A 57,671-nucleotide genomic window follows, 5' to 3' on the forward strand; every position below is an offset into this window, starting at 1 on the left:
ACATCGGGCAGGCGCTCGGCGTGGCCGACGTCCTGGCCGCCGTCTACACCGACCAGCTCCGGTACCGCCCGGAGGACCCGCACTGGCCCGCCCGGGACCGCTTCCTGCTCTCCATCGGCCACTACGCCATCGCCCTCTACGCGGCGCTGGCCGAGGCCGGCACGATCCCGGCCGAGGAGCTGGAGACCTACGGCTCGGACGACTCCCGGCTGCCGATGTCGGCCATGGCCTCCTACACGCCCGGCGTGGAGATCTCCGGCGGGTCGCTCGGCCACGGGCTGGCCGTGGCCGCCGGCATGGCGATCGGGCTGCGCCACCAGGGCAACGGGGCGCGGGTCTACAACCTGCTCTCCGACGGCGAGCTGGACGAGGGCTCGACCTGGGAGGCCGCGCTGGCCTGCGCCCACCACGGCCTGGACAACGTCACCGCGATCGTCGACGTCAACGCGCTGCAGGCCGACGGCCCCACCGCCGGCGTGCTGCGCACCGAGCCGGTGACCGACAAGTGGCGGGCCTTCGGCTGGCACGCCCTGCGCGTCGACGGCAACGACGTCGCCGCGCTCGTCGACGCCCTCGACGAGCTCCGCGCGCACCGCGGCTCGCCGGGGGTGCTCGTCTGCGACACCCGCATCGGTCGCGGGGTGCCGCTGCTCGAGGGCCGGGAGAAGGCCCACTTCATGCGGGTCGAGGAGCACGAGTGGCAGATCGCCCGCGACCAACTGCAGGAGGGGACGACCCGATGACCAGCACCACGCCGAAGAAGCGGCTCACCACCTCGGCGATGATCGCCTCGTTCGCCGACCCCGGTCAGCGCACCACCAGCGCACCGTTCGGGCACGCGCTCAACCGGCTGGCCGAGCAGCGGCCCGAGATCGTCGGGCTGTCGGCCGACCTGGCCAAGTACACCGACATGCACGTGTTCCGCGACGCCCACCCGGACCGGTTCTTCCAGATGGGCATGGCCGAGCAGTCGCTGCTCGGGACGGCGGCCGGCATGGCGGAGGTCGGGCTGGTGCCGTTTGCCTCCACCTACTCGGTGTTCGCCACCCGGCGGGCCTACGACTTCCTCTGCCTGGACATCGCCGAGCCGAACCTGAACGTCAACGTCGTCGGCGCGCTGCCCGGCCTCACCACCGGGTACGGGCCGAGCCACCAGGCCACCGAGGACCTGGCGATCCTCCGCGGCTGCCCCAACCTCACCATCGTCGACCCCTGCGACTCGGTCGACATCGAGCAGGCCGTGCCCGCGCTGGCCGACGCCCCCGGCCCCACCTATCTGCGGCTGCTCCGCGGGGCGGTCCCGACGGTGCTGGACGAGTACGACTACCGCTTCGAGCTGGGCAAGGCCGCCGAGCTGCGCACCGGGCGGGACGTCGTCCTCATCTCGACCGGGCTGATGACGATGCGGGCGCTGCAGGCCGCGGCCCGGCTCGAGGCCGATCACGTGGACGTCGCCGTGCTGCACGTGCCGACGATCAAGCCGCTGGACACCGAGGCGATCCTGCGGGGCGCCCGCACCGACCGGCTCGTCGTCACGCTGGAGAACCACACCGTCGTCGGCGGCCTCGCCGAGTCGGTCGCCTCCACCCTGGCCTTCGCCGGGGTGGGTACCCGCGTGGTGCCCATCGCCCTGCCCGACGAGTTCCTCGCCGCCGGCGCCCTGCCCACGCTGCACGACCGCTACGGCCTGTCGACCGACGCCGTCGTCGCCCGGGTCCGGGACGAGCTCAGCGGTCCCGCCGGGCACCGCCCGCCGACGTCCCCGCACGTCGCAGCAGCACCTGCCGACCCCGCCCCCGCCACCGCCTGAGATCCCTGGAGGAACCCGTGTCCGTCTCCGACAAGACCGTCGTCATCACCGGCGCCGGCTCCAAGCGCGGCATCGGCCGCGCCACCGCCCACACCCTGGCCGCCGCCGGCTGGAACGTCGCGATCCTCGACCTCGACGAGGCCAGCGCCAAGGACGCCGCCCACGAGGTGGCCGAGCGCAACCGCGTCCAGGCCGTGGGCGTGGGCTGCGACATCACCGACGAGGCCTCCGTGGAGAACGCGCTGACCGTCCTCGACGGCGCGCTGCCCCCGGTCGGGGCCCTGGTGAACAACGCCGGCATCACCTCGCCGACGCCCTTCCTCGAGGTCAGCGGCGAGGAGTGGGACCGCATCTTCGCGGTCAACGTGCGAGGGGCGTTCAACGTGACCCGCCGCCTCGCGCCCGGCATGGCCGAGCGCGGCTTCGGCCGCATCGTCTTCCTCTCCTCGGTCTCCGCCGAGCGGGGTGGCGGGGTCTTCGGCGGGGTGGCCTACTCCGCCGCCAAGGCCGCCGAGCTCGGCTTCACCCGGGCGCTGGCCCGCGAGCTCGGGCCGCACGGCATCACCGTGAACGCCGTCGCGCCGGGGCTCATCGACACCGACATCACCGGCGGCGCGCTGGAGGGGGAGCGCAAGGCGGAGCTGGTCGCCGGGATCCCCGTGGGCCGCAACGGCCGGGTCGCCGACGTCGCCGACCTCATCACCTACCTGTGCCGGGAGGAGACCGGCTACGTCACCGGCGCGACCTACGACGTCAACGGCGGGTCGCACATCCACTGAGGACCCCGTCCTCCTCACCGCTCGCGAGCTCGCGGCGAGCCTCTGGACGGGGCCGGTCCCCGGCCTCCTGCCGGCGCGGCCCGTCCCCTCCGGGGGGCGGGCCGCGCCGGCGGTGGCTCAGCGGGGTGTCGCCCCGCTCGGGCGGAACGGCGCGCCGTGGCCGGGGACGACGAGCGTGGCGAGCTCGAGCACCCGCTCCCGCTGGCGTCGCAGCTCGTCGCGGTCGGGGGAGTAGGGGTCGTCGGCCGGGCCCTCGCCGGTCCACCACAGGTGGGTGAGCGCGACGACGTCGTCGGGCGTGCCCACCAGCGTCGTGACGTCCTGCGGGGTGTGCCCCGGCGTGGCCAGCAGGCGCACCGAGGGGGTGAGGTCGACGCCGTCGGCAGCCCGCCGGGTGAACACGTCGCCCTCGATCACCGACTGGAAGTCGTGCACCGGCACCACGGGGAACAGCGCCACGTTGAGCGTGTGGTCGAGGTGGTGGTGGCTGAGGACGACGTCGGTGATGTCCTCGGGCGCGACGCCGAGCTCGCGCAGCGGCCGCAGGATGAGCTCCCGGTCGGCCACCATGCCGGGGTCGACGACCACCACCCGCCCGGCGTCGCGCACCAGGCTCACCGTTCCCGCCACGTGCGGCAGGCGGGCGTAGCCCTCGACCAGGACGTCGACGCGGGCGGTGCGGGAGAGGTCGGCCACCCGCGGACCGTAACCCGGGCTCAGCCCGCCAGCGAGCGGCGCAGCGCCCGCACCGAGGCGGCCGCCCCGGAGTCGGTCATCACCACACCCGCGTGGTCGTGCCCGGGCAGCAGCTCCGCCGTCACCAGGCCGTCCGACGCGGCCACCACCGCGGCGACCTCGTCGTCGGTGTAGGCCGGCGGTGACCCGGCGCCGACGCTCCACTCGGCGTGCAGCAGCTGCGTGGGCACCGAGAGCCGGCGCAGCGCGTCGGCGGCCGTGTCGGTGAGGAAGACGTCCGCGGCGTCGTCGACCAGCGCCCGGCCGTCCAGCCGCACCCGGCCGCCGTCCCGGCCGCGCTCCAGGTCGTGCGCCAGGCAGGTGGCCAGGTGCGGGTCGGCGGGGTCGAGCAGCGGCGCGGTGTGCGCGACGACGACGTCGACGTAGCTCGCCAGGTCGGGCCAGTCGGTGCCCAGCCGGGCGGTGCGGTCGGCGAAGGCCGCCTCCAGCTGCTCGCGGCTGGTGGGCCGGCGCACCGTCGGCGGCCCGCCGTCGAGCAGGGTCAGGCTGCGCACCCGCTCCGGTGCGGTGACCGCGAGCTGCACGGCGATGAAGCCGCCCAGCGACATGCCGAGGACGTCGACGGTCTCCAGCCCCAGCGCGTCGAGGACGGCGAGCTGGTCGGCGACGTGCCCGGCCAGGGTCGAGGCGTCCGGTCGCGGCGTGCTCGACCCGCGGCCGCTGAGGTCGGCGGCGACGAGGTCGACGTCCGGCGCCGCGGCGAGGGTCCAGGACCACAGCCGCGAGGTGCTGCTGAGGCCGTGGATCCCCAGCACCGGACGGGTGCTGCCCGGTCGCCGCCAGGCGTGCACGCAGCGGCCGCCGGGCCGCCGGACCTCGACGTGCTGGGAGAAGTCGTCGGCGCTCACGCGGGCACCGCGTCGGGGAAGACCTTCCCGGGGTTGAGGATGCCGTGCGGGTCGAGCGCGGCCTTGACCGCGCGCTGCATGGCGACCACCTCCGGGGCCAGCTCGACCGCCAGCCCGTCGCGCTTGAGCAGGCCGACGCCGTGCTCGCCGGTCACCGTCCCGCCCAGCGCCACGGCGTCGCGCATGATCTCGCCGAACGCGACCTGCGCCCGGGCCCGCGCCTCGGCGTCGCCGGGCGGGGTGATGAGCAGCGGGTGCAGGTTGCCGTCGCCGGCGTGCGCGATGTTGGCGATGAGCACGTCGTTGCGGGCGGCGGCCGCCTCGATCCGGGCGAGCATCTCCGGGACGGCGGCCTTGGGCACGCAGACGTCCTCGGTCAGCAGGGGGCCCAGCCGCTCCAGCGCCGGGTAGGCCAGCCGGCGCGCGGCGAACAGCGCCTCGGCCTCGGCCGGGTCGGTGGACGCCGCGGCCCACGTGGCACCGCCGAGCTCGAAGCTGCGCAGCATCGCGTCGGCCTCGGCGTCGCCGGCCGGGCCGGGGGCGTCGGTGCGGCCGAGCAGCACCACGGCGGCGTCGACCGACAGGCCCATGTTCTTCCACTCGTCGACGGCGGCCAGGCAGTGCCGGTCGACCAGCTCCAGCGCCGAGGGCGTCACCCCCGCCGCGCCGAGCGCCTCGACCGCGCGGCCGGCGTCGACCACGGAGTCGAAGTAGCCGACGACGGTCCGCTCCGGCGCCCGCGCCGGCCGCAGCCGCACGGTCACCTCGGTGACCACGCCGAGGGTGCCCTCGGAGCCGACCACCAGCCCGACCATGTCGTAGCCGACCACGCCCTTCGCGGTGCGCCGCCCGAGCCGCACGACCTCGCCGAGCCCGTTGACCACCTCGAGCTCGAGCACGTAGTCGCGGGTCACGCCGTACTTCACGCAGCACACGCCGCCGGCGTTGGTGGCCACGTTGCCGCCGATGGTCGACCAGGGGGAGCTGGCCGGGTCCGGCGGGTACCACAGGCCCTGCTCGGCGCAGGCGGCGCGCAGGTCGTCGTTGACCACGCCGGGCTGGACGACGGCGTAGCGCTCCACCGGGTCGATGGCGACCACGTCCCGCATGTGCTCGGTGGACAGCACGACGCACCCGTCGACGGCGTTCGCCCCGCCGGACAGGCCGGTGCCGGCGCCGCGCGGCACCAGCGGCGTCCGGTGCGCCAGGCAGGCGCGCACCACGGCCTGCACCTCGGCCGTGGACCGGGGGCGGACGACGGCCACCGGCGCGCCGTGGGGCGCCCACTCGGCCTCGTCGTGGACGTAGGAGCCGACGACGTCGTCGTCGGACAGGACGCGGTCGGCCGGGAGGGCGGCCAGCAGGGCGGCCACGACGCCGGACTGCAGTGCGGGAGCCTGTGTCACGCCCCTCAGTCAAGCACCGCGGCCCGCCCGCGCACCGGGGCTCAGCCGAGCACCGCGTCGCGCCCGCCCGCCGTCGTCGCGACGGGTGCCCGGCGGCGCGACAGCAGGAGGGCGCCGGCCGCCGACAGCAGCATGGCGATGCCGACCAGCCACAGCGCGGGCCGGATGCTGCCGGTGGCGTCGGAGACCCACCCGGTGATGTAGGGGGCGGCGAAGCCGGCGGTGTTGCCCAGGGAGTTGATCAGCGCGATGCCTGCTGCGGCCCCGGCGCCGGCGAGGAACAGCGGCGGGAAGTGCCAGAACACCGGCAGCGCGCAGCAGATGCCGACCGCGGTCAGGGTGATGACGGCCATGACGGTGAACGGCGAGTCGAGGTAGAGGGCCACCGGGATGGTCACCCCGCCCAGCGCCGCCGGGAGGGCCAGGTGCCAGCGGCGCTCGCCCGTCCGGTCGGAGTGCCGGCTCCACAGCACCATCGTGAGCGCGCCGGCGAGGAACGGGACCGCGACGATGGCGCCGGTCTCGAAGATCGAGTAGCTGGCGTCGAAGCGCTCCGCGAAGCCCGCCACCACGGTCGGCAGGAAGAACGAGACCGCGTACAGGCCGTAGACGACGCCGAAGTAGACGAAGCCGAGACCGACCACCCGCAGGTCGGCCATCGCCCGCCACGGGGAGGCCTCCCGCGGGCCGGACGTCTCGCCCTCGGCGGCGATGGTCCGGGCCAGCCAGGTCCGCTCCTCGGCGGTGAGCCAGCGGGCGTCCTCGGGGCGGTCGGTCAGGTAGAACCAGCACGCGACCCCGAGCAGCACGGCGGGCAGGCCCTCGACGAGGAACATCACCCGCCAGCCCTCCAGGCCGAACAGCCCGTCGGCGTACTGGATGATCGCGCCCGACAGCGGTGCCCCCAGGGCCGAGGAGAGCGGGACGGCCACCAGGAAGGCCCCGATCAGCTGCACCCGCTGGGCCCGCGGCAGCCACCAGGTCAGGTAGAGCAGGACCCCGGGGAAGAAGCCGGCCTCGGCGACGCCGAGCAGCACCCGCAGCGCGTACAACCAGCCCGCCGAGTCGACGAAGGCCATCGCGCTGGCGACGATCCCCCAGCTGACCATGATCCGGGCGATCCAGCGCCGGGCGCCGAAGCGGTGCAGCGCCAGGTTGCTCGGGACCTCGAAGAGCAGATAACCGATGAAGAACAGCCCCGACGCCAACCCGAACATCGTCTCGGTCAGCCCCAGGTCCTCGCTCATCGTGAGCTTGGCGAAGCCGATGTTGGTGCGGTCGAGGTAGTTGACGAAGTAGAGGAGCCCGAGGAAGGGCACCAGCCGCCACGCGACCTTGCGCAGCGCGCTCCTCCCGACCGGGTCGGTCTCGGTGTGGGCCACGGCTCCTCCAGACGACGTCCGTGCGGGTGTCCGCGGTCACGGTAGAGCCGCTGGCTCGCGTGCCAGGTCGGCGCGTCGGGACCCCTCCGGGTGGACGGACCGGCACTGGCCCGGTGGCGCCGGGTCTCGCACATTCAGCGGGGACACCGCCCACGTCCCGAGGAGGACGCATGACCACCCCCTACTGGGTCGCCGGCCGGCCCCGGACCGGCACCGACGTCGTCGAGGTGCGCTCGCCGTTCGACGGCGCCGAGGCGGGCCGGACGACGAACGCCACCGCCGAGGACGTCGAGGCCGCGGTGTCGGCCGCCCACGCCGCCCGCGCCGCCTGTGCCGCGCTCCCCGCCCACGCGCGGGCCGCCGCCCTCGACCACGTGTCCCGGCGGCTGGCCGAGCGCAGCGAGGAGGTCGCCGCGCTGATCACCGCGGAGTCCGGCAAGCCGCTCAAGTGGGCCCGGCTCGAGGTGGCCCGTGCGGTGTCGACCTTCCGCTGGGGCGCGGAGGAGGCGCGGCGCTGGTCGGGCAGCCTGCAGCGGCTGGACACCGACCCGGCCGCGACCGGGCGGATGGCGCTGGTGCGGCGGGTGCCGCGCGGCCCGGTGCTGGGCATCGCGCCGTTCAACTTCCCGCTCAACCTGGTGGCGCACAAGGTGGCGCCGGCGATCGCCGCCGGGGCGCCGATCGTCGTCAAGCCCGCCCCCGCGACGCCGCTGTCGGCGCTGCTGCTCGGCGAGATCCTGGCCGAGACCGAGCTGCCGGCCGGCGCCTGGTCGGTGCTGCCGGTGCCCAACGAGGTCGCCGCAGCGCTGGTGCAGGACCCGCGGCTGCCGGTCGTCTCCTTCACCGGGTCGGTGCCGGTCGGCTGGTCGATCCGCGAGTCCGCGCCGCGCAAGCACGTCACCCTCGAGCTCGGCGGCAACGCCGCGGTCGTCGTCGCCCCCGACCAGGACGACGCGGCGCTGGACCGGGCCGCCTCCCGCATCGCGACCTTCGCGATGTACCAGGCCGGGCAGTCCTGCATCTCGGTGCAGCGGGTGTTCGCCCACCGGGCGGTCGCCGACGCGCTGACCACCCGCGTGGTGGAGGCCGTGGAGAAGCTGGTCACCGGCATCCCGACCGACCCGGCGACCGACGTCGGGCCGCTGATCGACGAGCGGGCCGCCCGGCGGGTGGAGAGCTGGGTCGACGAGGCCGTGGCCGCGGGCGCCCGCGTGCTCACCGGCGGCACCCGCGACGGCGCCACCTACGCACCCACGGTGCTCACCGACGTCCCGACCGACGCGAAGGTTTCCTGCGAGGAGGTGTTCGGGCCGGTCGTCGTCCTGGACACCGTGGACTCCGTGGACGAGGCGTTCGCCCGGGTGAACGACAGCCGCTTCGGGCTGCAGACCGGCGTCTTCACCCGCGACCTGCAGGTGGCCTTCCGCGCGGCCTCGGTGCTCGAGGTCGGGGGAGTGGTGGTCGGCGACGTCCCGAGCTTCCGCGCCGACCAGATGCCCTACGGCGGTGTGAAGGACTCCGGCACCGGCCGCGAGGGCGTGCACGCGGCGATGGAGGACCTCACCGAGGAGCGCGTCCTCGTCCTCACCGGCATCGACGTCTGAGCACTCCGTCGTCCTGCACCACGGCACGCCGCAGGCCCCCCGGCCGCCGCTGACGACCTCGAGGCGGCCGGGATGCGGCGAGGCCCCGGTCCGATCGGACCGGGGCCTCGTTGTTCTCCGTCGTCCTACCGGACGACACCGCGGCCACGTGCCGTCCCCGACCTGCGCTGAGCCGCTGCCCGTGTCCCGGTCGGGGACCCTCCGGGCCCCGCGACCGGGCCACCGCGGCCACGTGCCGTCCCCGACCTGCGCTGAGCCGCTGCCCGTGTCCCAGTCGGGGACCCTCCAGGCCCCGCGACCGGGCCACCGCGGCCAGGTGCCGTCCCCGACCTGCGCTGAGCCGCTGCCCGTCGCCCCCCGCAGAGTCGACCATGGGGTTGTCGCCGGTTCGCGCGGCGTGTCCTCGCGTGTCGCCTGCACCACCCCATGATCAACTCGGTGGGCCGGGCGTAGGGCCCCCGAACGCGCAACGGCCCCGGGAGGGGTCCTCCCGGGGCCGTCCTGCGGGCGATCAGCTGTCGAGGTTGGCCATGACGTGCTTGATGCGGGTGTAGTCCTCGAACCCGTACATGGACAGGTCCTTGCCGTAGCCGGAGTGCTTGAAGCCGCCGTGCGGCATCTCGGCGACCAGCGGGATGTGCGTGTTGATCCAGACGCAGCCGAAGTCCAGCGCCTTGCTCATCCGCATCGCCCGGCCGAAGTCCTTCGTCCAGACGCTGGAGGCCAGCCCGTACTCCACCCCGTTGGCCCAGGCGAGGGCCTGCTCCTCGTCGGAGAACCGCTGCACGGTGATGACCGGCCCGAAGACCTCCTTCTGCACCAGCTCGTCGTCCTGCCGCAGCCCGGCCACGACGGTCGGCTCGACGAAGAAGCCGCGGTCGCCCTGCCGGCGCCCACCGGCGGTGATCTCGGCGTGGTCGGGTGCGCGGTCGAGGAACCCGGTGACGTGCGCGAGCTGGTTGGCGTTGTTCACCGGCGGCACCAGGGCGTCCTCGTCGCCGGCACCGTTCTCGTACGTCGTCCGGGTGTTCCTCGCCTGCTCGGTCAGCGCCGCGACGAAGTCGTCGTGGATGCCCGGCCCGGCCAGCACCCGGGTGGCGGCGGTGCAGTCCTGTCCGGCGTTGAAGTAGCCGGCGACCGCGATGGCCTCGGCCGCGGCCTCGAGGTCGGCGTCGTCGAAGACGACGACCGGCGCCTTGCCGCCGAGCTCCAGGTGCACCCGCTTGACGTCGCGGGCGGCCGACTCGGCCACCGCCATGCCCGCCCGCACCGACCCGGTGATCGAGACCATCTGCGGGGTGCGGTGCTCGACCAGCGCCCGGCCGGTGTCCCGGTCGCCGCAGACCACGTTGAACACGCCCGGCGGGAGGAACTCGGCGGCCAGCTCGGCCATCCGCAGCGTCGTCGCCGGGGTGGTGTCGCTGGGCTTGAGGACGACGGTGTTGCCGGCCGCGATCGCCGGCGCGAACTTCCAGACCGCCATCATCATCGGGTAGTTCCACGGCGTCACCTGGCCGATGACCCCGACCGGCTCGCGTCGGATCCAGGACGTGTGGCCGGCCATGTACTCCGCGGCCGCCTTGCCCTCGAGGTTGCGCGCGGCACCGGCGAAGAACCGGATCTGGTCGACCATCGGCGGGATCTCCTCGCTGGCGGTCAGCCCGAGCGGCTTGCCGGTGTTGCGGCTCTCCAGCGCCACCAGCTCCTCGCCGTGCGCCTCGATCGCGTCGGCGAGCCGGAACAGCGCCAGGGAGCGCTCCGACGGGGTGGCGTCCCGCCAGCCCGGGAACGCCCGCGCCGCGGCGGTGTAGGCGCGGTCGACGTCCTCGGCCGACGACACCGGGGCCGAGGCGAACACCTCACCGGTGGCCGGGTCCACCAGGTCGGCCCGGCGGCCGTCGGTGGCGTCGACGTGCTCCCCGCCGACGAAGTTGCGCAGCTCGAGCTTCTCGCTCACCGGAGGTCCCTCTCGTTCGGGCGTCCCGGCGTTCCCGGAACCGCTGATCCGGTGGCAATCGTCACTGCAGGCGGCCGATCTGTCCAGCCTCACGGCACATTGGCGACGGATTCCTCAGGACGACGGCGGGTGCAGGGCCAGCCAGAGCTCGGCCCGGACGCCGGGGGAGTCCAGGTCGCGGCCGAGCAGCTCCTCGGCCCGCCGGATCCGCTTGCGCAGCGTGTGCCGGTGGACGCCCAGGCGGGCCGCGGCCGGCTCCCACTGCCCGTGGGCGGCCAGCCAGACGCGCAGCGACTCCACCAGGTCGCCGGGGCCGGCCCGGTCGGCCGCGGCCAGCGGTGCCAGCGCGGCCTCGGCGAACGCGGTGGTGGCGCCCGGGTCGAGCAGGGCCGCCAGTCCGCGGCCGGCCAGGTCGGCGAAGGCGGTGACCGGCCGTCCCGCGGCCCGGCCGTGCCCGGCCGCCTGCCGGGCCTGGCGCACGCCGTCGGCGAGCCGCGCCCACGGCACCGGCGGCGCGGTCCCGAGGACGGCGCCGGGCACCCGCTCGGGCAGGTCGGCCAGCCGCCCGGCCAGCGGGCCCTCGGCCGGCACCAGGACGACGAGGGCGTCGTCGAGCTCGGCCGACAGCACCGGCTCGCGGACGTGCGCGGCCGCGTCGGCGGCCACGTCGACGGCGGCGGCCCGCTGCTCGGGGCTGCCCAGCACCGCCAGCGCCAGCACCGGCTCGCCCGGGAGCCGCTCGCCCAGCGCCGCCACCACCGGCTCGGCCGCGGCGGTCTGCCCGGCCAGCAGCAGCTGCAGGATCGCCGCCCGCAGCGCCGCGGTGCCGCTGTCGAGCGCGCGGGACTGCTCCAGCCGCAGCGTGAGCAGCAGCGCGGCCGCGTTGACCACGTGCCGGTCGCCCGCCGAGAAGGGGTCCGGCCGGCCGACGGCGAGGAAGCCGCGGACCCGCGAGCCGGTGCCCAGCGACTGCAGCAGCACCGTCTCGCCGGGCTGGGTGAGCGCGGCGCCGGCCGGGGGCCGGGCCGTGCGCAGCCGGTCGACCGCCCCCGTCAGGCTGCCGGCGCGACCCCGGGCGGACGGCGGCGCTGCCTCCAGCGGCGTCCCCGCGGCGTCGACCAGCAGTGCCCAGCCGCCGAGGTGCCGGGCCAGCCGGTCCACGACGGTGCCCGGAGCGCCGGGGGCGACCGCGGCGCGGGTCAGCTCGCGCTGCACCGTCGACGTCCGGGTGACCGCCGCGTACTCCTCGGCGGCCAGTGCGCTGGAGACCGCCCGCGACAGGGCGATGAACGGCGTCTGCCGCGGCACCTCGAGCACCGCCAGGCCGTGCTCGTCGGCCGCGGCGACCAGTTCCGCGGGCACCTCCGCGTGGGTGAGGCCGGTGCCCAGGCCGAGGCCGACCACGCCGGCCCCGGCCAGCCGGCGGACGTACCCGTCGGCCATGCCGGGCGTCAGCGCCAGGCCGGTGGTGAGCAGCAGCTCGCCGCCCTCGAGGAACGGTGTGGGTTCGGCGAGCTCGCTGACGTGCACCCAGGAGATCGCGCGGTCCACCTGTGCGCTGCGGGTGTGCAGCGTCAGCGCGAGCGACGGAGTGCCGAGCAGGGTCGCGACGGTGACCGGCACGGGAGGACCTCTCGACGATCTGGACACCCGGACGTCCCGGGAGTGCCGATCCGGACGGTACCGGGAGAGACGCACGCCACGGACCCTGGACGCGAGGACCTCCCCCGTCGGGGGAGGCCGGCCCCACGAGGAGACAGCGATGACCGACCTGCTGACCGGCCCCCACCCCGTCGTCGCCCAGGAGCGGCGCCTCGTCACCGAGCTGCCCGGTCCCCGCTCGCGCGAGCTGGCCGCCCGCCGCGCCGCCGCGGTCACCTCCGCCGTGGGCAGCGTCCTGCCGGTCTACGTCGAGCGCGCGGCCGGCGGCGTGGTGGTCGACGTCGACGGCAACTCCTTCATCGACCTGGGCTCGGGCATCGCCGTCACCAACGTCGGCCACGCCGCGCCCGAGGTCGTGGCCGCCGTCCAGGCGCAGGTCGCCGCCTTCACCCACACCTGCTTCATGGTCGGCCCGTACGAGGGCTACGTCGCCGTCGCCGAGGAGCTCGACCGGCTGACCCCCGGTGACCACGAGAAGCGCACGGCGCTGTTCAACACCGGCGCCGAGGCCGTGGAGAACGCGGTCAAGGTGGCCCGGGTGGCCACCGGCCGCTCCGCCGTCGTCGTCTTCGACCACGCCTACCACGGCCGCACCAACCTCACGATGGCCCTGACGGCGAAGAACATGCCGTACAAGCACGGCTTCGGGCCCTTCGCCGGCGAGGTCTACCGGGTGCCGATGTCCTACCCGTACCGCGACGCACCGGGGATGACCGGCGAGCAGGCCGCCGCGCGGGCGATCGACCTGATCGAGACGCAGATCGGCGCCGCCAACGTGGCCGCCGTGCTCATCGAGCCGATCCAGGGCGAGGGCGGTTTCGTCGTCCCGGCGCCGGGCTTCCTGTCCGCCCTGACCGACTGGTGCCGCCGCTCGGGCGCGGTCTTCATCGCCGACGAGGTGCAGACCGGCTTCTGCCGCACCGGCGCCTGGTTCGCCTCGGAGCACGAGGGCGTCGTCCCCGACCTGATCACCACCGCCAAGGGCATCGCCGGTGGGATGCCGCTGGCCGGGGTGACCGGCCGCGCCGAGCTGATGGACGCCGTGCACACCGGTGGCCTGGGCGGCACCTACGGCGGCAACCCGGTGTCCTGCGCCGCCGCGCTGGCCAGCATCCGCACCATGCGGGAGCTGGACCTGAACGCCGCCGCGCGCGCGATCGAGGCCACCATGCTGCCGCGGCTGCGCGCGCTCCAGGAGCGCACCGGCGTGGTCGGCGACGTCCGCGGACGCGGCGCGATGCTCGCCGTCGAGCTGGTCAAGCCGGGCACCGACGAGCCCGACTCCGCGCTGACCAACGCGATCTCCAAGGCCTGCCACGCCGAGGGCGTCATCACCCTGACCGCCGGCACGCACAGCAACGTGCTGCGCTTCCTGCCCCCGCTGGTCATCGGGCAGGACCTGCTCACCGAGGGGCTCGACGTCCTCGACGCCGCCTTCGACGCGCACGCGGGGAAGTGAGCGCCCCGGCCGCAGCCGGCGCCGACCGCCGGCTGACAGACCCGGGAGCATCGCAGCGAGCGCCGGCGAGCGAGGAGCGCACCGGGTCGCGGAAGCCGGCCAGTGGGCACCGCCGGCTGACCCTGCGTCCCGAGGGCCCCGCCGGGAGCGACCGGGTGGGCGGTCTGGTCACCTGGCCGGCCACCCGGCCGCTGCTGGCCGACGTCGTGCCGGTCTTCGACCGGCTCGGGGTGCGGGTGGCCGACGCCGCCGCCGTCCCCGGGGACGACGGCGCGCCGGCCACCCGGCTGGAGCTGCTGCTGCCGCCCGGCACGGCGGCGGCCACGGCACTGCCCCGCCTGGAGCAGGCCCTGGCCGCGGCCTGGGCCGGGGAGACCGAGCTCGACGGGCTCTCCCGGCTGACCGTCGGCGCCGGCCTGCCGGTCCCGGACGTCGCCGTGCTGCGCGCCGCCTGCCGCTACCTCGCGCAGGTGGGGCTGGGCCTGTCCCGCGGCTACGTGGAGGAGACGGTGCTCGCCGCGCCGGAGTTCGCCCGCGCGCTGCTGGCCTCCTTCGCGGCGAGGCACGACCCCGACGCCGCCGACCCCGCGGCCGCCGCGGCGGCGGCCGACCACCTCGCCGAGCTGCTCACCCGCACGACGAGCCTGGACCAGGACCGCATCCTGCGCGGCTTGCGCGACGTGCTGGGCGCCGTGGTGCGCACCAACCGCTACCAGACCGACGCCGCCGGGGCGCCCCGCCCGGCACTGGCGCTGAAGATCGCCTCCGCGGAGCTGGACCTGCTGCCCCGGCCGCGGCCGGAGGTCGAGACCTTCGTGTGCTCGCCGTCGATGGAGGGGCTGCACCTGCGCGGCGCCTGCGTCGCCCGCGGCGGGCTGCGCTGGTCCGAGCGCCCGGAGGACTTCCGCACCGAGGTGCTCGGCCTGGTCAAGGCGCAGATGGTCAAGAACGCGGTGATCGTGCCGGCCGGCGCCAAGGGGGCGTTCGTCGTCCGGCAGGACCTGCGCGGCCTGGACCGCGCGGCGGTGCAGGCGCGGGTGGCCGACGCGTACCGCACCTTCGTCGGCGCGCTGCTCGACGTCACCGACGACCGGGACGGCGACCGGGTCGTGCACCCGCCGCGCACCGTCGTCCACGACGGCGACGACCCCTACCTGGTGGTGGCCGCCGACAAGGGGACGGCGACCTTCTCCGACCTGGCCAACGAGGTGTCCGAGCGCCGCGGCTTCTGGCTGGGCGACGCGTTCGCCTCCGGCGGCTCGAGCGGCTACGACCACAAGGCCATGGGCATCACCGCCCGCGGCGCGTGGGTGTCGGTGCGCCGGCACCTGCGCGAGCTGGGCGTGGACCCCGACGGCCCGCTGACGGCGGTCGGCGTCGGCGACATGTCCGGCGACGTCTTCGGCAACGGGATGCTGCTGTCCGACGAGCTGCGGCTGGTGGCGGCCTTCGACCACCGGCACGTCTTCCTCGACCCGGACCCCGACCCCGCGCGGTCCGCGGCCGAGCGCCGCCGGCTGTTCGCGCTGCCGGGCTCGTCGTGGCACGACTACGACCGCGGCGCCCTGTCCGCGGGCGGCGGCGTGCACCGCCGCGACGCCAAGCGGGTGCCGCTCTCGCCGCAGGTGCGGGCCCGCCTCGGGGTGGACGCCGAGGAGCTGTCGCCGGCCGAGCTGGTGCGGGCGGTGCTGCGGGCGCCGGTCGACCTGCTGTGGAACGGCGGCATCGGCACCTACGTCCGCGCCGCCGACGAGACCGACGCGCAGGTCGGCGACCGCGCCAACGACGCCGTCCGCGTGACCGCCGACGAGCTGCGCTGCCGGGTGGTGGGGGAGGGCGGCAACCTGGGCCTGACCCAGCGCGCCCGCATCGCCGCGGCACGGGCCGGGGTGGCGCTGAACACCGACTTCATCGACAACTCCGCCGGCGTGGACACCTCCGACCGCGAGGTCAACCTCAAGGTCCTGCTGGCCGGGGTGCCGCGCGCCGAGCGGGACGCGGTGCTGCGCTCGGTCGAGGACGAGGTGGCCGCGGCGGTGCTCGCGGACAACGCGCTGCAGGCCCGGGCGCTGTCGGTGTGCGCGGCCCAGGCGCCGTTCCTGCTCGACCGGCACGCGCAGCTGATCGGCGACCTCGAGCGGCAGGGCCTGGACCGCGACCTGGAGGGGTTGCCGTCGGAGGCGGAGGTCGAGCGGCTGCGGCAGGCGGGGGCCGGCCTCACCCGGCCCGAGGCCGCGGTGCTGCTCGCCCACTCCAAGAACCTGGTGCGCGAGGAGCTGCTGGCCAGCGACCTGCCCGACGACCCGTCGGTGGCCGGGGTGCTGGCGGCCTACTTCCCGCGGGCGGTGCGCGAGCGCTGGCCCGACCGGGTGGCCGGTCACCCGCTGGCCCGCGAGATCACCGCCACCCAGCTGGCCAACGACCTGGTCAACCGGGTGGGCCCGGGCTTCCTGCTGCGGCTGGAGGAGCGCCACGGCGTCCCCACCCCGGTGGCGGCCCGCGCCTACACGGTGGCCACCCGGGTGCTCGACCTCGGTTCCCTGTGGGCGCTGGTGGACGACGACGTGCCGCTGGCCGTGGAGCGGCTGGCGCTGCCCGAGCTGCAGGCGGCCACCGAGCGCGCGGCCGACCGGCTGCTGGCGGCCCACCCCGACCCGGCGGCGCTGACCGCGGCGGCACCGGCGCTGGCCGCGGTCGTCGCCGAGCTCGAGCCGGCCGCGTGGCTGGCCCGGCCGGGTGCCGCGGGCGACCGGGCCCGCGCGCTGCAGGCCGAGCTGACCGCCGCGGGCGCGCCCCCGGAGCTCGCCGCACGGGTCGCCGTCCTGGGGTGCCAGACCGACCTCGTCGACCTGGCCGGGGTGGCCCGCACCGCGGGGGTCGGCATCGGCCGGGCGGTCGAGGCCGACGCCGCCGTCGAGGAGCTGCTGGCGCTCCCGCGGGTGCACGCCTGGACCGCGGAGGAGGCCGGCATCTCGCACTGGGCCGTCGCCGCCCGCGCGGCCCTGCGGGAGGAGGTGGACCAGCTGCGGTGGGCCCTCGTGGCGGCGCTGCTCCGGGACGCCGACGGCGACGCGGCCGCCTTCGCCGAACGGCACGCCGGGGCGCTGGACCGCTTCACCGCCGTGCGCCGGCAGGCCGGGTCCGCCCGCGACGACGTCCTGGGCCGGGCGTGCGTGGTGGTCGCGGAGCTGCGCCGCTTGGTGCGGACCGTGGGCTGACGGTGCCTCCGGCTGGCCCACGAGACGCAGCACCTCGGCGGGAGCTCCACCGCTGCTCACAGGAGGAAGCAGCGGTGGAGCTCCCGCGGACGTGGATCGGTGGCCACGGCGCCGGGGCGCAATCCGTGCCGGCGGACCCCGACGGGGGCGAGGAGCGGACGGGGGCGCGACGCCCCACCAGTGGACACCGTCGGCTGGGGTTCCCCCGGACGGAGGGCGGCCGGGCCCCGAGGTGGTCGTTACCATCCGGGGGCCCGGAACCGCCGGGTCTGTCGTGACCGAGGCGGGAGGGGACCGGTGACCATCCGTCGGCAGTTCGTGCTGGACGACGTCTCGCGGGCGATCATCGAGCAGCTGCAGGAGGACGGCCGCCGTCCCTACGCGCGCATCGCCGCGGCGGTCGGGCTGTCGGAGGCCGCCGTCCGGCAGCGCGTGCAGCGGCTGCTCGACGCCGGCGTCATGCAGATCGTCGGCGTCACCGACCCGCTGCAGGTCGGCTTCTCGCGGCAGGCGATGGTCGGGGTGCGCACCAGCGGCGACGCCCGTGCGGCCGCCGAGCGCATCGCCGCGTTCACCGAGGTCGACTACGTCGTCATCACCGCGGGCTCGGTCGACCTGCTGGTGGAGGTCGTCTGCGAGGACGACGACCAGCTGCTCGACGTCGTCGCCCGCATCCGCGCGGTGGAGGGCGTGGAGTCCACCGAGACCCACCTCTACCTGGGCCTGGCCAAGCAGACCTACGCCTGGGGCACCCGCGGGCCGCAGGGCCCGACGTCGTCCGACGCCGGGCTCTGAGGCCCGGGCTCAGGCGCGGTTGAGCGCCAGGACCGACAGCAGCTCGTAGCCCACGTGGGCCGCGGCGATGCCGGTGAGCTCGGCGTGGTCGTAGGGCGGGGACACCTCGACGATGTCGGCGCCGACGACGTCGAGCCCGACCAGCCCACGCAGCGTGTTGAGCAGCTCGCGGCTGGTGAGCCCGCCGGCCTCCGGCGTCCCCGTGCCGGGCGCGTGGGCCGGGTCCAGGACGTCGATGTCCACCGACACGTAGACCGGGCCGCCGGCCAGCCGGCTGCGCATCCGCTCCACGATGCTGCGCACGCCGTCGACCTCGTAGTCGTCGGAGCGGATCACCTGGAAGCCGAGGACGGCGTCGTCCTCGAGGTCCTGCTTGCTGTACAGCGGGCCGCGGATGCCCATGTGCAGCGAGCGCTCCAGGTCGATCAGCCCCTCCTCGCTGGCGCGGCGGAACGGCGTGCCGTGCGTGTAGGGGGCGCCGAAGTAGGTGTCCCACGTGTCGAGGTGGGCGTCGAAGTGCAGGACGGCGACCGGCCCGTGGTCACGCGCCAGCGAGCGCAGGATCGGCAGCGCGATGGTGTGGTCGCCGCCGATGGTGAGCAGCTGGGCGCCGTCGGAGCGCAGTGCGGTCACCTCGCGGTCGATGGTCTCGATCGCCTCGCCGAGGTCGAACGGGTTGACGCCGATGTCGCCGGCGTCGGCCACCTGCTGGGTGCCGAACGGCGTGGCGTCCAGCGCCGGGTTGTAGGGCCGCAGCAGCTTGGAGCCCGCCCGCACGTGGCCGGGGCCGAAGCGGGCGCCGGGCCGGTAGCTGACCCCGGAGTCGAACGGCACCCCGAGGACGGCGACGTCGGCGCGGGAGACCTCGTCCACCCGCGGCAGCCGGGCGAAGGTGGCCGGCCCGGCGTAGCGGGGGACCCGCGTGGCGTCGACGGGGCCGATCGGGGTCTGGTCTTCCACGGGCTCTCCTCGGGTCTGCGGGAGCGGCGGGTCCGGGGGACCGGCGCCGCCGATCCCCCGTCCGGGTCGCCCGTCACTGTCAACTCGTGTTTCCCATTTGTCAACGCCTGCTCGGCAACTAGGGTCCGCGGAGGACCGGGAGGTGGCGATGGAGGCAGCAGTGACCGACGCGGGCCCGCCGCGCATCGGCGGGCGGCTCAAGGCGGCCCGGCAGGCGCGCCGGCTGACGCTCACCGACGTGGCCGAGGCCAGCGGGCTGACCAAGGGGTTCCTCAGCAAGCTGGAGCGCGACCAGGCCAGCGCCTCGGTGGCCGCGCTGGTGCGGGTGTGCGCCGCGCTGGAGATCTCGCCGGGCAGCCTCTTCGAGGCCGCGCCCGGTGGCGAGGCCGTGCGGGCCGGCAGCTACCCGCCCATCGCCTTCGGCGGGCAGGGGCTGACCGAGTTCCTGCTCACGCCCTCGGGGGAGCGGCGGCTGCAGGCCATCCTGTCCGAGATCGCCCCGGGTGGCGGGAGCGGCGAGGAGACCTACGCCCTGCCGGCCGAGGTCGAGTTCGTCTTCGTCCTCGAGGGCGACCTCGAGGTGACGGTCGGCGGCGAAGTCACGGCGCTGGGCCGCGGCGACGCGTTCACCTTCTCGCCCGGCACCGAGCACGGCTTCCGCTCGCTGCGGAGGGACGGCACCACCCGGGTGCTGTGGGTCTTCGCTCCCGCCCTGCCGATCGGGCGGGAGCCGATCTAGGAAACACTGGTTGACAGCAGGTCAACCTGTGGTGATGCTCTCTGCGATCCAGACCACAGCACCAGCCGCAGAGGAGCACCCGTGAGCACAGTCAGCGCCGACCCGGGCCGCGCGGCCCCGGTCCGCAGTCAGCTCTTCCGGCTCAAGCCGGTCGACGCGATCGTCGCCCAGCACCAGGAGACGGGGGGCTCCGGGCTGCGCCGCTCCATGGGCCTGCTCCAGCTCACCGCGCTGAGCATCGGCGCCACCCTCGGCACCGGCATCTTCGTCATCCTCGGCGAGGCGGTGCCGCTGGCCGGCCCGGCCGTCGTGCTCGGCTTCGTGCTCGCCGCGGTGACCGCGCTGTTCAGCGCGCTGTCCTACGCCGAGCTGGCCGGCAGCATCCCCGTCTCGGGGTCGTCGTACTCCTACACCTACGCCACCATGGGCGAGCTCGTCGCCTGGGTCTGCGGCTGGTGCCTGATGCTGGAGTACGGGGTCTCGGTGGCCGCCGTCGCGGTCGGCTGGGGCGCCTACATCGACGACCTCGCCGCCGGGACGATCGGCGCGGTGCTGCCCGAGGCGCTGTCCGCGCCGCCCGGCGACGGCGGCGTGGTGAACGTCCCCGCCGTGGTCGTCGTCCTGCTCGCGATGGTGCTGCTGCTGCGCGGCACCAGCGAGAGCGCGAAGGTCAACACCGCGATGGTCGTGCTCAAGGTCGGCGTCCTGCTGTTCTTCTGCGCGGTCGCCTTCACCGCCTTCCGCGCCGGCAACCTGGCGCCGTTCGTCCCCATGGGCGTCGCCGGGGTCACCGCCGCGGCCTCGCAGGCCTTCTTCTCCTACATCGGCTTCGACGCCGCCTCGACCGCCGGCGACGAGGCCCGCGACGCCCGCCGCGACCTCCCGCGCGCCATCGTGCTGTCGCTGGCCGTGGTCACCGTCGTCTACGTCCTGGTGGCCCTGGCCGCCGTCGGCGCGGTGCCGTGGCCGCAGATCAGCGGTTCGGAGGCCGCGCTGGCCGACGTCCTCAGCATCGCGACCGGGCAGACCTGGACGGCGGTCCTGCTCTCGATCGGCGCCGTCATCGCGATCGCCAGCGTCGTCCTGACCGTGCTCTACGGGCAGACCCGCATCCTCTACGCGATGTCGCGCGACGGCCTGGTGCCGCCGGTGTTCTCCAGGGTCAGCGCCCGCCGCCGGATCCCGGTGGCCAACACCGTCATCGTCAGCGTCCTCATCGCGCTGCTCGCCGGCCTGGTCCCGCTCGGCGAGCTGGCCAACGCCACGAGCATCGGCACGCTGTTCGCCTTCGCGCTGGTCAACGTCGGCGTCATCCTGCTCCGCCGCACGCGGCCGGACCTGCCGCGCACCTTCCGGACCCCGCTGTACCCGCTGACCCCGGTGCTCGGCGTGCTGTTCTGCGTCCTGCTGGTGTTCGGCCTGGGGACGGCGACCTGGCTGGTGTTCCTCGCGTGGATGCTGGTGGGGCTGGCCGTCTACTTCGGCTACGGGTACCGCCACTCGGCGCTGCGGACCCCGCCGGCCGGCGCCTGACCACGAGGGGGGAACCGTGCGCATCGCACTGCTGCAGGGGCCGGCCCAGACGCCCGATCCCGACGCCGGCCTGGCCGCGGTCGCCGACGCCGCCCGCCGGGCGGCCGAGGCCGGGGCCCGGCTGCTGGTGACGCCGGAGATGTCGCTGACCGGCTACGCCATCGGCGCCCAGCGGGTCGGTGAGCTGGCCGAGCCGGTGCCCGGCCCGCTCACCGACCGGGTGGCCGCGATCGCCGCCGAGCACGGCCTGGCGATCGCGGTCGGGCTGCCGGTGCGCACGCCGGCCGGTGTGGCCAACACCGTGGTGGTCGTCGACCGCGACGGCGGCCTGCTGGCCGGCTACGCCAAGGCGCACCTGTACGGCGACGTCGACCGCGACGCCTTCGTGCCCGGGAACGTCGGGGTCGTGCAGTTCCGGCTCGACGACCTCACCGTCGGCATCCTGGTCTGCTACGACGTCGAGTTCCCCGAGGCGGTGCGCGCGCACGCCCTCGCCGGCACCGAGCTGCTCGTCGTCCCCACCGGGCTGATGGACCCCTACGGCCACGTCGGCACGGTGCTCGTGCCGGCCCGCGCCTACGAGAGCCAGCTGTTCGTCGCCTACGCCAACCGCACGGGTGCCGAGGCGGAGTTCGTCTACTGCGGCGCCAGCTGCGTGGTCGCCCCCGACGGCACCGAGCTGGCGCGGGCCGGCCGGGGCGAGGAGCTGCTGCTCGCCGACGTCGACCCCGCCGTCCTCACCGCCTCCCGCCGGGTGAACACCCACCTGGCCGACCGCCGTCCCGAGCTCTACCCCACGGAGACCCCCGCATGACCTCCGCCATCCCCGTCGCCGCCCACGAGCCGGGCGAGGAGCGCCCGGCCCGGCCGCTGACGATGTTCGGCCCGGACTTCCCCTTCGCCTACGACGACTGGCTGGCCCACCCGGCCGGGCTCGGCGAGGTGCCCGAGTCCCAGCGCGGCACCGAGGTCGCCGTCATCGGCGGCGGCCTGTCCGGCATCGTCACCGCCTACGAGCTGATGCGGCTGGGCCTCAAGCCGGTCGTCTACGAGGCCCACGAGATCGGCGGCCGGCTGCGTTCCACGCCGTTCGAGGGCCACCCCGGCGTGGTGGCCGAGATGGGCGCGATGCGCTTCCCGCCGTCGTCGACGGCCCTCTTCTCCTACGTGCGCGACCTCGGCCTGCGGACGACGCGCTTCCCCAACCCGCTCGACGTCGCCACCCCGAGCACCGTGGTCGACCTCAAGGGCGAGACCCACTACGCGCGCACCCTGGACGACCTGCCGCCGCTCTACCGCGAGGTCGCCGACGCCTGGCACGAGACGCTCGTGCAGGGCGCCCGCCTGGAGGAGGTGCAGCAGGCGATCCGCGACCGCGACGTCAAGACGATCAAGGCGATCTGGGACGAGCTGGTCGAGCAGCTCGACGACACGACCTTCTACGGGTTCCTCGCCGCGTCGCCCGCGTTCCGCTCCTTCCGGCACCGCGAGGTGTTCGGCCAGGTCGGCTTCGGCACCGGCGGCTGGGACACCGACTACCCGAACTCGATGCTCGAGATCCTGCGGGTGGTCTACACCGCCGCCGACGACGACCACCTGTCGATCGCGGGCGGCTCCCAGCAGATCCCGGTCGGGCTGTGGCGCCGTGAGGTCGAGGCGCCGGTGCACTGGCCGGCCGGCACCAGCCTGGCGTCGCTGCACGCGGGCGGCCGGCCGCTGCCCGGGGTCACGCGGCTGCACCGGACCGCGCCCAACTGCCTGACCGTCACCGACGAGGCCGGCGGCATCCGGACCTACGCGGCGGCGGTCTTCACCGCGCAGAGCTGGAACCTGCTCTCCCGCATCGTCTGCGACGAGGAGCTGTTCCCGATCGACCACTGGACGGCGATCGAGCGCACCCACTACATGGGCTCCACCAAGCTGTTCTGCCTGGTCGACCGGCCGTTCTGGAAGGACGTCGACCCGCGGACCGGCCGGCACCGCATGAGCATGACGCTGTCGGACCGGATGACCCGGGGCACGTACCTGCTCGACCAGGGCGAGGGCAGGCCCGGGCTGATCTGCCTGAGCTACACCTGGGCCGACGACTCGCTGAAGTGGCTGCCGCTGTCGGCGACCGAGCGCATGGAGGTCATGCTGGCCTCGCTGCGCGAGATCTACCCCGACGTCGACCTGCGCCGGCACGTCATCGCCTCGCCGGTGACCGTGTCGTGGGAGTCCGAGCGCGACTTCATGGGCGCGTTCAAGGCCAACCTGCCCGGCCACTACCGCTACCAGCGGCGGCTGTTCACCCACTTCAAGCAGGACGAGCTGCCCGAGCAGTACCGCGGCCTGTTCCTCGCCGGCGACGACATCTCCTGGACCGCCGGCTGGGCCGAGGGTGCGGTGCAGACGGCGCTCAACGCGGTGTGGGGCGTCGTCCACCACCTCGGCGGGCGCAGCCACCCCGACAACCCCGGCCCGGGCGACCTGTTCGACGAGCTCGCGCCGGTGCGGCTGCCCGAGGACTGAGCACGACACACCCGGTGGGCGGGGGCTCCGCGCGGGCCCCCGCCCACCGGGGTCAACGCCCGGCCGGGACCGCCGTGTCGACCGGGTCCTCGTCGGTGAAGTCGACCTCCGGCGGCGCCTGCCGGAAGCCGCGGGTGAGGACGGCGAGGTACCCGACGCCGAGGGCCAGCCAGACCAGCCCGAGGGTGATGGCGGTGCCGTCGAGGTTGGTCAGCAGCCAGAGGTCCACCGCGGCGCCGACGGCCGGCACGACGACGTAGCCCAGGACGGGCAGCGGCTCGCCGGTCCGCCGCCGGCGCAGGAACAGCGCGATGACGCTGAGGTTCACCGCGGTGAAGGCGGTGAAGGCGCCGAAGTTGATGAACGAGGTCGACGTCGTCACGTCCAGCCGGAGGGCGACCAGCCCGACCAGGCCGGAGAGCAGGATGCCGGCGACCGGCGTGTGGAACCGCGGGTGGACGCGGCCGAAGACCCGCCGGGGCAGCACCGAGTCCCGCCCCATCGCGAACAGCAGCCGGGAGACGCTGGCCTGCGCAGCCAGGCCCGAGGCGAACTGGGCCACCACCAGGCCGGCGAGGAAGACCGCGCCGAACAGGCTGCCGCCGATGGCGCCGGCGATGTCGAAGGCCGCGGACGAGGAGTCCTCGAAGACGCCGCCCGGGTGGACCAGCTGGGTCACGTAGGCGACGAGGACGAAGATGCCGCCACCGATCAGGGCGACCAGCAGGATCGCGCGGGGGATGGTCCGGCGGGGGTCCCGGGTCTCCTCGGTCAGGGTGGTCACCGCGTCGAAGCCGAGGAAGGAGTACGCGGCGATGGCCGCGCCGGCCGCGATCCCGGAGACGGTGGAGTCCCCGTTCAGGAACGGCGTCACGGCGAAGAGGCTGCCCGCCCCCGAGCCGGCCACGAGGGAGCGGACCGCCAGCAGGACGAAGAAGACCAGCACGAGGATCTGGAAGGTCATCAGGACGGCGTTGGCCCGCTGCGCCACCTTGATGCCGAGGACGTTGAGCACCGTGGTCAGCACGATGAAGGCGAGCACCCAGAGGGGGAACGGCACCCCGGGGAACTGGGCGGACAGGTACGCCGCGCCGATGAGCCAGATGACCATCGGCAGGAAGAAGTAGTCGAGCAGGACCGCCCAGCCGACGAGGAACCCGGCGCGGGAGTCGATCGCCCGGCGCACGTAGGTGTAGGCGGAGCCGGCGACCGGATACGTGCGGGCCATGCGGCCGTAGCTGTAGGCGGTGAAGAGCATGGCCCCGAGGGCGAGCAGGTAGGCCGACGGGGTGGCCCCGGCCGTCGTCTCGGCGATGATGCCGAAGATCCCCAGGACGATCAGCGGGGTCATGTAGGCCAGGCCGAACAGGACGACGGCGCGCAGTCCGAGCGTCCTGGTCAGGGCGGGCTCGTGGGTGGGCATGGGTGCTCTCCGGAGGGGTGACGGGGGAGGACGGGGAGGCGTGGCCGTGCAGGGAGGGGTCAGCCGTCGGTGGCCGGACGCCACCGGCCGGGGTCCAGCCGGCCCTGGTAGAGCGGCAGGTCCAGCGGTGCGTCGTCCTCGGTGAACTGCGACCACATGCGGTTGAGGCCGGCCGTGCCGTAGGTGCGCACGCGGGTCACCGCGTCCAGGTCCAGGACGTCGGTCAGCACCGTCTCGGCCTCACTGGGTGCAGACGTCCGGACCAGACCCTCGGGGTCGACGACGAGGCTCCGGCCGGCGCCGTCGGGCGCCGCGGCGTTGACGCTGAGGACGTAGACCTGGTTGACGATGGCGTTGGCCCGGGCGAGCACCAGCTCCTGGGCCCGGTCGGCGGTCGTGGTCTTGACCGGGTTGACGACGACCTCCGCGCCCATCCACGCCAGGTGGCGGGTGACCTCGGGGAACCAGGCGTCGTAGCAGATGGAGAAGCCCAGGCGCCCGACGTCGGGGACGTCGAAGACCACGAACCGGTCCCCGGGGCGGTAGGGCTCGAACGGCCGCCACGGGAAGACCTTGCGGTAGGAGGCGGCCAGGGTGCCGTCGGGGCCGTAGGCCAGGGCGGTGTTGTAGAGCGCGCCGTCCTCGCCGCGCTCGCAGACGCTGCCGGGCAGGAGCCAGACGCCGAGGTCGCCCGCCAGCTCGGCGAGCATCTTGCCGCGGGGTCCGTCCAGCGGCTCTGCGGACGCCTCCAGCTGGGCCGCCTTCTCGGCCGGAGAGCCCTCGGTGCCGCAGAGGTGCAGCTCCGGGAGTGCGACGAGCCGGGTCTGCGGGAAGGTGGCGACCAGGTCGGCGACGGACTCCGCGAAGCCGGTGAGCGGGGCGGTCGCCGGGTGCGGTGCCGACTGGACCAGGGCGACGGGCAGTGCACGGGACAAGGCGATCCCCCGGAGGTCGAGGCTGCATCGAGGAGGGCGTGTGCCCGGGCTCACACGCCCGGTGCTGAGCGACAAAACTAGGCCAGAGTGAACAGTTAAACAAGGTGTTCACGAGGATCACTTTTAGTCGGCTCTCGGATACCGTGACGCCGTGCCGCCCCGCTCGGAGCCCTCAGCCGCCGCCTCCCCGGTCCGGTCACGCCCGGTCGACCTCGGGGCGCCGGCGCTGGTGGGCATCCGTCGGCTGACGGCGCTGGACACGGTCCGTGCGCGGATCGCACTCGCCGTCGACCTGGGTCTGCTCGGTCCCGGTGAGCGGCTCCCCGCCAGCGAGGAGATCGCCCGGACGCTGGGCGTGGGGGAGATGACCGTGCGGCGGGCGCTGGTGTCCCTGTGCCGCGACGGCGTGCTGGAGCGCCGTCCGGGCCGGGCCGGCGGCACGCTGGTCGCCGAGCGCCCGGCCCGAGGGGCCGTCCAGGAGATCGCCGCGTACGCCGCGTCGGCGACCGCGGTGCACCGGCTCATCGACCAGCGGGTCCTGGTCGAGTGCGGTGTGGCGCACCTGGCGGCGCGGGAGGCCGGCGAGGAGAGCCTCGCCCGGCTGCGGAGCCTGGTCGAGGAGATGGACGCCGCGGCGGCGTGGACGGACTTCCACGCTCTCGACCAGCGGTTCCACGAGGCCGTGGCCGCGGCGACCGGTCTGCCCGTCGAGCCCTACCGCGCGCTGCTCGAGGAGCTGTACGCGTACTTCCTCCCCTATCCGATCAGCCGTCTGCGGGCGTCCAACGACGAGCACCGCCGGCTGGTCGACGCGCTCGAGCGCAGGGACCCGGTCGCCGCGGTGGAGGTCGCCCGACGGCACGTGAGCGTCCTGCACGAGAGCATGTTCGTGGGGCTCCTGGACCAGGGGGACGACGGTCCGGGCTGACCCGCTCGGGGGTCGCGCCGGTGCTCCTGCCCGAGGAGCCGGTGCGACCGTCCGAGGACTGGTCCCGGTGTGCCGCGCGGCGGCCGCGCCGCGCCGGTCGGCTCATGGGCACGGGCACGAGCCGATCAGGCGAGGTCTGCCCCAGGCGGCCCCGACCAGCGCGACCCCGACGACCTTCGAACGGGCGGTTCGGGACGGTCCGGCCCTGTCGCGCCTGACTGCCGGTAGGACACCTCGGGACGGGGTTCGCGGGCAGTTGTCCGGACGCTCGGCGCGTCACCGCCGGCTGATCCTGGAGCGCGTGAACGATGTGCCCGCGACCACTTCGTCCACGAGCAGCTGGCCGCGGTGGTGGTGGCGGTCGCGGCCGACCTGCGGATGCCGTTCGAGCCCCGTCGGACTCGACATCCGCACACGATGCCAAGCGGAAGGGGCTCGGCCACATGAGCGGGTTGTCCCGGCGGGAGTTCCTGGAGTATGCGTCGGTAGCAGTGCTGGGGATCGGGCTGGGTCGTGGCCTGACCGGGTACGACCCTGCTGCTGGGAGCAGTGACAGGACCGGGCGGCTCATCGGCGACGGGTCGACCGCCGACACAGGCCCCCAGCCGCACCAGCCAGTGCCCGAGCGGCTGGAGCCAGGACAGACGCCGCCGCAGTTCGTCGTCTTCTCCTGGGACGGGGCGGCCAACCTGGACACCGGGCTGTTCCCGCGGTTCCGCTCGCTGGCGGCCGAGTACGGCGCGGCGATGACCTTCTTCCTCAGCGGCATCTACGCCCTGCCGTCCGAACACCGGATGCTGTACGCCCCGCCACGGCATCCGGTGGGCGCCTCGGACATCGAGTTCCTGTCCACCGCCGAGGTCGTCGCCACCATGAGCGAGGTCCGCGCCGCGTGGCTGGACGGTCACGAGATCGGCACCCACTTCAACGGGCACTTCTGCGGGGACGACGGGGTCGCGCTGTGGACGCCGGCCGACTGGGCCGATGAGATCGCCCAGGCCAAGCGGTTCGTGCAGACCTGGAAGACCACCACCGGGCTGACCGGTCGACCCGACGTGGCGCCGCTCCCCTTCGACTACGAGCGCGAGCTCATCGGCGGCCGCACCCCCTGCCTGCAGGGCCAGGAGGGGCTGCTGCCCACCGCTGCCGCGCTGGGCTGGAAGTACGACGCCAGCTCACCCGGTGGAGTGCAGGTCTGGCCCGACCAGCGGTTGGGCCTGTGGAACTTCCCACTGCAGGCTGTGCCGTTCCCCGACGCCCCCGCCGGTAAGGCCCGCCACGCCCTGGCGATGGACTACAACATCATGTACAAGCAGACCAACGGCGACACGGACGGCGACCCGGGCATGTACCCGACCTGGCGAGCCCAGGCCCGCGACGCCTACCTCGCAGGCTTCGAACGCGCCTACACCACCAACCGGGCGCCGCTGTTCATCGGCAACCACTTCGAGCAGTGGAACGGCGGCATCTACATGGACGCCATCGAGGAGGCCCTGGGCCGGATCGCCGAACAGCCTGACGTGCGCCTGGTGTCCTTCCGCCAACTCGTCGCCTGGCTGGAAGCCCAGGACCCGGCCACGCTCGCCCGGCTGCGGACGCTCTCGCCGGGTCAACCACCTCCCGACGGATGGCGCGCCTTCCTGGCGCCCTGATCATGGCCGTGGTGTCCATCAGGGCCCACGATGCCGCGTGGAGATCCCTGCGGGGGCAAAGGGGTCCCGAACCCGCGCCCGGTGCCAGTGAGGTGTTCTCGACGGACCGGCGCTGACGCCGTCCTGCGGCGCTGACGTGGCAGCTCGCCGGCGCGAGGGGGTGTCCCAGCACCAGGGACGGGGTCCTGCGACTCCGGGTGGGTTCTCCCCGAGGAACCGACCACGAGCGCGAGGACCCCGCGTGATCACCTGCTCCGCCACGCGATGTCCCCACCGACACCGCCACGCTGCTGACCGACCTGCTCGTCGCCGGACGTCGCCGCCACGGCGCCGGCATCGGCGTGCACACGCCGGCCGGGGGCAGCCCGCCTGGTCCCGAGCACCTCGACCCGCGATCAGCTGCTGACCCGGCTACGCGCCCAAGGCGAACGCGTCCGCCTCCAGAGCTTCGGGCCCCACCACCCCGTCCGGTCGGCGTCGTCCTGCCGGCCCGGGGGTCGAACTCGCCCGCGCCATGATCTCGGCGCCGATGCCCGGCTCGTGCTGCTGGGCGAACGCGTCGTCGATGCCGGCGTGGCCGAACGGGGCGTCGAGTGCCTGGCCCTCACCGGTGGCCAACCCGTCCAGCGACATGGGGAGGTCGTGGATGCGGGTCCGTGTCATCTGCTCGGCTGCCTGCCGCGGGTGGAGACCTCCGCCGGCCTCGGCATCCATCGGTCCGTGCGGCTCAGCTGCCGACGGTCGACCGGGTACGGCGCACCGCGCCGACCCCGCGTAACGCGGCCAGCAGCAGTGCCACGACCGCCAACAGTCCGGCGACCGGCCCGACCCACGCGGCCAGGCCGGTCGCGGGGGAGTGCACGTGCCCGCTGGGGACGGGCGGGTGGGCGACGAGCATCGCCGTCGTCAGGACGACGTGCGCGGCCCACGCCGCCCGGCTCGGCTGTCGCCACAGGTGCGCCGCGCACAGCAGGCAGGCCGCCGACAGCAGCGCCATCCCGGCGTGCGGAGCGGCGAGCAGCCCCAGTCCGTGCACCGCGGCGCACCCCGCCGCGGCCCCCGCCGCGCTGCGCGCGAGGAACCGCGGCAGGGCCGCCGCGTCGATCGGTTGGAGGGCTGCGCCGCTCATCGCTAGTGGCAGGAGCCCGGAGCGGGCGGCACGTCGAGCGCGGGGTTGCGGTCGAAGAAGCCGACCGGCTTGAGCTCGAAGGAGACGACGTCGACGGGCATGACCGGCCAGTCCTCGGGCCGCGGCACGTGGTGGATGCCGAACACGTGCCAGAGCACGAGGTCGGTGTCCACGAGCGGGCGGTCGGCCTCCTGCCAGACGGGCAGCCCCTCGTCCCGCCGGCTCTGGTTGCAGAACTCGCCGGAGGGCCAGCGCTCCTCCTCGTCGAACCGGCTCACCCACACCGGGTGGTCGATGACCTGCGCCCGCTGCCGGAACGGCGCGCTCGGGTCGGCCAGCGCGGGCAGTGCCGAGTTGGGGTAGAGCTTGTAGCCCGGCGCCGTCCCCAGGCGGTTGGGCTTGGTCCGGTTGACCACCTTGAAGCTGCGCTGGGTGGCGAAGTCGACGTCCAGCCGCCCCTCGGACTCGCTCTGCACCGCACGGCTGCGGGTGACCACGGCCAGGCCGTACGGGTTGTCCTCGGACACCGGCAGCGCCTCGCTCTCGGTGACGACGACGGTGTTCTCCGGGCCGTCGACCTCCATGTCCAGCCGGGCGACGACGAAGTGCTGGTGGATCGGCGCGTAGGTGCGCTCGTCGACGACGGTGCCGTAGGCCGGCGGGGTGTCCTCGTAGGCGCTGGTCACCATGATCCCGGTGGCCCGGACCTCGCACTGGATCGTGCCGTCCTGGTAGAAGCGCCAGTAGGTCAGGTACTCGTAGTTGGCCACCGTGGCGTGGAACGAGACGACCATCCGCCGCGACCGCCGCACCTCGGCGCCGGCCTGCTCGTCGACGTGCTTCCACAGCACGCCGTCGTCCTCCTCGTGCAGGCAGATGGCGTTCTCGATCGTGTACGGCTCGCCGCGGGTGTCGTGCAGGACGGCGTCGACGTAGGTGATGTCGCCGAGGCAGTCACAGCCGAGCTTGAGCGAGGTGGTCATGAAGCCCAGGCCCCACTCGCCGACGTCGAACGCGGTGCGCCGGTGGTGGTCGGGGCTGGGGTCGCGGTAGGGCACGACCATCTCGGCGAACGACATGCGGTGCGCGATCGGGCGGCCGTCGTAGGCGACCCGGTGGATCACCAGGCCCTCGCGGTGGTTGAAGCCCAGCCGCATCGACCACTTCTGCCAGCGCAGCTCGTGCCCGTCCAGCTCGAACGAGACGCCCTCCGGCTGGGTGATCTCCAGCGGCTTGACGTCGGTGCGCTGCTCGAGGCCGGGCACCAGCGAGGGCACGTACTCGCCCATGACGGCGGGCTGCGCCGGGGGCGCGGTGTCCTCGACGTGCAGCAGCTCCATCGTGTCGAGGTCGACGACGAAGTGCAGGCCCATGACCGGGTTGGCGTAGGGGTTGCCGCCCTTGACCGAGCGGCGCCAGACGTCGGTCCAGCCGACCCGGCGCTCCTGCAGCCCCTGGGGGATCAGCGAGTGCCCGTAGGCCCAGGTGTCGATGAGCACCAGGTCGAGGTCGGTGATGCCGCGCCTGGTGAGCGCCTCGACCACGACGGGGTGCTCGATCAGCACCTCGTGCGCCTCGTGCCACTCGTCGAGGGTCATGTTCGCCTGCTGGCCGGGCACCGCCTCCCACGAGACGACGGCGTCGTCGGTGAGCGAGACGACCGCCTTGTACGGCGTCCCCTCGTCGCGGCTCCAGGCGGTCACCCGGGCCTCGCGGCGGATCGGGTCGCCGGGGCGGAACGCGCGGACGACGTCCTTGGCCGGCTCGCGCAGCTCGATGGAGGCGAACCGCCAGCGCTCGTCGACCCCGCGGTCGCGACGCAGGATGGCCGCGGCGGCGCGGAACTCGTCGGCGGTCAGCGGGTCGAGCGGGTGCGGCGTGCCGGCGGTGGCGCGCGTGCCGGCCGAGCCGGTGCCGTGGCAGGACGTCGCGAGCTCGGTCATGACGGGTTCTCCTGGGTGGTGTCGGGGCGGTTCGCGAGCAGGGGGAGCGAGGGGTCCCAGCGGGTGCCGTCGCGGGCGTCGCGCCGGCGGCGGGCGATGGCCGAGAGCGCCTCGAGGACGACCCGGTTGGCCAGGGCCGCGGTGATGTCGGCGTGGTCGTAGGGCGGGCTGACCTCGACGACGTCGACGCCCACCACGGGCAGCTCGAGGCACAGCCGGCGGACGGCGTCCAGCAGCTGGCGCGCGGTCAGCCCGCCCGGCTCGGGGGTCCCGGTGCCGGGCGCGTGCCCGGGGTCGCAGACGTCGATGTCGACCGAGAGGAAGACGCCGTCGCACTCGTCGGTGGCGATGGCCGATGCCTCGGTCAGGCAGGCGTCCAGCCCCCGGTGGCCGATCTCGGTCATCTCGTAGGAGCGCATCCGCTGCGCCGCCATCCAGTCCAGCGTCTCCGGCGGCGGCCAGTAACCGCGCAGGCCGACCTGCAGGAACCGGTCGCCGCGCAGCGCCCCGGACTCGATGAGCCGGCGCATCGGCTGCCCGTGGCCCCACAGCGAGCCGAACTCGATGTCGCCGGTGTCGGCGTGGGCGTCGAAGTGGACCATCGAGACGCGCCCGTGGCCGAGCACGTTCGCCACGCCCTTGGCGTCGGCGAACGCGATCGAGTGGTCGCCGCCCAGCACCACCGGGATGGCGCCGGAGCGGGCCACCGTCTCGACCGCGGCCTCCAGCGCACCCAGGGCCGTCTCGATGTCGCCGGAGTACATCTCGACGTCCCCGGCGTCGAGCACCCGCAGGTCGCGCAGCCCGTCGGTGCGCAGCGCCAGGCTCGGCCGGGACCCGTCGTGGGCCAGGTAGTCGGTCATCCGGATCGCCTGCGGGCCGAAGCGGGTGCCCGGACGGTGCGAGGTGCCGCCGTCGAAGGGCGCGCCGAGCACGACGACGTCGGCGTCGGCGAACGATGTCGGGTCGGACAGGTCGCAGCGGTCGACGCCGAGGTAGGTGATGTCAGGCCCGAACTGGGCGCCGTAGCGCGTCATGGTGTCGAGGTCCGATCGGTCGTGCGGTGGGAGAGACGGCACGGCACACGCGCAGGATGGCGACGGAATCCGTGCTCGGAGCAAGGCTATACGACGGATCCCGTACCGCCAAGCCCCCGAGGTGGTCGGTCGGCGCAGTCACCCGCTGACCGTTGCGCCCCGGTGGACGATGCTGCCACCGACCGTGGTGAGGACCACGGGGGCATCGGCCAGTTCGTCGGGAGGCGCCTGCAGGGGGTCGACGGCGAAGGCCGTGAGGTCCGCGCGCATGCCCGGGGCGATGCGCCCCGAGCACCCGGCTTCGCCGGCCGCCCAGGCGGCCTGCGTGGTGTACCCCTCCAGGGCCATGAGCGGCGTCAGCCCCTGGTGCGGCTGCACGGGGGCGACGTCCGGCTCGCCCGCGGGACGGCGCAGCTGCGCGTCGGCGAGGACCCGCCGGGGGTCGAAGGGCGCCACGGGCCAGTCCGACCCCAGCACCAGGGGCACGCCAGCGTCGCGCAGGTCCCGGCAGCGCCAGGCGCGGCCGGCCCGCTCCGGGCCGAGCCGGGTGGACCAGTTGTCGGTGTGGTCGGCGCGGGTGAAGTGGGTGCAGTGGGTCGGCTGCATGCTGGCCACGACGCCCTGCCGCACGAAGGCCCCGATGAGCGCGCTCGGGAGCGTCTCGATGTGCTCGATGCGGTGCGCCCCGGCCGTCGGTCGGTCCAGCCCCGCCAGGGCGCTCAGGGCGTGGCGGACGCCGGCGTCGCCGATCGCGTGCGTGGCCGTCGGGACGCCCGCCGCGGCCAGCGCGCGCACGGCCCGGGCGTACTCCGCCGGCTCCGGCCAGAAGCTCTCGGTCGACTCGCCCAGCGCGTCGGGCTGCTCGAGCCAGGCGGTCCCGTTGTCGATGGTCCCGTCGATCATGAACTTGACCCCGCCGACGGCCCACCTGCGACCGCCCCGCCCCTGCAGCTCCACGAGCTCGGCCAGCCCGTCGGCGTCCACCCCGGGCAGGCACCACGGGGCGAAGCGCAGCCGCAGCGGCAGGTCCTGCGCCTCCTCCGCCGCCGCCACGACCGCGCGGCTGTCCCCGAGGAGGTCCATCACGTGGCCACCGGTCAGCCCGGTGGCCGCCATGGCCGCGAGGAGCTCGTGCAGCTGCCGGGCGCGCACCGGGAGCGGGTCGAGCGGGACGTGGTCCTGCACCAGGTCCATGGCTGCCGCCTCGAGGAGGAGGCCGGTGGGGCGGTCGGACCCGTCGCAGACGACGACGGCCCGCTGGGCGAACGACCGGGGGCCGTCCACCCCGGCGATCCGCAGCGCCCGGTCGGTCGCGAGCGCGGAGTGCGCGTCGAACAGCCGCACGAAGGCCGGCCGCCCGCCCACGGCCGCCTCGAGCGGGGCGTTGGTGACGGGGGAGCCCCCGAAGAGGTTGGGGTCCAGACCCCAGGCCTGGACCCACGCGTCCGGATCCCGGCCCGACGCCGCCGCGGCGAGCAGGTCCTGCGCCTCCTCCAGCGACCGGGCGCCGGAGAGGTCGACGTCCGCGGTCAGCTGCAGGCCCATCACCGGGTGCAGGTGGCCGTCGGTGAGGCCCGGCGTCAGCGTGCCCGGACCGAGGTCGACGACCTCGGTCCGGGCGCCGCGCCAGCCGGCGACGTCCCGGCGGGTGCCGGTGGCGACCACGAGGCCGCCGGCGATCGCGACCGCCTCCACCGGCGGGCCCCCGCCGGTCAGGGTGTGCACGGTGTCGGTCGTGAGGACCAGGTCGGCGTCCACAGGGGTCTCCGTCTCAGCGGTCGTCGGTGGTGGTGACCAGTTCCGGGGTGGGTGCGGCTTCGGTGTCCGCGCCCTCCCCGATCCCGGCGTAGCGCTCCGGATGACGGGCGCGCAGCCAGAGGGCGGCCGCCGTCCCGATGGCGAGCGTCAGCGGCACGATGCCGACCAGCAGGACGTTGACCGTCGGCGACGCGGCAGTGAGCAGCTCGATGTGGTCGACCAGGAGGTAGGTGGCCGCGGCCAGCAGGACGCCGGACGCGACGCCGGCGCCGACGGCGAGCGGTGTGGCGGCGGCGCGGTTGCGGCGGACGAAGTACGCCACCGTGGCCGCGGCCGTCATCGTCTGCAGGACGAGGACGCCGACGACCCCCGGCGTGTTCACCCAGAGCAGCAGCTGTTCGTAGGGGTCGGCCCCGGCCACGGCGAACACCGCGATGACGACGACGGCGAGGGCCGTCTGCAGGAGGCCCGCCCGGTACGGCGAGCCGAACCGCGGGTGCACCGCCCCGACCCAGCGGGGCAGCACCCCGTCCCGGGAGAGCGCGAACGCGTAGCGGTTGATCGCGTTGTGGAAGGCGATCTGCGAGGCGTACACGCTGCTGACGACGAGCAGGTGCATCAGCGTGCTGGCCCACGGCCCCACGTAGGCCTCGATGACGGTGAAGAACATGCCGGCGAGGTCCCCCTCGGCGGCGGCCACCGCCCGGTCGCTGCCGAACGCCTGGACCACCGACCAGACGATGGAGCAGTAGAAGACCGCCATGAAGCCGACGGCGAGGTAGGTGGCCCGCGGGACGGTGCGCTCGGGGTCCCGGGCCTCCTTGCGGTACAGCACCGTGGACTCGAAGCCCATGAAGGCCGCGAAGCTGAAGGCCAGGACGCCGGCCATGCCGGGGCTGAACACCGCGTCGGCCGTGAAGGAGGCCGCGTCCAGCCCGGAGGCGCCACCGTCCGCGAGGACGCCGACGGCCATGAGCAGCAGGATGCCGGTCTCCAGGACGAGGAGGACGCCGAGCACCTTGGCACCCACGTCGATGCCCAGCCAGCCCACGAGCAGGACCAGGCCGACGGCTCCGAGGGCGACGAGCGGCCACGGGACCGTCACCCCGAAGACGTCGGCCAGGGTCGCCTGCGCCTGGACGGCGAACAGGCCGTACACCCCGATCATCAGCGCGTTGTAGGACATCAGCGCGAGGAGCGCGGCAGCCAGCCCCCACGTCCGGCCCAGCCCCTTCGCGATGTAGGCGTAGAAGGCGCCGGCGCTGCCCACGTGCCTGGTCATGCGGGTGAAGGCGACCGCGAAGACCGTGAGCACCACGCCCGACGCCAGGTAGGCGACCGGGGCGCCGACGCCGCCGACCAGGATGGCGAGCGGCGCCACGCCGGCCATGACGGTCAGCGGGGCGGCCGCGGCGACCACCATGAAGACGAGGCTGCCGGTGCCCAGGACACCGCGCTTGAGGTGGCCGTCGCCATCGTGCGCGACGGGGGCGGGGGGAGAGGAGGAGGCGGGCACGGCGGTCCTTCCCGGGCCGGAGGCTCTTAACCGAATGGCGTTCGGTTAAGATGGTGGCCCGCTTCACAGTTGTCAAGCGGCCCGTGCCGACCCGTGCGCGGGGGCGGGGGAGGAGGAGGGGTACGTGGTGCAGCGGCGGAGGCGGCTGCTGGACGTCGAGACGATCCTCGACGCGGCGCTGGCCTGCATCGACGAGCGGGGACGGTTGACGATGGCCGACCTCGCCGCGCGGCTCGGCGCGAGCGCGTCGTCGATCTACCACCACGTGAGTGGCCGGCCGGAGATCGTCGAGCTGCTGCGGGAGCGGCTGGTGGCCCGCCTCGAGCTGCCACGGCTCGACCGGTCGGAGTGGGGGAGTCAGGTGGCGGCGTACATGCGCTCCTACCGGGAGGCGCTCGCCGAGCACCCGAACCTGATCCCGCTGCTCAGCGAGCAGACGATGACCGCCGGCTCGGTCCTGCTCGGCTACGACCGCGTGGCCGCCGTCCTGGGGGCCGCCGGCTTCCCCGAGGACCAGGTCATGCTGTGGGTGAGCGTGCTGGACAGCTACGCGCTCGGCGCGGCGCTCGACCTCGCGGCGCCCGACGAGGTCTGGCGCGCCGGCGGCGGCGACACCCCGGCCCTGGAGGCCGCGCTGCGTGCGGCGCCGCAGGGGCGGGCGCGGGCCGACGCGGCGTTCGAGCTGGGCCTGGAGGCGCTGCTCGCCGGGATGCGCAGCCGGCTCCCGGTCGGCCCGGTCTGAGCGCGGGTCCTCGCAGCACCCTCCCGCCATCGTGGACGTGCGGTGTCACCCGACGGAATGGGTGAGCATCCCGAGGACACGCACGCGAAACAGTCGTGCGGCATGCTGCTCGCGCTCGGATCCGTGCACCACGGCGATGCCGGAGTGTCGATCGGACCCGGGTCGGGTGTACAGGGCGGCCTCTTCCGCGATCCGCGGCGAGCTGGCTGGCTGTCGCGTGTGAGGCGCGGCACACCCGCCGGCTGAGGACAGGCCGCTACAGCGGCGCGAGGAAGGAGGACCGCATGGCGGTCGAACAGGGCACCGGGCATCTGCCCGAGGCCGACCTGCGGGCCAAGGGGCTGGCGGGCAACTCGGTGGGCCTGCTCGCCAGCGTGGTGCTCGGCGTCTCGAGCATCGCGCCGGTGTACGCGCTGACGGCCACCCTCGGGCCCACGGTGACCGAGGTCGGCCTGCAGATGCCGGCCATCTTCCTGGCCGGCTTCCTGCCGATGCTGCTGGTCGCCTACGCCTACCGGGAACTCAACCGGGTGGCGCCGGACTGCGGGACGTCGTTCACCTGGACCACCAAGGCGTTCAACCCCTACGTCGGCTGGCTGTGCGGCTGGGGCGCGCTGCTGGCCACGGTGATCGTGCTGTCGAACCTCGCCGGCGTGGCGGTGTCCTTCTTCTACCTGCTGCTCGGTGAGCTCACCGGCTCGGAGTCGGTGGCGACGCTGGGTGACAGCACGGTCGTCAACGCCCTCACCTGCGTGGCGTTCGTCGCCGTCGCGACCTGGATCACCTACCGGGGCGTGGAGGCCACCAAGCGGGTGCAGTACGTGCTGGTCGGCTTCCAGATGGCCGTGCTCGCGGTGTTCGCCGTCCTGGCGCTGGTCAAGGCGGGCTCCGCGCCGGGCGCCATCCCCTTCGACGCCTCCTGGCTGGACCCGACGGCCGTCACCAGCTTCAGCGCCTTCACCGCCGGGCTGTCCCTGTCGCTGTTCATCTACTGGGGCTGGGACACCTGCCTGACGGTCAACGAGGAGACCGCCGGGAGCGCCCGCACGCCGGGTCGGGCCGCGCTGCTGACCATGCTGGTGATCATCGTGACGTACGTCGGCGTGGCGATCGCCGTGCAGATGTACGCCGGCATCGGCACCGAGGGCACGGGCCTCGGCAACCCCGACACCGGGGACAACGTCTTCGCCGCGCTGGCCGGCCCGGTCATGGGCCCGGGCCTGGCTTTCCTGCTCTTCCTCGCCGTCGTCGCGAGCTCGGCGTCGTCCCTGCAGACGACGTTCCTGCCGACCACCCGGACCATGCTGGCGATGGGCACCTACGGGGCCCTGCCCCAGCGGCTGGCGGAGGTGCACCCGCGCTTCAAGGTGCCGTCGACCGCCACCCTGGTCGCCGGGGCCGCCACGGCCGCGTTCTACGTGGGCATGACGATCATCAGCGAGAACGTGCTCATCGACACGATCTACGCGCTGGGCCTGATGATCTGCTTCTACTACGGCCTGACCGCCTACGCCTGCGTCTGGTACTTCCGGCACGAGCTGCGCCGCAGCGCCCGCGACCTGGTGTTCAAGGGCGTCCTCCCGTTGCTGGGCGCGCTGATGCTGACCGCGGTGTTCGTGCAGACGGCGGTCGACACCCTCGACCCCGCCTACGGCAGCGGCTCCTCGGTGTTCGGCATCGGCAGCGTCTTCGTCGTCGGGATCGGGCTGCTGCTGCTCGGCGTGGTCCTCATGCTCGTCTGGCGCGCTCGGCACCCGGAGTTCTTCCGCGGCGAGACCCTGAAGGTCGACACCCCGTCGCTCGTGTTCGACGAGTGACGCCGGACCGGCCCGAGTAGCAGCGCGGCCCGCCTCCCCGAGGGGAGGCGGGCCGCGCCGTTCGTGCGGGAGGGGTCAGCGCTCGCCGGCGCCGACCACCTCGGGCTGCTGCTGGGGCTGCGGCCGGGCGGCGGGCCGCTCCAGCGCGGCGCCCTCGACGTCGAGGGTGGGCAGCCAGCGCAGCCAGCGCGGCAGCCACCACGCCCGGGCGCCGAGCAGGGCCAGCGCCGCGGGGACGAGCACCATGCGGACGACGAAGGCGTCGAAGGCGATGCCGGCGGCCAGCGCGAAGGCGATCGACTTGATGGTCGCGTCCCCGGAGGGCACGAAGCCGGCGAACACCGAGAACATGATCAGCGCGGCCGCGACGACGACAGGGGCGGCCTGGCGGAACCCGGTGCGGACGGCCTCCAGGGGCGCGGCGCCATGGCTGTGCGCCTCGTGCATCCGGGACACCAGGAAGATCTGGTAGTCCATCGCCAGCCCGAACAGGATGCCGATGACCAGGATCGGCGTGAGGCTGATCAGCGGGCCGGTGCCCTCGAGGTTGACCAGGTCGGCCAGCCAGCCCCACTGGAACACCGCGACCGTGGCGCCGAGCGCCGCCCCGACGGTGAGCACGAAGCCGAGCACGCCGACCAGCGGCACCAGCAGCGAGCGGAAGACCAGCACGAGCAGCACCAGGGCCAGGCCCACGACCAGCGCCAGGTAGACCGGCAGGGCGGCGTCCAGGCTGGCGGCGACGTCCACGCTGACCGCGGTGGCTCCGGTGACCGAGGCCTGCGCGCCGTCGACGTCGGCCAGCAGGTCGCGCAGGTCGGTGACGAGCTGCTCGGTGGCCGGGTCGGTCGGGCCGGACTGCGGGATCACGCTCACCAGCGCGGCGGTGCCGTCGGCGTTCGGCACCGGCGGGGTCACGATCGCGACGTCGTCCAGCCCCGGGATCTCACCGGCGGCCGTGGTCGCCGCCTGCACCGCGCCGTCGCCCTCGAAGAGCACGGTGAGCGGGCCGTTGACGCCGGCCCCGAAGCCGTCGGCGAGCAGCTGCTCGGCCCGGGCCTGGGTGCTGTCCTCCGGCGGGGTCTGCACCAGCGTGGTCTGCATCGAGAAGAACGGGACGGCGACGGTCCCGAGCGCGACGACCGTCAGCAGCAGGGCGACCAGGCGGTGGCGGGTGACCGCGGTGACCCAGCCGGCGAGGAAGCCCTGGCTCGCCGCGTGGTGCGTCGGCGCGGTGGCGCGCTGCCGCTTGGGCAGCGCGCGCAGCCCGAGGAAGCCCAGCGCGGCGGGGACCAGGGTGAGCGCGACGAGGACCGCGACGACGATCGTCGCGGCCGCGGCGAGGCCCATCTGGGTGAGGAACGGGATGCCGGCGACGAACAGCCCGGTCAGCGCGATGACGACGGTGAGCCCGGCGGTGACGACCGCGGAGCCCGCGGTGCCGACGGCCGTGGCGACCGCGGTGCCGACGTCGGCACCGCGCCGCAGCTCCTGCCGGAACCGGCTGACGATGAACAGCGCGTAGTCGATGCCGACGGCCAGGCCGAGCATCGCGGCCAGGATCGGGGTGGTCGACGACAGGTCGGTGAAGCCGGTGGCGACGGTGATGCCGAGGACGCCGATGCCGACGCCGACGAGCGCGGTCAGCAGGTTCAGGCCAGCGACGACCAGCGAGCCGTAGGTGACGGCGAGGACGACGAGCGCGACGACGACACCGATCACCTCGGCGGGACCGCCGACGTGCGGCGGCGCCTGGATCGCCTGGCCGGTGACCTCGACGGTGAGCGCGCCGTCCCCGGCGTCCGCGACGGCCGCGGTCAGCGCGTCCTGCTGCTCGGGGGTGACCTCGCCGACCGGCGCCTCGTAGGTGACGGTGCTGTAGCCGGTGGTCAGCTCCGGGTTGACCGAGGGGGCGGCCGGGTCCAGCGGGTTGCTGGCCGACGCGACGCCGGGCAGCTCGCCCAGCTCGGCGACCAGCGCGCCCACGGCCGCGGCGCTCCCCGGGGTGGTCAGCGTCCGGCCGTCCGGTGCGACGACCACCACCTGGGCGGTCGCGCCGCCCGCGGCGCCGAACTCCTCGCTGATGCGCTCCAGCGCGGTCGTCGACTCCTGGCCGGGGATGGAGAAGCTGTCCGACGTCTCACCTGCCAGGGTCACCGCCCCCACGCCTCCGCCGACGAGCACGAGCAGCCACACGAGGACGACGGCCACGCGGTGCCGGTGCGAGAACGCACCGAGCCGGGACAACACAAGAGCCATGCGGGATCAGGCCTCCACCTGGTCGGGATGGGAAGGAGCGGCGTCCGGACGGCGGTGGCCGAGCGCGTCGAAGCAGGTGGCGACGATGTGCTGCCGCCACGCGGTGGTCCGGTCCTGGGCGTGCGCGGCCAGGGTCAGGACGGCCAGCGCGGCGAGCGCGCCGATGACCCGGACGAGCCGCGGCGGCTCGGTGCTCTCGGGGTCGACGCCGAAGGCGTGCAGCACCGGGCCGGTCACGGCCGGGTGCGGCTCGGCGTCGAGGTCGGTCACCGGCGCGAGCAGCAGCGCGACCAGCCCGGGGTGGGCCAGCGCGACGTCGACCAGGACCTCCAGCACGTGCCGGTCGCGCGCCGGACCGAGGGGCAGGTCGCCCACCTGGTCGAGCACCCGCCGGCCCAGCGTGCCGGCCTGGGCGAGCACCGCCTCGTGCAGCGCGTCCTTGCTCGGGTAGTGGTGCAGCAGCCCGGTCTTGGACAGACCGACGGCGTCCGCGACGTCCTGCACCGAGGTCTTGGCGAACCCGCGCCGGGCGAAGAGGGCAGCGGCCCGGTCGAGGATGCCCTCGTCGACCTGCTGCCGGAACGGTCGTGCCACGGGGAGGACGGTACGTCGTCACCGACCATTCTGGTCGGTCCGCAGACCAGTCTGGTCGGTCTGCTTGGTCACACCCGGCTGTGCGCCGCTCAGCCGGTGCGGGTCAGCGACGGGACGAGGGCGGGCAGCGACTCGTAGCCGCGCAGGACGACAGTGCGGCGACGGCGGCCGGGACCGGCGGCAGCGAGGCCGGGGAACCGCTGGAACAGCGCCCGCAGCGCCACCTCGCCCTCCATCCGGGCCAGCGCGGCGCCGAGGCAGTAGTGGATGCCGCTGGAGAAGGCGACGTGGTCACGGGCGTTGGCGCGGGTGACGTCGAAGGCGTGCGGGTCGGCGAACACCCGCGGGTCCCGGTTGGCCCCGGCGAGCAGGCACAGCACCAGCTCGCCCTCGGCGATCGGCACCCCGTGCACCGTGGTGTCGCGCTTGGCCCGCCGTCCGGTCCGCTGCACCGGGGACTCGACGCGGAGGACCTCGTCGATGGCGTTGGGCCACAGCGACGGGTCCGCGGCCAGCAGCCGCCGCTGGTCGGGGTGGGCGAACAGCAGCGCGGCGCCGTTGGCGACCAGGTTGACCGTCGTCTCGAACCCGGCGCCGAAGACGAGGGCGGCCGTGGCCAGCAGCTCGTGCTCGGTGAGCCCGCTGCCGTCGTCGTCGGCGGTGCCCACCAGCGTGGAGAGCAGGTCCTCGCCGGGGGAGCGGCGCAGGTGGCGCAGGTGCTCGCGGAACCAGGCGTCGAGCTCGCCGAGGTTGCGCTCGACGCTGCGGTGGGTGCGCAGGTCCACACCCATGTCCAGGCTCGGGGTGGCGCCGTCGCCCCAGGCCAGGAACTGCTCGCGCATCGCCACCGGGACGCCGAGCACCTCGGAGATCACCGTGACCGGCAGCAGGCTCGCGTAGCGGGCGACCAGGTCGACCCGGCCGCCGTTCGCGACGGCCCGGCGCTCGAGGTCGTCGAGCAGCTCGTCGGCGATGGCCTCGGTGCGGTCGCGCAGCCGGGCGACGGCCCGGGCGCTGAAGGCCCGGGTGACCAGCCGGCGGTAGCGGGTGTGCTCCGGCGGGTCGACGGCGAGCATCGACGGCGCGTCGATCGGGCCGACGCTCGGCCGCGGGCCGGCCAGCCGCAGCGCCGCGGCCAGCACGGGCGGCAGGCCCTCGGTGCGGGACCCGCCGATCTGACCGAAGTCGTCGCTGCGCAGGACGTCGGTGCAGACGTCGTGGTGGACGCTGACCCGCGCGAAGGCGCCGCCGGTGAGGGGTGCCGCGGTCCGCAGCCGCTCGTAGTGGGCGTAGGGGTCCTCGCGGACCCCCGGGTCGACGAGCACCTCGGCGTCCGGGTTGCCCGCCCGCGCGCGGGCCCGGATCGCCAGCCGCATCGCCCCGTGCGTCGCGGCCCAGCGGACCGTACTGCGCACCACCACGTGTCGCCTCCCCGTCCCGGCCAGGTCATCATCCTGCGTGACGGGGTTCACGCTCCCCAGGCCGTCCCGCACCGATCCTCCGTCCCGGAGGTGCAGAGTGCACCGCTGGGAGCCGTGGACACGCCGGGAGGGCCCCGGGAACGGCTCAGAGGGGTGCCGCGCCACCGGGGGTGTTCTGAGAGGCTCGTCGCGCCGTCCCGACCCTGGAGGGGTGCTGTGTTCACCAAGGTACTGGTCGCGAACCGAGGCGAGATCGCGGTGCGGGCGTTCCGCGCGGCCTACGAGCTGGGCGCCCAGACGGTCGCCGTCTTCCCGTGGGAGGACCGCAACTCGGTGCACCGGCTCAAGGCCGACGAGAGCTACCAGATCGGCGAGGAGGGGCACCCGGTCCGGGCCTACCTCTCGGTCGACGAGATCGTCGGCGCCGCCCGGCGGGCGGGGGCGGACGCGGTCTACCCCGGCTACGGCTTCCTGTCGGAGAACCCCGAGCTGGCCGAGGCGTGCGCGCAGGCGGGCATCACCTTCGTCGGCCCGCCGGCGTCGGTGCTGGAGCTGACCGGCAACAAGGCCCGGGCGATCGCCGCCGCCCGCGACGCCGGGCTGCCGGTCCTCGCCTCGACCGAGCCCAGCGCCGACCTCGACGCCCTGCTGGCCGCCGCCGAGCAGCTGCCGTTCCCGGTGTTCGTCAAGGCCGTCGCCGGCGGCGGCGGGCGCGGCATGCGCCGGGTGGAGGACCCGGCCGAGCTGGCCGGGGCCGTGCAGGCGGCGATGCGCGAGGCCGAGTCGGCCTTCGGTGACCCGACGGTCTTCCTCGAGCAGGCCGTGGTCGACCCGCGGCACATCGAGGTGCAGATCCTCGCCGACGCCCACGGCGGCGTCGTCCACCTCTTCGAGCGCGACTGCTCGGTGCAGCGCCGCCACCAGAAGGTCGTCGAGCTGGCGCCGGCGCCGAACCTGGACCCCGCGCTGCGCGAGCGGATCTGCGCCGACGCGGTCGCCTTCGCCCGGGCCATCGGCTACGTCAACGCGGGCACGGTCGAGTTCCTGCTCGACGCCGAGGGCCGGCACGTCTTCATCGAGATGAACCCGCGCATCCAGGTCGAGCACACGGTCACCGAGGAGGTCACCGACGTCGACCTCGTGCAGAGCCAGCTGCGGATCGCCTCGGGCGAGACCCTCGCCGACCTGGGCCTGTCGCAGGACACCATCGCGCTGCGGGGCGCGGCGCTGCAGTGCCGGATCACCACCGAGGACCCGGCCAACGGCTTCCGCCCGGACACCGGCCGGATCACCGCCTACCGCTCCCCGGGCGGGGCCGGGATCCGCCTGGACGGCGGCTCGTCGCTGGGCGCGGAGGTCGGCGCGCACTTCGACTCGATGCTGGTGAAGCTCACCTGCCGCGGCCGGGACTTCGGCACCGCGGTCGCCCGGGCCCGCCGCGCGGTGGCCGAGTTCCGCATCCGCGGGGTGGCCACCAACATCCCGTTCCTGCAGGCGCTGCTCGACGACCCGGACTTCGCCGCCGGACGGGTGACGACGTCGTTCATCGAGCAGCGGCCGCACCTGCTCACCGCGCGCAGCTCGGCCGACCGGGGCACCAGGCTGCTCACCTACCTGGCCGACGTCACCGTGAACCAGCCGCACGGGGAGCGCCCGCACCTGGTGGACCCGGTGCAGAAGCTGCCGCGGGTGGACCTGCGCACGCCGCCGCCGGACGGCTCCCGGCAGCGGCTGCTGGCGCTCGGACCCGAGCGGTTCGCCGCGGAGCTGCGGGGGCAGACCGCGCTGGCGGTCACCGACACCACCTTCCGCGACGCCCACCAGTCGCTGCTGGCCACCCGGGTGCGCACCAAGGACCTGCTCGCCGCCGCCGGGCACGTCGCCCGCACCGTCCCGCAGCTGCTGAGCCTGGAGTGCTGGGGCGGGGCGACCTACGACGTCGCGCTGCGCTTCCTGCACGAGGACCCGTGGGACCGGCTGGCCGCGCTGCGCGAGGCGGTGCCGAACGTCTGCCTGCAGATGCTGCTGCGCGGGCGCAACACCGTGGGCTACACGCCCTACCCCGAGGCGGTCACCGACACCTTCGTCCGCGAGGCGGCGGCCACCGGCCTCGACGTCTTCCGGGTCTTCGACGCGCTCAACGACGTCTCCCAGATGCGCCCGGCCATCGACGCCGTCCGCGAGACGGGGACGGCGGTCGCCGAGGTGGCGCTGTGCTACACCGGCGACCTCTCCGACCCCGGCGAGACGCTCTACACGCTCGACTACTACCTGCGCCTGGCCGAGCAGATCGTCGAGGCCGGCGCGCACGTGCTCGCCATCAAGGACATGGCCGGGCTGCTCCGCCCGCCGGCGGCCGCCCGGCTGGTGACGGCGCTGCGCGAGCGCTTCGACCTGCCGGTGCACCTGCACACCCACGACACCGCCGGCGGCCAGCTGGCCACCCTGCTGGCCGCGTGGTCGGCCGGGGTGGACGCCGTGGACGGCGCGGTCGCCTCCATGGCCGGGACGACGAGCCAGCCGCCGCTGTCGGCGATCGTCGCGGCGACCGACGCCACCGAGCGCGCCACCGGTCTGGACCTCGCCGCGGTCAACGACCTGGAGCCCTACTGGGAGGCGGTGCGCCGGGTCTACGCGCCGTTCGAGTCGGGCCTGGCCGCACCCACGGGGCGGGTCTACCGGCACGAGATCCCCGGCGGGCAGCTGTCCAACCTGCGCCAGCAGGCGATCGCCCTGGGGCTGGGGCAGCGGTTCGAGGAGGTCGAGGACGCCTACGCCGCCGCCGACCGGCTGCTGGGCCGGCTGGTCAAGGTCACGCCGTCGTCCAAGGTGGTCGGCGACCTGGCGCTGCAGCTGGTCGGCTCCGGCGTCAGCGTCGAGGACTTCGCCGCCGAACCGGGCAAGTTCGACCTGCCCGACTCGGTGATCGGCTTCCTGCGCGGTGAGCTGGGGGACCCGCCCGGCGGCTGGCCCGAGCCGTTCCGCAGCCGGGCGCTGGAGGGCCGCCGTCCCGCCGAACCGCCGGCCGAGCTGTCGGCCGACGACGAGCGCGGGCTGGCCGAGGCGCCACGGGAGACGCTCAACCGGCTGCTCTTCCCGGCGCCCACCCGCGAGTTCGAGGCCCACGCGGAGCAGTACGGCGACGTCTCCGTGCTGCCCACCAAGGAGTTCCTGTACGGCCTGCGGCCCGGCGACGAGCACGCCGTCGACCTCGAGCCCGGCGTCACCCTGCTCATGGGCATCGAGGCGATCAGCGACCCCGACGAGCGCGGCATGCGCACCGTCATGTGCACGCTCAACGGGCAGCTGCGGCCGGTCTCGGTGCGCGACCGCTCCATCGAGGCCGCGGTCAAGGCCGCCGAGAAGGCCGACCGCAGCGACCCCGGCCAGGTCGCCGCACCGTTCGCCGGCGTGGTCACCCTCCAGGTCGGCGAGGGTGACACCGTGGAGGCCGGGCAGCCGATCGCCACCATCGAGGCGATGAAGATGGAGGCCTCGATCACCGCACCGGTCGCCGGCACCGTCAAGCGGCTCGCCATCGGCGACGTGCAGCAGGTGGAGGGCGGTGACCTGCTCGTCGTCCTCTCGTGAGGTCAGCGGCCGGCCGGCTCCCAGCCGGCCGGCCGCCCCTCGGCGGCGCCCGGGTCACGGGCGCCGCCGACCGGATCTGTGGACGGCGGCCACTCCCGCGCTGTTCCACGCGCGGTGGCGCTGCTGCACCAGGGCGCATGCTGCAGGATCCGCGCGGGAGCGGCCGGGGAGCATCCCTGCGATGCTCCCCGTCGATGCTCCCCGGCCGCGTCAGGCGACGATGCCCGCGGGTCGCCTTCCGCGGCCGGTCCGCTCCTCGCTCGTTCCTCGCTGCGATGCTCCCCGGCCGCGTCAGGCGACGAGGACGACGACCAGCGTGCGCGGGCCGTGCACGCCCTCGACCCGTTCCAGCTCGATGTCGCTGGTCGCCGACGGGCCGCTGACCATCGTCAACGGCGCGGTCGGGTCCAGCCGTCGCAGCGCCTCGGGCACGCCGCCCACGACCTGCCCGGCCTCCACCACGCAGACCAGGCAGTCGGGCAGCAGCGAGACCGCCCGCCGTCCGGACACCGGACCACCGTCGAGCACCAGCGTGCCGGTCTCCGCGATCGCCACGGCCACCCCGGTCAGCGTCGCGGCGAACGCCGCCAGCTCGACGGCGGGGCGGCCGTCGTCCTCGGTGGCGCCGTCCGGCCGCCACTCGGCCGGCACCCCGGGGGCCACGACGACCGAGCCTGCGTCCCAGCCGGGCCCCAGCCCCGCGTCGAGCGCGGCGGCGACGGTGGCCCCCACCTCGTCCGGGCCGCAGCGCAGCACCGAGGCCTTGTAGTCCTCGAGCCGGTCGACGAGGACCTCGCGCAGCTGCTCGGCCGGGCGCTCGTCGGCGGCGCGGTAGTCGCGCGGGACCACCACCTCCGGCCGGTGCTCGCCCAGCGCGGTGCGGATCCGGCCGAGCACCTCCTCGCGCGCGCTGGTCACGACCGCCCCCCGTGCTCCCGCGCCCAGGCCTGGGTGAAGGTCTCCCGCGGCGGGGTGGGGAGGTCGCGACTGCGGGTCCAGCCCGAGGCCGGTGGTGGCAGCACGGGTGGCAGCGTCGGCCTCCCGCGGGCGAGCAGCCGGCCGAGACCGGCGGCCCGCTGGGTCAGCCGCCACAGCCGCGGGTGCGACATCGCCGTGGACAGCGCCTTGAAGGCGGCCGCCTCGGGGGTCGTCTTCTCCTGCGCCTCGACGTGCTCGGCGCGCAGGTGCACCAGGATCGAGGGGATGTCGATCGCCACCGGGCAGGCGTCGTAGCAGGCACCGCACAGCGACGAGGCGTACGGCAGCGAGGCGTTGTCCTCGACCCCGGTCAGCTGCGGGGACAGGACGGCGCCGATCGGGCCCGGGTAGACCGAGCCGTAGGAGTGCCCGCCGGTGCGCTCGTACACCGGGCAGACGTTGAGGCAGGCCGAGCAGCGGATGCAGTGCAGCGCCTCGCGGCCCACCTCGTCGGCGAGCACCGCCGTCCGCCCGTTGTCGAGCAGCACCAGGTGGAACTCCTGCGGGCCGTCGCCGGGGGTCACGCCGGTCCACGTGGAGGTGTAGGGGTTCATCCGCTCGCCGGTGGAGGAGCGGGGGAGCAGCTGCAGGAACACCTCGAGGTCGCGCCAGGTCGGCACCAGCTTCTCGATGCCCATGACGGTGATCAGCGTCTGCGGCAGCGTGAGGCACATCCGCCCGTTGCCCTCGCTCTCGACGACGGCGAGGGTGCCGGTCTCGGCGACGGCGAAGTTGGCGCCGCTGATCGCCACCTTCGCCCGCAGGAACCGCTCCCGCAGGTGCGTGCGCGCGGCCATGGCCAGCCGGCGCGGCTCGTCGGGGAGGTCGCGGTCGGCGCCCTCGCCCTGGAACTGCGGCATGGTGCGCAGGAAGATTTCGCGGATCTCGGCGCGGTTCTTGTGGATCGCCGGCACCAGGATGTGGCTGGGCGCGTCGTCCCCGAGCTGCACGATCAGCTCGGCGAGGTCGGTCTCGTGCGCGGTGATGCCGGCGGCCTCGAGCGCCTCGTTGAGGCCGATCTCCTGGGTGGCCATCGACTTGACCTTGACGACCTCGTCAGTGCCGGTGGCCTGCACCAGCCGGGTGACGATCGCGTTGGCCTCCTCGGCGTCGCGCGCCCAGTGCACCGTGCCGCCGCGGGCGGTCACCTGGCGCTCCAGCTCGACCAGGTGCTCGTCGAGACGCGCCATGGTGGCGGTCTTCAGCGCCTTGCCGGCCTGCCGCAGCTGCTCCCAGTCGGGCACCTCGCCGACGACCCGGGCCCGCTTGGCGCGGATCGTGCTGGTCGCGTGACCGAGGTTGGCGCGCAGCTGGCCGTCGCGCAGCGCGTCGCGGGCGGCGTCCGGGAAGGGCCGGTCGCCGCGCAGGTGACCGACCCCGCGGGGGGCGGTGGGCAGGCCGAGGAACGTCGTCCCGGACCGGGGCGCGCCGGGGGCCAGCGGCGTGGGGTCGGTGCGCTCGGGAGCGGTGGTCATGCCGGCACCGCCGGCCGGGTGGTCTGGTGCGGGCTCACGGCGTCCTCCGTCGAGGCCAGGATCTCGGCCAGGTGCACGGTGCGCGTCCCCGACCGCAGCCGGGAGAGCCCACCGCCGATGTGCATGAGGCAGGAGGCGTCACCGGCGGTGCACACCTCAGCGTGGGTGGACAGGACGTTGGCCATCTTGTCGGTCAGCATCGCCGTCGACGTGTCGGAGTTCTTGATCGAGAAGGTGCCGCCGAAGCCGCAGCACTGCTCGGCGCCGGGCAGCTCGACCAGCTCCAGCCCGCGCACCGCGCGCAGCAGCTGCAGCGGCCGGTCGCCGACCCGCAGCAGCCGCAGCGAGTGGCAGGTCGGGTGGTAGGTGACCCGGTGCGGGTAGTAGGCGCCGACGTCGGTCACCCCGAGGACGTCGACGAGGAACTGGGAGAGCTCGTAGGTGCGCTCGGCCAGGGCCTCGGCCTCGGCGGCCAGCTCGTCCTCGCCGGCCCGCCGCAGCACCATGGCCTGCTGGTGGTGGATCGAGGCCACGCACGACCCGGACGGCGACACGATCGCCTCCGCGCCGGCGAAGGCGCGCACGTGGTTGGCCACGATCGGCACCGCCTCGCGCCGGTAGCCGGTGTTGACGTGCATCTGCCCGCAGCAAGCCTGACCGGCCGGGACGACGACCTCGTGGCCCAGCCGCTCCAGCAGCCTGGCCGTGGCCATCGCGACCTGCGGCGCCACCGTGTCCACCAGACACGTGGCGAACAGCGCCACCCTCATGCCGCTCCCTCCCGTCGGCCGCGTCGTCGCGGCCGGACCCTGATCGACTCCCGGACGACCGGGCCGGGGCGAGCCATCAGCCGCTCGCCCCGTGCCCTCCTGGGACTCTGCCAGGAACGACCTCCCGGCGCGGCGGCGCGGTCGATGCCGTTCCGGATGGGAGCGCGGGACGGGGGCCCGGTCGCGGCGGGTCAGGTGCGGTCGCGCCGGCGTTCGATCGCCTCGAGCACCGTCCTGCGGCCCTCGCCCAGCTCGCGCTCGGCCCGCTCGGCGCGGTCGAGCTGGGAGTCGCCGCTCATCGCCGACACCCGCTTGCGCGCCTCGGCGGCGTCGACGTCGAGCAGCTCGGCGGCCTTCCGGGCCTCCTCGGCCGCGTCGGTGTCGGCCACGTGCTGCTCGTCGCCCTCCCGCTTCCGCCGGTCGGTGGCCGCCTCCTCGTCGTCGGTGAGCAGCTGCCAGGCGGCGTCGGGCAGGTAGCGCCGGGTCCCGTCGGCACCGCGGGCGCGGTCGCCGCCGTCCGCGGTGCGCCACTCCTGGTCGGTCCACTCCCGCAGGTGCTCCTGCGACTCCGTGCGCTCGCCCTCGTGCCGGTAGCCGCCGCCGTGCGCCTCGTACTCGTGCGTGAGCAGCTGGCTCTTGCGGGCGCTCCACTGCCCGGGCCGCCCGCCGCGGTCGCCCGCCTTGATCTGCTCCTTGAGCCGCGCGCGCAGCTCCGGGTCCGTGTAGTCCGCCGCGTAGTCCTCCGCCGACTTCCCGCTCATGGCCGCCCGGGTACCCACGGTGTAGCCGCTCCACCCACGCCGGTCGGGACGCTCGGCCGGCCGGCTTCCCCGCCGGCGCGGGCAGCCTGTGCCCAGCGGCGCGGGCTGACGCCCTTCCAGCGCCGGAAGGCGTGCACGAAACTCGAGGCCTCCGAGTAGCCGATGCGCTCGGCGACCTGCTCGATGCTCAGGCCCGCGGTCACCAGCAGCTCCTCCGCGAGGTACTCGCGGGTCTGCTCCACGACGGCGCGGAAACTCGTCCCCTCCTCGTCGAGGTGCCGGCGCAGCGTCCGCACGCTCATGTGCAGCGCGGCGGCGACCTGTTGCTGGCCGGGCATCCGCCGCGGGTCCCGCAGCAGCAGGTCGCGCACCCGGCCGCTCGTGCCGCGGCGTGACTGGCGGCGCTCGAGCAGGTCGCGGCACTGCGCCTCGCACAGGGCGGCGGTCAGCGGAGCCGCCTGGGGGAGGGGGTGGTCGAGCAGTCCGGCGTCGAAGGTCAGGACCGAGCGGGGTGCTGCGAAGTCGGGCCGCACGCCGAAGGCCGCCTCGTACGGCCCCGGGTCCGCGGGCGCGGGCAGCCGCAGCGCCACGCGCAGCGGCACGACCACCTCCCCGAGCCTCTCGCGCCAGAGCTGCAGGGCCGCGGTGGTGTCGCGCAGCAGCACGAACCGCCGCACCGGCTCGGGCAGTTCCAGGTCGTCGAAGAACAGCGCGAGCTCGCCGTCGCCCTCGTGCGCGCTGATGCGCGTCAGGGCGTAGGTGAGGTCGAGGAAGCGCATGGCCACCTCGTTGCTCTCCCGGATGGTGCGGCTCGTGAGGAGGGCGAAGCCCCAGATCCCGTAGGTGGTCAGCCGGTAGCGCGCGCCGGCCGTCAGACCGATCGTCTCGGGCAGCTCGTCGGTGAGCGTGGCGATGAGGCGCACCTCCTGCGCGGCGGTGATCTCCGCGGCGGGGTCGCTGAGCGCCGCCTCGTCCATCCCGGTGCCGGCGAGCACCCGTGCGGGCGGCAGACCGTGCTCGGCCGCGAGCGCGCACAGCAGCGCCGCACTGCCCGTCCCGCGGGCGGCGGCGTCGATGGGGTTGGCCGGATCGAACAACTCGTGGCCGATTGTGCCATGGCTCACACCGGGGTCGGTTCCTACCGTCCGAGTGGTGCAGGTCACGCAGAGAGTGGAGGTCCGGGCATGACGCTGACCGAACGAGCGGTGGAGACCGAGCAGGGGAGCGAGCACGTCGACGTGCTCATCGTCGGTGCGGGGATCTCCGGGATCGGCGCCGCGCACCACCTGAGGGAACGGTTCCCCGACCGGTCCTTCGTCGTCCTCGACGCGCTGGAGGCCCGCGGCGGCACCTGGTGGACCCACCGCTACCCCGGCGCCCGCTCGGACAGCGACCTGTTCACCTTCGGTTACCGGTTCAAGCCGTGGCGCGGGCCCTCGATCGCGACCTCCGAGGAGATCCTCTCCTACCTCGACGAGGTCATCGAGGAGGACGACCTCGGCGGCGTGATCCGTCACCGGCACCGGGTCACCGCTGCGAGCTGGTCCACCGAGGACCGGCGCTGGACGGTGCAGGTCACCCGCGAGGACACCGGGGAGCACCTGCGGTTCACCACCGACTTCCTGTGGATGTGCCAGGGCTACTACGACCACTCCGGCCCCCACCGCCCGCAGTGGGAGGGGATGGACCGGTTCCGCGGCGTGGTCGTGCACCCCCAGCAGTGGCCCGACGACCTGGACCACGCCGGCAAGCGCGTCGTCGTCATCGGCTCCGGCGCGACGGCGGCGACCCTCGTCCCGGCCATGGCGCAGACCGCAGCACACGTGACGATGCTCCAGCGCTCGCCGACGTTCTTCTTCGCCCGCCCCAGGACCCACGAGCTGGCGGAGACGCTGCGGGCCCTGGACGTCCCCGACGAGTGGACGCACGAGATCCTCCGGCGCGCCTACATCGCCGAGAGCGACGAGATCACCCGGATGTCCTTCGAGTCCCCGGACGAGCTGCGGGCGTTCCTCGTCGAGTCGATGCGCCCGCTGCTCCCCGAGGGGTTCGACATCGACAAGCACTTCAACCCCCGCTACCGCCCGTGGCAGCAGCGCCTGGCCGTCGTCCCCGACGGGGACCTGTTCACGGCACTGCGCGAGGGCACGGCCTCGGTGGTCACCGACACCATCGAGACGTTCACCGAGACCGGGATCCGGCTGACCTCTGGGGAGGAGCTCGAGGCGGACGTCGTCGTCACCGCCACCGGTTTCGACCTCAGCCTCTTCGGTGGGGTCGCGTTCACCGTCGACGGCGAGCCGGTCGACTTCACCGAACGCGTGACCTGGCGCGGCATCATGATCAGCGGCGTGCCGAACATGGCCTACGTGTTCGGCTACTTCCGCAACAGCTGGACGCTGCGCGCCGACCTGGTCAGCGAGTTCGTGTGCCGGCTGCTGGCGCACGTGCAGGAGCAGGGCGCCACCGTCGTCGTCCCCACCCTGCGCCCCGAGGACGCGGACATGCCGTTGCGGTCGTGGGCCGACCCGGAGAACTTCAACCCGGGCTACGTCATGCGCTCGATGCACCTCATGTTCAAGCAGGGTGACCGCGAGCCGTGGACCCACCTGCTCGAGTACGCGGAGGAGCGGACGGCGCTGCCCGCGGCCGACCTCGACGACAAGTCGCTCCAGTACAGCTGAGACGCCCCACCTGATCCACCGGCGGACGCCCGCACGTCCCGCCGTCCCATCCCTCCCAGAGTCAGGAGACCTCCGTGCCGGTCGACCCGCACATCGCAGCGATGCTCACCATGATGGACGAGGCGGGCATGCCGCCCATGTACGAGGGGAGCCCCGAGGCGGGGCGCGCCCTGTACCTGCAGCTCACCCACGGCGCCCGGACCCCCGAGCAGCTCGTCCCCGTGGCGAGCACCGAGGACCGCACCGTCCCCGGCGCCGAGGGCGACCTGCGGGCGCGGGTCTACCGACCCGAGGGCGAGGGCAGCTTCCCGACCGTCGTCTTCTTCCACGGCGGCGGCTGGGTGATCGGCGACCTGGACACCCACGACAACATGGCCCGCACCGTCTGCCGCGGTGCCCGGGCGGTCGTTCTCGCGGTCGACTACCGGCTGGCGCCCGAGCACCCGTTCCCCGCCGCGGCCGAGGACGCCGTGGCCGCGGCCCGCTGGGTGGCCCAGCACCTCGGCGAGCTCGGCGGGGACGACCGGCTCGCGGTCGCCGGCGACAGTGCCGGCGGCAACCTCGCCGCCGTCGTGGCCCAGCAGCTGACCGCCGACGGCACCCCGCTGGTCGGGCAGTTCCTCGTCTACCCGGCGGTCGACGCCGAGGGCGAGTACCCCTCCCGCGTGGAGAACGCCAAGGGCTACTTCCTCGAGAAGGACACCATGGACTGGTTCTACGGCCACTACGCCGGGGCCTGGGAGGACGCGAAGGACGCCCGGTTGTCCCCGCTGCACGGCGCCGACCTGAGCGCCCTGCCCCCGGCGGTCATCGTCACGGCGGAGTACGACCCGCTGCGCGACGAGGGCGAGGCCTACGGGGCAGCGCTGCAGGCCGCCGGTGTCCGCGCCGACGTGCACCGCTACGACGGCATGATCCACGGCTTCTTCGACATGGGCCCGGTCTCGCCGGCCGCGCAGGCCGCCATCGACGAGAGCTGCGCGCGCTTCGGGGGGCTGCTCCGGGGCTGAGGAACCCGAGGTCCGGCCGCGCCCGGCCCCGACCGGCGGACCGCCGGTCGGGGCCGCGCACGGTCCCGACGTCGACGTCCTGGGGCGACCGCGGGGTCAGCCGGTGCGGGCGCCGGGCCCCCGGCCGGTCAACACCCGCGTGACCGCGGGGGAGGGGCGCAGCTCCACGGGACGGCCGGCCAGCTCGGCGGCCTCGACGTGGTCGAGCAGCAGCTCCGCGCCGGGCTCGGACAGCGCGGTCACCGACCGGGCGTCGATGCGGTCGACGCGTGCCGGCTCGCGGCCGTAGCGCCGCCAGAACGCGTCGACGGCGGCGGCGTCGACCGCGCCGGCCAGGCAGAGCAGCCGCCCGCCGGTGGTGTTCAGCAGGCGGACGACGCCGCGCCTGCTCAGCGGGCTGTCGGGGGCCTCCGGGCTCACCTCCCCAGTGTGCGGTCGTCCGGTCCGCCGTACCGGCCGGGCCCGGTCGAGCGCGGTCCCGGCCGGTCGGGGTCCGCGCGGTCCGGGCGGGGAGGATGGGAGCGTGGAGAACCTCCTCGACGTCGCAGACCCCGGGACGGCGCAGCGCCTGGGCGCCGAGATCGAGGCGGCCGCCCGCCGGCTGGCCGGGGTGGTGGAGCGGACGCCGCTGCAGCGCAACGCGCGGCTGTCGCAGGCGACCGGGACCGACGTCTGGCTCAAGCGCGAGGACCTGCAGGTCGGCCGGTCCTACAAGATCCGCGGCGCCTACAACACGATCAGCCAGCTGGACGCCGGTCGGCAGGCCGCCGGGGTCGTGTGCGCCAGCGCCGGCAACCACGGGCAGGGCGTCGCCTACGCCTGCCGGGCGCTGGGGGTGCGCGGCGCGGTCGTCGTCCCGGGGACGACGCCGCGGCAGAAGCGCGACCGCATCGCCGCGCTCGGCGGGGAGATGGTCGACCTGGTCGTCACCGGCGACACCTACGACGAGGCCGCGGCCGCCGCGCTGGCCCACGCGCGGGACACCGGCGCGACGCTGGTGCCCGCCTTCGACGCCGTCCCCACCGTGGTCGGGCAGGGGACCGTCGCCCTCGAGCTCCTCGAGCAGCTGCCCGCCCCCCCGGACGTCGTCGTCCTCCCCGTCGGCGGCGGTGGCCTGCTGGCCGGCTGCGCGACGTGGCTGCGGCAGCACAGCCCCGGCACCCGCATCGTCGGCGTCGAGCCGGCCGGGGCGGCGAGCATGGCCGCGGCGCTGGCGGCCGGGGAGCCGGTGGAGCTGCCGCAGCTGGACACGTTCGTCGACGGCGCCGCCGTCCGCCGGGTCGGCGAGGTGACGTTCCCGCTGGTGCGGAACTCCGGGGCGGAGCTGGTCGCGGTGCCCGAGGGCCAGATCTGCACCGAGATGCTCGACCTCTACCAGGTGGACGGCGTCATCGCCGAGCCCGCCGGGGCGCTGGCGACCGCCGCGCTGACCGGCGGGCTGGTGCCGGTCGAGCCGGGGCAGACGGTGGTCTGCCTGCTGTCGGGCGGCAACAACGACGTCAGCCGCTACGGCGAGGTGGTGGAGCGCTCGCTGGTGCACCGCGGCCTCAAGCACTACTTCCTCGTCGAGTTCCCGCAGGAGCCCGGCGCGCTGCGGCGCTTCCTCGACGAGGTGCTCGGCCCGGACGACGACATCGTGCTGTTCGAGTACGTCAAGCGCGACAACCGCGAGACCGGCGCCGCGCTCACCGGCATCGAGCTCGGCAGCGCGGCGGACTTCCCGGTGCTGCTGGCCCGGATCGAGGCCAGCCCGCTGCGCATCCAGCACGTCGCCCCCGGGACGACGGCCTACCGCTTCCTCGTGTGACGTGCGCGGGGTGACCACCCGGCCGCTGACCGTGGGCGACCGCGAGCTCCTCCGGACGGCGACCCTGGCGAACGTGAACTGGTCGGGGGAGCAGCGGTTCACGCACCGCGACGTCGACGAGCGGCCCGACCTCCGCCACTACACCCTGTTCCGGCCCGAGCGCGGCGACCTCGGGTTCGTGGCCGTGACCCAGGGCCTGGTGGTGGGCGCGGTCTGGGCGCTGTTCCTCGGCAGCGACGACCCCGGCTACGGGTTCGTGGCGGACGGCGTCCCGGAGCTCAGCCTCTGCGTCTGGTCGGGGTACCGCGGCCGGGGCATCGGCGGCGAGCTGCTGCAGCAGGCGCTCACCGAGGCGCGCCGGCGGGGGATCGGGCGGGTGGGCCTCAGCGTCGAGGCCGGGAACCCGTCGGTGCGCCTGTACCGGTCGGCCGGTTTCACGCCGGTGCCGGGCGCGGCCGAGGGGACCCTGGCCGTCGACCTCTGACCCGGCGGCTCGGCTCCGGTCGAGCCGCGCGGCCAGGCGTGCAGCCGGGCGCCGAGCACCGGGTCGAGCGAGCCGGCCCAGGCCCCCGGCCCGGCGCGTCCCAGCGAGGCCACGGGCCGTTGCCAGCTCCGTCACAGGTTCGCGCTCCACCATCTCCTCGACGGCTGGACACACCGGCCGCTGACCGAGGAGACCACCGTGCGCAAGAAGTTGGTCGTCGCCGCCGCAGCAGGCGCCCTGACGCTGACCGGACTGGCCGTGGCCGTTCCCGCCGTCGCGGCCACCGATGAGACGGACGGCACGTCGACGTCCGTCGTGGACCGCATCAAGGACGCCCTCTCCGGCCTGGTCGAGGACGGGTCGATCAGCCAGGAGCAGGCCGACGAGGTGGCCACCACGCTCAGCGATGCCGACCTCGGGTGGCACGGCCACCACGGCGGCTGGTTCGGCCTCGAGACCGCCGCCGAGGCGCTGGGCACGACCGAGGACGAGCTGCGGACCGCGCTGGAGGCCGACGGTGCCACGCTCGCGAAGGTCGCCGAGGAGAAGGGTGTCGCGGTGGACACGCTCGTCGACGCGCTGGTGGAGGCCAAGCAGGAGCGCATCGCGCAGGCCGTCGAGAGCGGGATGCCCCAGGACGTGGCCGACGAGCGGCTGGCCGACCTGGAGCAGCAGGTCACCGAGTGGGTCAACTCGACTCGTGAGGACATATCGGGGCGCGGCTGGTGGGGCCACCGCGACGCCGACGACTGACCCGCGCGCCAGCAGAGCGGCGCCGTCCCCCCGTGGGGCGGCGCCGCTCGGCTGTCCGGCGGGGTGGACGGCCGAGCGGAGTGGAGGTTAGCCTGGCCTTACCGCGTCCGGACGGGCGGGAGCACGAGGCGAGGGAGATCCGCGTGGGGCTGCGACTGCCGGTCGGCGACGTGACCGTGCTGCTGGGCCCGGCGGCTGCCCGCCGTCAGGTGATGGCTGCGCTCGACGACGACAGCGGCCGCTGCGCCTCCGGGCACTCCGCGGTCCGCGTGCAGCGCCTCGCGGCAGCCGCGGACGACGACGTGGACCGGCGCATCGAGGCGATCGAGGCCGTGCGCGAGGCCGGGGCGACGATCGTGCTGGTCGACCGGCTCACCGAGGGGCTGGCCGCGCCGGACCGCCGCGCGGTCCTCACGGCGCTGCGCCCGGTGGCCACCGGTGGCCGGGCGGTCCTGGTGGACGACGACGACCCGGTCGCCGCGCTGGCGGTGGCCGACGGCGCGCTGCGCGCCGACCCGGCCGGCGGGTTGTCGACCGAGTCGCTCGGGGACCTGGGCTACCTGGCCTCGTAGCCGGATGACCCCGCCGCCCCCGACTGCTCGCAGGCTCGCAGCGGGACCCTGCAGCGGGACGGTTGGATCAGGTCACCTGGCCTCGTAGGTGAGGCAGTCCGCAGCGTCGGTGCTCGGCCCGACCTGCACACCGGGGGCGTGGCACTCGAGCTTGTCGTTGTGCACGCAGTCCGAGCGGTGGCAGGCGCCGACCAGCCCGTTGCGGTCCAGCCC

Annotated in this window: 47 protein-coding genes and 1 pseudogene (2 of these 48 cut by a window edge); 23 read left to right on the top strand and 25 right to left on the bottom strand. The window is 74.6% G+C overall.

Going from position 1 to position 57,671, the window contains the following annotated elements:
- The 3 genes in view from BLS21_RS15965 to BLS21_RS15975 are tightly spaced (at most 17 nt apart) and all read left to right on the top strand, a layout consistent with a single transcriptional unit that may run on beyond the window.
- On the top strand, nt 1-743 hold the 3' portion of the coding sequence (locus tag BLS21_RS15965; protein WP_091220515.1) for a transketolase. 133 nt of this gene lie to the left of the window's left edge; 743 of the gene's 876 nt are visible here — the last part of the coding sequence; its start codon lies off the left edge, out of view; it ends in the stop codon at nt 741-743.
- On the top strand, nt 740-1,810 hold the full coding sequence (locus BLS21_RS15970; RefSeq protein ID WP_245700476.1) for a transketolase family protein: 1,071 nt from the start codon (nt 740-742) through the stop codon (nt 1,808-1,810). The genes BLS21_RS15965 and BLS21_RS15970 overlap by 4 nt, the downstream gene beginning before the upstream one ends.
- Before the next feature lie 17 nt (nt 1,811-1,827).
- A complete protein-coding gene (locus tag BLS21_RS15975; RefSeq protein ID WP_091220523.1) occupies nt 1,828-2,589 on the top strand; it encodes an SDR family NAD(P)-dependent oxidoreductase in 762 nt (253 codons plus the stop codon).
- Nucleotides 2,590-2,706: 117 nt separating this feature from the next.
- On the opposite strand, the gene BLS21_RS15980 is transcribed toward BLS21_RS15975, so the two are convergent.
- Genes BLS21_RS15980 through BLS21_RS15995 form a run of 4 tightly spaced genes read right to left on the bottom strand, consistent with a single transcriptional unit; the run spans nt 2,707 to nt 6,981 of the window.
- The gene (locus tag BLS21_RS15980; RefSeq protein ID WP_091220526.1) at nt 2,707-3,285 is read right to left on the bottom strand and encodes an MBL fold metallo-hydrolase; all 579 of its coding nucleotides are present in this window, start codon (nt 3,283-3,285) and stop codon (nt 2,707-2,709) included.
- A gap of 20 nt (nt 3,286-3,305) precedes the next feature.
- A complete protein-coding gene (locus tag BLS21_RS15985; protein ID WP_091220557.1) occupies nt 3,306-4,193 on the bottom strand; it encodes an alpha/beta fold hydrolase in 888 nt (295 codons plus the stop codon).
- Complete coding sequence (locus tag BLS21_RS15990) at nt 4,190-5,599, bottom strand: FAD-binding oxidoreductase (protein WP_217636156.1); 1,410 nt, start codon at nt 5,597-5,599, stop codon at nt 4,190-4,192. The genes BLS21_RS15985 and BLS21_RS15990 overlap by 4 nt, the downstream gene beginning before the upstream one ends.
- A gap of 41 nt (nt 5,600-5,640) precedes the next feature.
- Complete coding sequence (locus tag BLS21_RS15995) at nt 5,641-6,981, bottom strand: MFS transporter (protein WP_091220558.1); 1,341 nt, start codon at nt 6,979-6,981, stop codon at nt 5,641-5,643.
- 170 nt (nt 6,982-7,151) lie between these two features.
- On the opposite strand from BLS21_RS15995, the gene BLS21_RS16000 reads away from it, so the two are divergent.
- Entirely contained in the window at nt 7,152-8,585 is a 1,434-nt protein-coding gene (locus BLS21_RS16000) for an aldehyde dehydrogenase family protein (RefSeq protein WP_091220560.1), read from the top strand.
- A 511-nt stretch (nt 8,586-9,096) separates the two neighbouring features.
- Here the strand turns inward: BLS21_RS16000 and BLS21_RS16005 are convergent.
- The gene (locus BLS21_RS16005) at nt 9,097-10,542 is read right to left on the bottom strand and encodes a gamma-aminobutyraldehyde dehydrogenase (protein WP_091220571.1); all 1,446 of its coding nucleotides are present in this window, start codon (nt 10,540-10,542) and stop codon (nt 9,097-9,099) included.
- A 114-nt stretch (nt 10,543-10,656) separates the two neighbouring features.
- The gene (locus tag BLS21_RS16010) at nt 10,657-12,165 is read right to left on the bottom strand and encodes a helix-turn-helix domain-containing protein (RefSeq protein ID WP_217636157.1); all 1,509 of its coding nucleotides are present in this window, start codon (nt 12,163-12,165) and stop codon (nt 10,657-10,659) included.
- Between the two features lie 139 nt (nt 12,166-12,304).
- On the opposite strand from BLS21_RS16010, the gene gabT reads away from it, so the two are divergent.
- From gabT to BLS21_RS16025, 3 genes are all read left to right on the top strand, one after another.
- Entirely contained in the window at nt 12,305-13,663 is a 1,359-nt protein-coding gene (gene gabT, locus BLS21_RS16015) for a 4-aminobutyrate--2-oxoglutarate transaminase (protein ID WP_091220573.1), read from the top strand.
- Between the two features lie 155 nt (nt 13,664-13,818).
- Nucleotides 13,819-16,881 (top strand): NAD-glutamate dehydrogenase domain-containing protein, encoded by a 3,063-nt coding sequence (locus tag BLS21_RS16020; protein WP_091220575.1) that lies wholly within the window; start codon nt 13,819-13,821, stop codon nt 16,879-16,881.
- A gap of 297 nt (nt 16,882-17,178) precedes the next feature.
- A complete protein-coding gene (locus BLS21_RS16025) occupies nt 17,179-17,676 on the top strand; it encodes an Lrp/AsnC family transcriptional regulator (protein WP_217636158.1) in 498 nt (165 codons plus the stop codon).
- A 9-nt stretch (nt 17,677-17,685) separates the two neighbouring features.
- On the opposite strand, the gene speB (BLS21_RS16030) is transcribed toward BLS21_RS16025, so the two are convergent.
- Nucleotides 17,686-18,636, bottom strand: coding sequence for an agmatinase (speB, locus tag BLS21_RS16030; RefSeq protein WP_091220577.1), 951 nt, complete (start codon nt 18,634-18,636; stop codon nt 17,686-17,688).
- A 148-nt stretch (nt 18,637-18,784) separates the two neighbouring features.
- Between speB (BLS21_RS16030) and BLS21_RS16035 the strand changes: the two genes are divergently transcribed.
- From BLS21_RS16035 to BLS21_RS16050, 4 genes are all read left to right on the top strand, one after another.
- Complete coding sequence (locus tag BLS21_RS16035) at nt 18,785-19,375, top strand: helix-turn-helix domain-containing protein (RefSeq protein ID WP_091220807.1); 591 nt, start codon at nt 18,785-18,787, stop codon at nt 19,373-19,375.
- A gap of 81 nt (nt 19,376-19,456) precedes the next feature.
- Nucleotides 19,457-20,908 carry an amino acid permease gene (locus BLS21_RS16040; protein ID WP_091220581.1) on the top strand — a complete coding sequence of 484 codons (1,452 nt, stop codon included), beginning with the start codon at nt 19,457-19,459 and terminating at the stop codon, nt 20,906-20,908.
- A 16-nt stretch (nt 20,909-20,924) separates the two neighbouring features.
- Nucleotides 20,925-21,722, top strand: a complete 798-nt coding sequence (locus BLS21_RS16045) for a carbon-nitrogen hydrolase family protein (RefSeq protein ID WP_091220582.1) — start codon at nt 20,925-20,927, stop codon at nt 21,720-21,722.
- On the top strand, nt 21,719-23,419 hold the full coding sequence (locus BLS21_RS16050) for a flavin monoamine oxidase family protein (RefSeq protein WP_091220585.1): 1,701 nt from the start codon (nt 21,719-21,721) through the stop codon (nt 23,417-23,419). The genes BLS21_RS16045 and BLS21_RS16050 overlap by 4 nt, the downstream gene beginning before the upstream one ends.
- A 52-nt stretch (nt 23,420-23,471) precedes the next feature.
- Here the strand turns inward: BLS21_RS16050 and BLS21_RS16055 are convergent, their stop codons facing one another.
- Together BLS21_RS16055 and BLS21_RS16060 are read right to left on the bottom strand one after the other, a co-directional pair.
- Nucleotides 23,472-24,842 carry an APC family permease gene (locus BLS21_RS16055; protein WP_091220595.1) on the bottom strand — a complete coding sequence of 457 codons (1,371 nt, stop codon included), beginning with the start codon at nt 24,840-24,842 and terminating at the stop codon, nt 23,472-23,474.
- A gap of 59 nt (nt 24,843-24,901) precedes the next feature.
- Nucleotides 24,902-25,777, bottom strand: a complete 876-nt coding sequence (locus tag BLS21_RS16060; RefSeq protein WP_091220603.1) for a carbon-nitrogen hydrolase family protein — start codon at nt 25,775-25,777, stop codon at nt 24,902-24,904.
- A gap of 151 nt (nt 25,778-25,928) precedes the next feature.
- Here BLS21_RS16060 and BLS21_RS16065 point away from each other — a divergent pair, with 151 nt between their 5' ends.
- The 3 genes and pseudogenes from BLS21_RS16065 to BLS21_RS24700 all read left to right on the top strand — a co-directional run.
- Entirely contained in the window at nt 25,929-26,705 is a 777-nt protein-coding gene (locus BLS21_RS16065) for a FadR/GntR family transcriptional regulator (protein ID WP_091220608.1), read from the top strand.
- Nucleotides 26,706-27,148: 443 nt separating this feature from the next.
- On the top strand, nt 27,149-28,357 hold the full coding sequence (locus BLS21_RS16070) for a polysaccharide deacetylase family protein (RefSeq protein WP_091220610.1): 1,209 nt from the start codon (nt 27,149-27,151) through the stop codon (nt 28,355-28,357).
- Between the two features lie 323 nt (nt 28,358-28,680).
- A pseudogene (locus tag BLS21_RS24700) lies at nt 28,681-28,789 on the top strand (IS5/IS1182 family transposase); the annotation flags it as partial.
- Here BLS21_RS24700 and BLS21_RS16075 read toward each other — a convergent pair.
- The 6 genes from BLS21_RS16075 to BLS21_RS16100 all read right to left on the bottom strand — a co-directional run bounded on the left by BLS21_RS16075 (nt 28,769) and on the right by BLS21_RS16100 (nt 35,740).
- The gene (locus tag BLS21_RS16075) at nt 28,769-29,020 is read right to left on the bottom strand and encodes a hypothetical protein (protein ID WP_175479590.1); all 252 of its coding nucleotides are present in this window, start codon (nt 29,018-29,020) and stop codon (nt 28,769-28,771) included. The pseudogene BLS21_RS24700 and the gene BLS21_RS16075 overlap by 21 nt on opposite strands.
- A 64-nt stretch (nt 29,021-29,084) precedes the next feature.
- Nucleotides 29,085-29,486 (bottom strand): hypothetical protein, encoded by a 402-nt coding sequence (locus BLS21_RS16080; protein ID WP_091220611.1) that lies wholly within the window; start codon nt 29,484-29,486, stop codon nt 29,085-29,087.
- 2 nt (nt 29,487-29,488) lie between these two features.
- Nucleotides 29,489-31,429, bottom strand: a complete 1,941-nt coding sequence (locus BLS21_RS16085) for a primary-amine oxidase (RefSeq protein ID WP_091220612.1) — start codon at nt 31,427-31,429, stop codon at nt 29,489-29,491.
- Entirely contained in the window at nt 31,426-32,466 is a 1,041-nt protein-coding gene (speB, locus tag BLS21_RS16090; protein WP_091220615.1) for an agmatinase, read from the bottom strand. Before speB (BLS21_RS16090) ends, BLS21_RS16085 begins: the two co-directional genes overlap by 4 nt.
- A gap of 138 nt (nt 32,467-32,604) precedes the next feature.
- On the bottom strand, nt 32,605-34,224 hold the full coding sequence (locus tag BLS21_RS16095; RefSeq protein WP_091220618.1) for an amidohydrolase: 1,620 nt from the start codon (nt 34,222-34,224) through the stop codon (nt 32,605-32,607).
- Nucleotides 34,225-34,237: 13 nt separating this feature from the next.
- A complete protein-coding gene (locus BLS21_RS16100) occupies nt 34,238-35,740 on the bottom strand; it encodes an APC family permease (protein WP_217636159.1) in 1,503 nt (500 codons plus the stop codon).
- A 124-nt stretch (nt 35,741-35,864) separates the two neighbouring features.
- Between BLS21_RS16100 and BLS21_RS16105 the strand changes: the two genes are divergently transcribed.
- Both BLS21_RS16105 and BLS21_RS16110 read left to right on the top strand, forming a co-directional pair.
- On the top strand, nt 35,865-36,482 hold the full coding sequence (locus BLS21_RS16105; protein WP_091220621.1) for a TetR/AcrR family transcriptional regulator: 618 nt from the start codon (nt 35,865-35,867) through the stop codon (nt 36,480-36,482).
- Nucleotides 36,483-36,766: 284 nt separating this feature from the next.
- Nucleotides 36,767-38,299 (top strand): APC family permease, encoded by a 1,533-nt coding sequence (locus BLS21_RS16110; RefSeq protein WP_091220624.1) that lies wholly within the window; start codon nt 36,767-36,769, stop codon nt 38,297-38,299.
- A 75-nt stretch (nt 38,300-38,374) separates the two neighbouring features.
- On the opposite strand, the gene BLS21_RS16115 is transcribed toward BLS21_RS16110, so the two are convergent.
- The 3 genes from BLS21_RS16115 to BLS21_RS16125 all read right to left on the bottom strand — a co-directional run bounded on the left by BLS21_RS16115 (nt 38,375) and on the right by BLS21_RS16125 (nt 42,573).
- Complete coding sequence (locus tag BLS21_RS16115; RefSeq protein WP_091220625.1) at nt 38,375-40,558, bottom strand: MMPL family transporter; 2,184 nt, start codon at nt 40,556-40,558, stop codon at nt 38,375-38,377.
- Nucleotides 40,559-40,564: 6 nt separating this feature from the next.
- Nucleotides 40,565-41,152: a TetR/AcrR family transcriptional regulator gene (locus BLS21_RS16120; protein ID WP_091220628.1), complete on the bottom strand. Its 588-nt coding sequence runs from the start codon at nt 41,150-41,152 to the stop codon at nt 40,565-40,567.
- Nucleotides 41,153-41,241: 89 nt separating this feature from the next.
- Nucleotides 41,242-42,573, bottom strand: coding sequence for a cytochrome P450 (locus BLS21_RS16125; protein WP_245700477.1), 1,332 nt, complete (start codon nt 42,571-42,573; stop codon nt 41,242-41,244).
- Between the two features lie 216 nt (nt 42,574-42,789).
- Here BLS21_RS16125 and BLS21_RS16130 point away from each other — a divergent pair, with 216 nt between their 5' ends.
- Nucleotides 42,790-46,164 carry a pyruvate carboxylase gene (locus tag BLS21_RS16130; RefSeq protein ID WP_091220631.1) on the top strand — a complete coding sequence of 1,125 codons (3,375 nt, stop codon included), beginning with the start codon at nt 42,790-42,792 and terminating at the stop codon, nt 46,162-46,164.
- Nucleotides 46,165-46,455: 291 nt separating this feature from the next.
- Here BLS21_RS16130 and BLS21_RS16135 read toward each other — a convergent pair whose 3' ends face one another.
- From BLS21_RS16135 to BLS21_RS16155, 5 genes are all read right to left on the bottom strand, one after another.
- Nucleotides 46,456-47,082, bottom strand: coding sequence for a LutC/YkgG family protein (locus tag BLS21_RS16135; RefSeq protein ID WP_091220634.1), 627 nt, complete (start codon nt 47,080-47,082; stop codon nt 46,456-46,458).
- Nucleotides 47,079-48,617 (bottom strand): LutB/LldF family L-lactate oxidation iron-sulfur protein, encoded by a 1,539-nt coding sequence (locus tag BLS21_RS16140; protein WP_217636160.1) that lies wholly within the window; start codon nt 48,615-48,617, stop codon nt 47,079-47,081. Before BLS21_RS16140 ends, BLS21_RS16135 begins: the two co-directional genes overlap by 4 nt.
- Nucleotides 48,614-49,387, bottom strand: coding sequence for a (Fe-S)-binding protein (locus tag BLS21_RS16145; RefSeq protein ID WP_091220637.1), 774 nt, complete (start codon nt 49,385-49,387; stop codon nt 48,614-48,616). The genes BLS21_RS16140 and BLS21_RS16145 overlap by 4 nt, the downstream gene beginning before the upstream one ends.
- 191 nt (nt 49,388-49,578) lie before the next feature.
- Complete coding sequence (locus tag BLS21_RS16150) at nt 49,579-50,148, bottom strand: hypothetical protein (RefSeq protein ID WP_091220818.1); 570 nt, start codon at nt 50,146-50,148, stop codon at nt 49,579-49,581.
- Nucleotides 50,145-51,272, bottom strand: a complete 1,128-nt coding sequence (locus tag BLS21_RS16155) for an AraC family transcriptional regulator (protein ID WP_217636161.1) — start codon at nt 51,270-51,272, stop codon at nt 50,145-50,147. The genes BLS21_RS16150 and BLS21_RS16155 overlap by 4 nt, the downstream gene beginning before the upstream one ends.
- Before the next feature lie 60 nt (nt 51,273-51,332).
- Between BLS21_RS16155 and BLS21_RS16160 the strand changes: the two genes are divergently transcribed.
- Both BLS21_RS16160 and BLS21_RS16165 read left to right on the top strand, forming a co-directional pair.
- A complete protein-coding gene (locus BLS21_RS16160) occupies nt 51,333-52,832 on the top strand; it encodes a flavin-containing monooxygenase (RefSeq protein ID WP_091220638.1) in 1,500 nt (499 codons plus the stop codon).
- Between the two features lie 74 nt (nt 52,833-52,906).
- Nucleotides 52,907-53,842, top strand: a complete 936-nt coding sequence (locus tag BLS21_RS16165; RefSeq protein WP_091220641.1) for an alpha/beta hydrolase — start codon at nt 52,907-52,909, stop codon at nt 53,840-53,842.
- A gap of 96 nt (nt 53,843-53,938) precedes the next feature.
- Here the strand turns inward: BLS21_RS16165 and BLS21_RS16170 are convergent, their stop codons facing one another.
- Nucleotides 53,939-54,262, bottom strand: a complete 324-nt coding sequence (locus BLS21_RS16170) for a hypothetical protein (protein ID WP_091220644.1) — start codon at nt 54,260-54,262, stop codon at nt 53,939-53,941.
- Nucleotides 54,263-54,365: 103 nt separating this feature from the next.
- Between BLS21_RS16170 and ilvA the strand changes: the two genes are divergently transcribed.
- From ilvA to BLS21_RS16190, 4 genes are all read left to right on the top strand, one after another.
- On the top strand, nt 54,366-55,649 hold the full coding sequence (gene ilvA / locus BLS21_RS16175; protein WP_245700478.1) for a threonine ammonia-lyase IlvA: 1,284 nt from the start codon (nt 54,366-54,368) through the stop codon (nt 55,647-55,649).
- A 10-nt stretch (nt 55,650-55,659) separates the two neighbouring features.
- Nucleotides 55,660-56,133: a GNAT family N-acetyltransferase gene (locus tag BLS21_RS16180; protein ID WP_245700479.1), complete on the top strand. Its 474-nt coding sequence runs from the start codon at nt 55,660-55,662 to the stop codon at nt 56,131-56,133.
- A 198-nt stretch (nt 56,134-56,331) separates the two neighbouring features.
- A complete protein-coding gene (locus BLS21_RS16185) occupies nt 56,332-56,886 on the top strand; it encodes a hypothetical protein (protein WP_091220647.1) in 555 nt (184 codons plus the stop codon).
- A 143-nt stretch (nt 56,887-57,029) separates the two neighbouring features.
- A complete protein-coding gene (locus BLS21_RS16190) occupies nt 57,030-57,458 on the top strand; it encodes a hypothetical protein (protein WP_091220649.1) in 429 nt (142 codons plus the stop codon).
- Between the two features lie 72 nt (nt 57,459-57,530).
- Here the strand turns inward: BLS21_RS16190 and BLS21_RS16195 are convergent, their stop codons facing one another.
- Nucleotides 57,531-57,671, bottom strand: the final stretch of a protein-coding gene (locus BLS21_RS16195; protein ID WP_091220829.1) for a DUF1540 domain-containing protein. It continues 150 nt past the right edge of the window; only the last 141 of its 291 coding nucleotides appear in the window; its start codon lies beyond the right edge, outside the window — the gene reads right to left on this strand; its stop codon occupies nt 57,531-57,533.

The sequence above is a fragment of the Geodermatophilus siccatus genome, assembly GCF_900103785.1.
GTDB lineage: Bacteria > Actinomycetota > Actinomycetes > Mycobacteriales > Geodermatophilaceae > Geodermatophilus > Geodermatophilus siccatus.

Coding starts and splice junctions, on each gene's coding strand:
- BLS21_RS15970 (WP_245700476.1), top strand. CDS start 740: ATGACCAGCACCACGCCGAAGAAGCGGCTCACCACCTCGGCGATGATC.
- BLS21_RS16000 (WP_091220560.1), top strand. CDS start 7,152: ATGACCACCCCCTACTGGGTCGCCGGCCGGCCCCGGACCGGCACCGAC.
- gabT (WP_091220573.1), top strand. CDS start 12,305: ATGACCGACCTGCTGACCGGCCCCCACCCCGTCGTCGCCCAGGAGCGG.
- BLS21_RS16035 (WP_091220807.1), top strand. CDS start 18,785: ATGGAGGCAGCAGTGACCGACGCGGGCCCGCCGCGCATCGGCGGGCGG.
- BLS21_RS16050 (WP_091220585.1), top strand. CDS start 21,719: ATGACCTCCGCCATCCCCGTCGCCGCCCACGAGCCGGGCGAGGAGCGC.
- BLS21_RS16055 (WP_091220595.1), bottom strand. CDS start 24,842: ATGCCCACCCACGAGCCCGCCCTGACCAGGACGCTCGGACTGCGCGCC.
- BLS21_RS16070 (WP_091220610.1), top strand. CDS start 27,149: ATGAGCGGGTTGTCCCGGCGGGAGTTCCTGGAGTATGCGTCGGTAGCA.
- BLS21_RS16075 (WP_175479590.1), bottom strand. CDS start 29,020: ATGACACGGACCCGCATCCACGACCTCCCCATGTCGCTGGACGGGTTG.
- BLS21_RS16080 (WP_091220611.1), bottom strand. CDS start 29,486: ATGAGCGGCGCAGCCCTCCAACCGATCGACGCGGCGGCCCTGCCGCGG.
- BLS21_RS16085 (WP_091220612.1), bottom strand. CDS start 31,429: ATGACCGAGCTCGCGACGTCCTGCCACGGCACCGGCTCGGCCGGCACG.
- speB (WP_091220615.1), bottom strand. CDS start 32,466: ATGACGCGCTACGGCGCCCAGTTCGGGCCTGACATCACCTACCTCGGC.
- BLS21_RS16110 (WP_091220624.1), top strand. CDS start 36,767: ATGGCGGTCGAACAGGGCACCGGGCATCTGCCCGAGGCCGACCTGCGG.
- BLS21_RS16115 (WP_091220625.1), bottom strand. CDS start 40,558: ATGGCTCTTGTGTTGTCCCGGCTCGGTGCGTTCTCGCACCGGCACCGC.
- BLS21_RS16140 (WP_217636160.1), bottom strand. CDS start 48,617: ATGACCACCGCTCCCGAGCGCACCGACCCCACGCCGCTGGCCCCCGGC.
- BLS21_RS16145 (WP_091220637.1), bottom strand. CDS start 49,387: ATGAGGGTGGCGCTGTTCGCCACGTGTCTGGTGGACACGGTGGCGCCG.
- BLS21_RS16150 (WP_091220818.1), bottom strand. CDS start 50,148: ATGAGCGGGAAGTCGGCGGAGGACTACGCGGCGGACTACACGGACCCG.
- BLS21_RS16160 (WP_091220638.1), top strand. CDS start 51,333: ATGACGCTGACCGAACGAGCGGTGGAGACCGAGCAGGGGAGCGAGCAC.